Source organism: Micromonospora sp. WMMD998, from assembly GCF_029581235.1.
In the GTDB taxonomy this organism is placed as follows: domain Bacteria; phylum Actinomycetota; class Actinomycetes; order Mycobacteriales; family Micromonosporaceae; genus Micromonospora.
In genome coordinates, this window is record NZ_CP120740.1 from 2809798 (window position 1) to 2866349 (window position 56552).

The window sequence follows — 56552 nt, forward strand, 5'->3', positions numbered from 1 at the left end:
CTCTACCGTCCGCCGATCTCGCTGCGCGCCAGCACCGGCCCGGTGCCCCGGACCGCCCGCTAACCGCCGGCCCGCCGCCGGTCGTCGCCGGCCAGCAGGAGATAGCCGCTCGCGGTCCAGGTGTACGCGCGGTCCCGCAGCCCCGCGCCGGTCTTGGCGTCGAAGTTCTCGGCGAAGCCGGACCGCTCGCACAGCACCCGGAACCGCCGGCTGATCTCGTCGGCGAGCCCGGTGTGCCCGGCCCGGCGCAACCCGTCCTCGATCAACACGGTGGCCGGGGCCCAGATCGGGCCGCGCCAGTAGCCGTCGGCGGCGTGGTGCGGCGAGTCGAGCGGCTCGGTGGCCAGCCCGTGCTCGGTGAGGTGGGCCTCGACCCGGCGGGCGAGGACGGCGGCGACGCCGGCCGGAAGGGCCTCGCCGAGCACGACCGGCATCAGGTCGAGCAGGCTGGTGCCGGTCCGGCCGCTCCCGGCCCGGGCGTTCTCGGCCTGGGCGTTCTCGGCCCGCGCGCTCCGCGCGGTGAACCGCTCGCCGGTCCACAGCTCACCGAGCAACGCCGACCGGACCTCGTCGGCGACGCCCGCCCACCGCGTCGCCTCCGCCGGGCGCTCCAACTCGTCGGCCAGCTCCGCCAGGCACCCCAACTGGATCACCAGGAAGGCGGCGAGGTCCGGGGTCTCGATCACCCGGTCGTCGTCGAACGTGGTGGCGTTGTCCCAGCCGCTGTCGTTGCCGTGCTGGTAGTGCGGCAGCCGTCGACCGGGCGCCCGCCGGTGGTCCAGCCAGAACGTGGTCCACCGGGCCAGCCGCTCGTAGACCTCGACCAGGTCGTCGCGCGACGGCGACCGGCCCGACCGCTGACGCAGCCGCCGCAACGCCCAGCCGTGGATCGGCGGCTTGACGAAGTTGTGCAGGATCTCCGAGTGCGTCACCGAGTCGGGCAGCGCCCCGGCGTCGTCCATGTGGTCGAACGGCAGGTGGAACTGGTGCCAGGCGAGGTCGGCGTCCCCGCCCGCGAGGGCCAGCGCATTGAAGCAGTGGTCCCAGCTCCACACCTTGTTCATCCAGTGCTTCGACATCAGGACGGCGGGCCGGGTGACGAAGCCGGCAGCCCCCACCGTGGCCGACCACAGCACGTACGCGGCCAGCTCGGCGGCCGGGGTCTCCGCGTCGCGCCACGGCGCGACCGCCTCGACGAACGCCGCGAAGTCGGCGTGACCGGCGGCGACCAGGCCGTCGAAGTCGGCCGTGGCCCGGTACGGCCGGCGGGCGGTCGCGTACTCCTCGATGGCGACCTCCCACGGCCGGTCGGCGGGCAGGACCAGGCCCCGTTCGGCGGTGCCGAGGGCCTGCGCCCCGACCGTCTCGGCGGTGCCAGCGAGCAGGGTGACCCGGTAGCGGCGGCCGGTCTCGTACGAGGTGAACACGGCCGAGGAGTCCGTCGGGTCGTCGTACAGGTAGGTCCCGCTGAACGGGGTGAGGGTGGCCGCCGCGGCGGTGATCCGCAGCCCGGCCCCCCGGCCGCGCAGCCGGAGCGTGTCCGGGCCCGCGTAGGTCAGCTCGACCCGGCCGACCTGGTCGTCCCAGCTCAGCAGCGCCGGCCGGGTCGTCACCGTGGCGTCGGCCGGCGCGCTGAACTGCAGCACCGGGTGCATGCCGTTGCGGTGCGAGACGAGGTGCAGGTCGTCGGCGTAGGTGTTCTCGGCGACCACGGGGGAGACGCTGAGCCAGGACCCGCGGTGGCTGAACGGAATCTCCCGGACGGAGAACGCCGGACCGGAGGGGGCAACGGTCATCTGGGCTGGCTGCCTTTCTGGGGTGCGGATGGCTCAGTCCTTGACGGCGCCCGCTGTCACGCCCGCGGCGACGTATCGCTGGGCCACGATCAGCAGGACGGTGGCGGGGATGGAGGCGACCACGGCGGTGGCCATGATGGCGTTCCACTGCTGGTTGTTGTTGCCGATGTAGTGGTAGATGCCGAGCGTGATCGGCCGGGCGTCGCCCCCGGCGTCCAGGGTGGACGCGAAGAGGAAGTCCGACCAGGCCCAGAGGAAGGCGAACAGCGACACGGTGATGACCGAGCCCCGGCTCAGCGGCAGCACCACCGACCGGAACGTCCGCCACCGGCCGGCGCCGTCCACCACCGCGGCGTGCAGCACCTCGTCCGGGATGCCGGACATGAACGCCGTGAAGATCAACACCCCGAAGGGCACGGCGATGGTGGAGTCGGCGAGCACCAGGCCGGCGGCCGAGTTGAGCACCCCGAGGCGCAGATAGATGGCGTAGAACCCCATCGCCATGATGATTCCGGGGATCATCTGCGCGATCAGCAGCACGAGGCTGAGCACGCCGCCGCCGGCCGGGCGCAACTTCGCCAGGGCGTATCCGGCCGGCGCGGCGAGGGCCACGGTCAGCGCCACGGTGCCGAGCCCGACGAGCAGGCTGGTGCCGAGGTACGGCAACTGCTCCCGCAGCACCACCCGGTAACCCTCGACGGTGCCGTCGACGGGGAGCAGGTGCGGCGGGTCGGCCCGCAGGTCGCCGTCGCGGGTGAACGAGACGTTGATCATCCAGTAGACCGGGAACAGCATCAGCGCGGTGAACACCAGCCCGAGGCCGGTCCGCCACCAGGCGGTACGCGCGGGTCTTCTCGTCACCACCGTTGCCTCCGCTGCGCTCGGGCGTAGCTCAACGCGAAGATGAGGGCGACCACGATCAGCAGGTTGCCGACGGCCGCGCCCGGCCCGAACTCCGGCAGCAGGCTGCCGAAACCGAGCCGGTAGGACCAGGTGGCGAACGTGGTGGACGAGTCGGTCGGCCCGCCCCTGGTCATGATCCAGATGAGGTCGAAGACCTTCAGCGTGTAGATCAGCCCGAGCAGCAGCGTGATCGCCGACACCGGCCGCAGCAACGGGAACGTGATCCGCCAGAACCGCTGCCACCCGCTCGCCCCGTCCAGCGCCGCGGCCTCGTACACCTGCTGCGGCACGGCCTGGAGGCCGCTGTAGAGGACGACCAGGTTGAACGGGATGCCGATCCAGATGTTCGCGACGATCACCGAGACCAGCGACCACCGCGGCGACGTCAGCCAGTTGACCGGGTCGAGCCCCACCGCGCCGAGCGCCGCGTTGACCACGCCGGCGTCGCTGTTGAGCATCCACGACCAGGTGGAGGCCGAGACGATGAGCGGCAGCAGCCAGGGTACGAGGAACAGCGCCCGCAGCGTCGCCGACAGCGGGAAGTGCCGGTGGAAGAAGACCGCGAGCGCCAGCCCCAGGGCGAACTGGAACAGCAGCGACACCGCCGTGAAGACCGCCGTGTGCGCGAGCGCCGGCAGAAAGGTCGGATGGGTCAGCACGTCCCGGTAGTTGTCCAGCCCGGCGAACGGGGCGTCGCCGGAGACGAACGATCGGACCGTGTAGCGCCGCAGGCTCAGCTCGACGTTGCGGTAGAGCGGGTAGGCGTAGAAGACCAACAGGTAGACCGTCACCGGGGCGAGGAACGCCCACGCCGTCCACCGGTCGGTGCGGTTTCGGCTCATGGATCTACTTGGCGGCGGCTGCGCCCTGGGCGGCGGACAGGGCCGCCTGCGGCGTCTTCGCGCCGCTGAGCGCGCCCTGCACGGCGGTCCACAACTGCTCGGAGATCTTCGGGTACCGCGTGCCGAGGTTGTCGCCGGTGCGCCCCTTGGCGGCGTTGACCGCGTCGACCCACACCTTCAGCTCCGGGTCGGTCGCGACCTGCTTCTCCTGGACGGCCGTCACCGGTGCGACGTACGACAGCGTGGTGTCGGTGGTCAGCAGGTTCTCCGGGTTGGTCAGGCAGGTCACCAGCTTCTGCGAAACCTCGTACCGGCCGGTGTCGCGCTGCACCGGGATGGAGACGAACTCGCCGCCGGTCGGGGCCGGGGCGGTGCCGCCGGCACTCGCCGGCACCGGAATGATCCCGTACGCGAAGTCGAGCTTCTCGGCGTTGGCCCGCTGCCAGGTGCCGTTCTCGGCGAAGGCGTAGTCGCCGCCGGCGAACTCCTGCCAGCTCGTGGTCTGCGTGTTGTTGATGACGGAGTTCGGCGCGTACCCCTTGGTCAGCCAGTCCTTCCACAGCGCCAGCGCGGAGACGGCCTGCGGCGAGTCCAGCGCGGTCAGTTGGGCGCCCGCGCCCCAGAACCAGGGCAGGAACTGGAAGCTGCCCTCCTCGGTGCCGATCGCCGAGAACGTGATGCCCTTCTTGCCGGCGCCCTTCACCTTCGCCAGCGCGGCGGTCAGCGACGGCCAGTCCCGGACCGACGCGACGTCCACCCCGGCCCTGCCCAGCAGGTCCTTGTTGTACCAGAGGGCGAGCGTGTTCGCCCCGATCGGGACGCCGTACGTCCGGCCGTCGAGCTGGCCGGCGCCGAGCAGGTTGGGTGCCGAGGCCGAGGTGTCGAGCTTCGTCTCGTCCGCCGAGGTCAGCGCGCCGGCCTGGGCGAGCGTGGAGATGACCGGGTTGTCGATGATCAGCACGTCGGGGGAGTTGCCCTGCTGGGCCGCGAGCAGCGCCTTGTTGGTCAGGTCGGTGGTGTCGTAGCCGGTGCGTCGCACCGTCACGCCCGCGGCGCTGCCGCAGCCGTCGAGCAGTTTCTCCCAGTCGGACCCGCCGGCGAACTGCGGGTACGGGTCCCAGACGGTGTAGGCGGCGCCGCCGCCCCCACCCTCCGGGGTGTCGTTCGCGGAGCAGCCGGTGACGGCGCCGGCGACCGTGAGGGCGGTCAGGGCGGCGCCGGCCACGCCCCGCCGCCAGGCGGATGTCGTCATGGTGTGGCCCCTCTCGGGCAAGGAAGTAGCGAATCGGTTCGACCGAACATAAGCCGGTCGATGTAAGCGGTCAAGGTGCTCGATCGTCTCTGGGTGAAACTGATTCGTTGCAGGCTGGTCATGGCGTTGACATCCATGGATGTCGACGCCTAGGCTGCCCGGCGAATCGATTCGCTAGGACGTCCTCCGCAGCCCCACCACACTGCCGAAGGAGTCGCAGTGAACATCCCCCACGCCCGGGCACCCCGGATCCGCGGCCTCGCCGCCCGGATCGCGGCCGGCGCCCTCACCGTCGCCTGCTCACTCGCGGTCGCCGCGTCCCCGGCACGGGCCGCCGACGAGTCGCTCACCGTCAACTTCTCCGCCTCCCTGGGTACGCCGACGTACCGCGGGTCGGGGTGGATCTACGGGATGACCGAGAACGGCCAGAACCCACCGGACAACTACTTCCGGGACGTGCAGTTCCGGGCCATGCGCGCCGGCGGCGCCCAGCTACCCGGCCAGGGCTGGGTCGGCGGCGGCTACGACCGACGGTGGAACGCCACCGTCGCCCAGGCCCGCCGCACCGCCGCCCTCGGCGGCACGTTCGTGCTGCTCGACCACGACCTGTGGGGCGCCGACGGCGCCTCGATCAGCCGCTTCCCCGGCGACAACGGTGACTGGAGCGACTACGACCGCTTCCTGGACCGGCTCTTCTCCGACGTGCGCTCGGCCGGGATCACCGTGCAGTGGGACATCTGGAACGAGCCGAACATCAGCCTGTTCTGGAACCGGCCGCAGTCGCAGTACTTCGAGCTGTGGCGGCGCACCTACCAACGGATCCGCTCGGCCTTCCCGGGCATGCTCATCGTCGGGCCGAGCTGCGCCTGCGTGCCGTCCACGGGCGGCTGGTGGACCCAGTACCTGGACTACGTCAAGGCCAACAACGTGGTGCCGGACATCTTCAGTTGGCACTCGCTGCCCGGCGACCCGGTGTCGAACGTGGCCATCGCCAACCAGACGCTCGACTCGCGGGGCATCGCCCACCCACGACCGCACCAGATCAACGAGTACGGGGCGTCGAACCAGCAGAACCCGGCCGGCGGGGCGTGGTACCTGGCCCGGCTGGAACGCGCCGGCGCGGACGGGCTGCGGGCCAACTGGGCCGGCGGCCAGAACCTGCACAACGACCTGGCCAGCCTGCTCACCCGCACCTCCGGCGGGCAGTACCAGCCCAGGGGCGAATGGTGGGCCTACCAGTACTACGGCTCGATGACCGGCCAGATCGCCTCGGTCACCCCGAGCGCCTCCTACGACGCCTTCGCCACCCGGGACACCGGCTCGGCGAAGATCCTCATCGGCGGCAACACCACCACCGGCAACGTCGCGGTGAACATCCAGCGCCTGGACGCGACGAGCGGCATCGTGGTCAACAACCAGGTCCGGGTGGTGGTGCAGAACATCCCGTACAACAACGGCGGCGCGGTGTCCGGGCCGATCACGGTGCGGGACAGCGTGGTGACGCTGTCGAACAACGGCACCACGGTCACCGTGTCGCACCCGGCCATCAGCGACACGTCCACCGTCACCCTGCTGCCGCCCGGCGACGGCGGGCCGACGAACCAGAACGTCCAGATCGTCGGCGGCCAGTCCGGCCGGTGCGCGGACGTGCCGGGCGCCACCACCACGAACGGCAGCCAGCTCCAGCTCTGGGACTGCCACGGCAACGCCAACCAGCGCTTCAGCTACACCTCGGGCAAGCAGCTCACGGTGTACGGCAACAAGTGCCTGGACGCCTCCGGTCGGGGCACCGCGAACGGCACGCCGGTGGTCATCTGGGACTGCAACGGCCAGTCCAACCAGCAGTGGAACCTGAACGCCGACGGCACCATCACCGGTGTGCAGTCCAACCTGTGCCTGGACGCCAGCGCGTTCGGCACCACCAACGGCACCAAAATCCAGCTCTGGCAGTGCCTGAACGGCGCCAACCAGAAGTGGACCCTCCGCCCCTGAGGTGCAAGGCGGGGCCCCTTCTTAACGTCTGCGGTATAGGAAGGGGCCCCGCTTAACACCTCAGCGCCAGCTCCACCGCTGGTTGGCCTGACCGTTGCAGGACCAGAGGATGAGCCTCGTGCCGTTCGCGGTGCCGGCGCCGTTGGCGTCGAGGCAGAGCCCGGACTGCACGCCGGTGATGGTGCCGTTGGGGTTGACGTTCCACTGCTGGTTGGACTGTCCGTTGCAGCCCCACACGATGACCGCCGTGCCGTTGCTGGTGCCCGCGCCGTTCGCGTCCAGGCACAGGTTGCCGGCCAGTTGCAGTTGGCGGTTGGCCCCGGCGGTCCAGAGCTGACCGGACTGCCCGGCGCAGTCCTGCAACTGCACCTGCGTACCGGAGGTCTGGGTCGGCGCGGTGACGCAGCGGCCGGACTGTTCGCCGGCGAGCTGTCGCCCGTTCGTGGGCGACGGGCTGGTCGGCGGCGTGGTCGGCGGGTTCGTCGGGGTGGTGCCGTCGAACTGGGTGAAGAACCGCCACACCACGGCCTGCGTCCACGACCGCTCGCCCGGCGCGAACGGGTCGGCGGTGCCGTCCACCGCGTTCGGGGCGTGCGGCCCGTCGAAGGCGCCCCAGGCCACCGGGTAGCCCGCCCGGCAACCCGAGTAGTAGGTGACGACGTGGGTCAGGCTGCCCTGCGCCGGCTCCGGCGGATTCTGCGGGGTGCAACCGTTGTTGCGGACGAACTGGTCGCGCAGCGCGCGGCCCGCCGAGATCGGCAGCGTCCCGTCACGCAGACCGTGAATTCCGAGGTACGCGATGGGCTGCGTGCCGCCGTTGCACCCGCTGAGGTTCGCGCCCGAATAGACCGCCACCGCGCGGAAGACGTTCGCCCGGGCACAGGCGATGGCGTAGCTCATGCCGCCGCCGTAGCTGAAGCCCATCGCGTACAACTGGGTGGTGTCCACGCACAGCCCGGCGGAGAACGTGCGGACCATGTCGTCGACGAACGTCAGGTCCTGGCCGTTGGGGTTGGCCCAGCCGTTGCCGTTGCCCTGCGGTGCGACGAAGATCGCGCTGTTGTTCGACAGCGCCCGGACCCCGTAGTAGGACCACAGGTATCCGCTGGTCCCGCCCGAGTCGACGTCGCCCGCGGTGCCGCCGTTCCAGTGGAAACCGAAGATCAACCGGTACGGGTGGTTGTTGTCGTAGTTGTCGGGGATCCGCAGGATGTACGAACGGTTCTGGCCGCCGCTGGAGATCGTGTGCGAGCCGCTCGTCAGCGCCGGGGCCTTGCCGCAGCCGGCGGTCGCCGCCAGCGGGCCGACGCCGACGGAATCCTGACCGGCGGCGAACGCGACGCCGCCCATGGCGAGGACGAGTCCCGCCACTCCCGTGACGACGCCGACGATGAGCCGATGTCTCGGCATGGCGTCCTCCTTCCTTCGAGAGGTTAAGCGGGGCCCCTTCCTATACCGGAGGCGTTAAGAAGGGGCCCCGCCTTGCACGTCAGCTTCGGATGCTCCACTGCTGGTTGGTGCCGGTGTGGCAGTCCCAGAGGTTGATCTTCGTGCCGTTGGCGGTGCCGTAGCCGGCCGCGTCCAGGCAGCGTCCGGACTGGACGCCGGTGATGGTGCCGTTGGCGTTCAGATTCCACTGCTGGTTGGACTGGCCGTTGCAGTCCCAGATGATCACGCTGGTGCCGTTCGCGGTCCCCCTACCGTTCGCGTCGAGGCACTTGTTGCCGAGCACCTGCAACTGCTTCGCGGAGGTGTAGGTCCAGCGCTGCGGGGTGCCGCCCCAGCAGTCGTACAACTGCACCTGGGTGCCGTTCGTGGCGCTGCCGTTCGGCACGTCCAGGCACCGGCCCGAGCCGCCACCGACCACCTGCACGTTCTGGTAGGTGGTGCCGCCGCCGTTGCCCGGGGTGCCGATGCTGCCCTCCACCGACCGCAGCGCGGCGTACCAGACCGCGGCCATCTTGTCGTAGCCGCCGGCGGTCGGGTGGATGCCGTCGATCAGGTCGGCGGTGCTCAGCGCCGAGTGCTGGTCGACCAGGTGGACCCGCTTGCCGGCGTTCACCTTGGACTGCACGATGCCGGGGATGGCCGCGTTGAAGGTGCGTACCGCCGACTCCTGGCCGGAGTTCGCCAGCGGGATGATCTGTGCCACGAACACGTCGGCGTTGGGCGCCGTCGCGGTGATGTGGTCGATCAGGGTGGAGAGCCGGTTCGGCGCGCCGGACACGTTGTAGTTCTGCAGGATGTCGTTGGTGCCGATGTGCAGCAGCACGGTGCGCGGCTGGTAGGCGTTCAGCCAGCCGGTGATGTTGGCGTCAATCTGGTCGATCCGCCAGCCGGGGTGTCCCTCGTGGTCGTGGTCGCCGAGGTTGCCCGGCCCGTTGAACTGGGAGCCGACGAAGTCGATCCGGTAGCCGCCGGCGGCGAGCCGTTGCCACAGCCCGATCCGGGAGCCGCCCGGGACCTGGGTGCCCTCGGTGATCGAGTCACCGAGCGGCATCACCCGCACCCCGCCGTTGGACTCGGCTCCGGCCGGGCCGGCCGGGGTGAGCACCCCGGCGACGGCCATGGTCAGTGCGGCGGCTGCGGCGAGCCACCCTGTCCTTCTGCGCATGAGTGTTCCTCTCAGGGGCTGGTGCAGGTCAGGGACGGGGTCGACGGCGAGCCGTTGGCCAGGAAGCCGAACGTGGTCGAGCCGGCGGCCGGCACCGAGCCGTTGTACGAGACGTTGCGGACGGTCGCCGTGGAGCCGCTGGTGCTCAGCGTGCCGCCCCAGATCTGGTTGATGCTCTGGCCTCCGGCCAGGTTCCAGCCCACCGTCCAGCCGTTGATCGCGGAGGCGCCGGCCGTGACGGTCACCTCGCCCTGGAAGCCGCCGGACCAGCTACTCGTGGTGCGGTAGGTCGCGGCGCAGGCGCCGCCGGTGGGCGGCGGGGTGGTCGGCGGCGCGGTGGTGGGCGGCGGGGTCGTCGGCGGTGCGGTGGTCGGCGGTGCGGTGGTGGGCGGCGCGGTGGTGGGCGGCGGGGTGGTGGTGCCGGAGGTGAACCGCCAGTGGTCGATGTTGAACAGCGAGCCGCTGCCGCCGGTGAACCGCAGGTAGAGGTCGTGGGTGCCGGTGGCGCCGCTGACCCCGCAGGTCGTGTCCGTCCAGGTCTGCCAGCCGCCGGTGCCGGACACCCGGCAACTGCCGACGAGCGGGCCGCTGGTGCCGTCCAGGCGCAACTCGATGGTGCCGCCGCTACCGGCCGAGGCCACCCGGGCGGTGTACGAGGTCGCGCCGGTGCCGAAGGCCACACCCTTGACCTTGATGTAGTCCCCGTTGTCGATGAAGCCGACGTTCATGCCGCCGCCGCTGGCCGGCTCGGTCTCGATCCCCTGCCCCCAGGCGATCGTCTCGGCCTCCTGCCGGACGTACGGGTTCAACGTCCCGACCTGCGGGGCGCCCGCGTTGGTCATGGACATCGTCGGGATCGAGCCGTCCGACCCGTAGGAGAACTTCTCCACCGCCACCGACCTTGTGAAACCACCGCCGCCGGGCAACGCGCCGTTGTGGTAGAAGAAGTAGGAGCCGCCCTTGAAGTCGACGATCCCGGGGTGGTTGGTGAAGCTGCTGCCCTGGGTGGGCATGACCGTGCCGCGGTAGGTCCACGGCCCGGTCGGGCCGGGTGCCGTCGAGTAGCCGATGAACTCCGAGCAGCACTTGGCGGCGAACACGTTGTAGTAGAGGTTGTTGCGCTTGTAGACCCAGGGCCCTTCCTCGTACAGGGTGGGCCGGTTCGCGTCCCCGGTCCGGGTGCCGAAGCCCGCCGTGGTCAGCGGGATCTGCGTCGGGCTGCCCGAGTACGAGATCATGTCCGAGTTCAGCTTCACGTACCACAGGTGCGGGTTGCCCCAGTAGAGATACGCCTGGCCGTCGTCGTCGATGAACACGGTGGGGTCGATCTCACCGTTGCTCACCAGCGGGCGGCCGATCGCGTCCCGGAACGGGCCGGTCGGGCTGTCGGAGACCGCCACGCCGATGCCCATCTGGCCGGTCGCCCGCACGACCATGGGTACGTACCAGTAGAACTTGCCGTTGCGGTAGATCGCCTGGCCGGCCCAGGCGTCCTGCTTGGCCCAACTGAAGGTGGCGAGGTTGAGCGGCGAGCCGTGGTCGGTCCAGTTGACCATGTCGTCGGACGACCAGACCCGCCACTCCTTCATGGTGAACCAGGTCGAGTTGTCCTCGTCGTGGCCGGTGTAGAGGTAGACCCGACCGTTGTAGACGAGCGGCGCCGGGTCGGCGGTGTAGATGTGCTGCACGATCGGGTTGTCCGCCCGGGCGATCGCCGGGAAGAGCCCGATGATGACGAGTAGGCTGGCGAGCACGGCGAGTCCGCGTCGGGCCGGCCTTGTTGAGAGCGTTAACATCACGGTCCTTTCGGGGGTGGTGTGCGGGTGTTCTCAGCGGTATCCGGCGGCCACGATGTTGGCCTGGACGGCGTTCTCGGTCGCATCCGAGGGATAGCCGGCCACCATGGCTCCTTCATAGAAGGTGCCGGCGCTGAGGTTGGCGCCACCGCCGGGCTTGCAGCAGTCGCCGCCGCTGCCCAGGATGATCGCGCCCTGCTTCTTCATCGGGCTGTAGCCGTTGGGCAGTGACCCGTCGTAGAGCGTGTAGAGGTTGCCGGACTGGGCGTTGCTGCCCTTGATGGCGAACCGGCTGGTGCCGTTGTTCTTCAGCGTGGCGGTGACGAACTTGCTGGTGAAGGCGCGTTGGTTGGGGTTCCAGGACTGGCTGCCGCCGGGGTAGAGACCCCATTCCAGGTCGGCCTGCACCCAGGGTCCGTTGCCGGAGCAGCCGCCGAACCAGCAACTGGTGCTGAAGTTGATCGCGTCCATCGCTCCCGCGGCGTCGGCCTTGCGGGTGGTCTCGCTGTTGCCGTAGTCGAAGCAGCAGCCGCTGTTGACGTGGGTGCCGCTGGTGACCATGTACATGCCCTCGGGCGCGCTGCCGGTCGGGATGCCGGTCAGGTGGCCGTCCCGCCAGTAGCTGTTGTTCGGATTGATGTAGAGCGAGTACGCCTTGGCGCCGCCGACGGTCAACGACTCGCTCGTCGCGATGGCCGGCCGGCTGGACGACGAGCCGGGGACCTGCGCCGAACCCTGGTACCACAGGTCGTTGCCGCGTCCCGACTGGTCGTAGACCACCGTGATCACGCAGGTCGTGCCGCCGCAGAACGAGTCCTGGCCGCCGGCGTCGGCGTAGCCGCCGGCGCTCAACACCCCGATGTCGCGGGTGGCGTTGTCCGAGGACCGGCGGACCTGGTAGAGGTTGCCGCCGTACGCCGAGAACAGCGCCCGGGTGGTGCTGTGCGCCGCCACGCACGGCGTCCCGCCGGCGGCGTAGAGGTCGCACGGCCGGCCACCGGTCGGGGGCGGCGAGGTGGGCGGCGCCGACGTCGGCGTCGTCGACGTGGTCCACCGTTGGTTGGCCTGGCCGTTGCAGGTCCAGAGGATCAGTTTGGTGCCGTTCGCGGTGCCGGCGCCGTTGGCGTCGAGGCACAGGCCGGATTGTTGGCCGGTGATGGTGCCGTTGGCGTTGACGTTCCACTGTTGGTTGGCCTGGCCGTGGCAGTCCCAGATGATCACGGCGGTGCCGGGGCTGGTGCCCTGGCCGTTGGCGTCCAGGCACTTGGTGCCGTAGACCGTGAACTGGCGGGCCGACGTGTACGTCCAGTTCTGCGCGGCGACGCCGATGCAGTCGTAGAGCTGGACCTGGGTGCCGTTCGTGGTGCTGCCGTTCGGCACGTCGACGCAGCGGCCGGACTGCGCGCCCACGACGGCGCCCGGTCCGGGAGCGGCGACGGCCACTCGCGTCTGTGTCGCCACGGCGGTGCCGCCGGCGGCCAGCACGAGGGCCAGGGCCGAGATCGCCAGGCGTCGGCGTCTGTACCGGAGGGTTCGGGGACGGGAGATGGGCATGACGGCTCCTCGGATACGCAGGCTCCGGGACCGTCCGTACCGGCGCGGAGCCTCACGGGTGGTGATGGCCGTCGATGGAACGCTGACCCGCGCAGGATGAACCCGCCGCCGGCGCCCTGTTCCGGCGCGAGGCCCGCACGCATGACGATGCCGGAGGTGCCGGTGGTGGCAGCCGGTCATCGATGTTAGCGCGAACATCGACGCGAGTAATTAGAACACATCGGCGGGCGAGACGCGCCGTGCTGGCTCTACGCCGTGTCCGAAATGCCGTCAGCCGGGCGTGGTGGGGTGCGCGCGCTCAGCGCACGCGCTTGGTCGCCCGCTTGCGCGGCGGGGTCAGCAGGTCGGCGATCGCGGCGATCGAGGCCGGCACCACCCGGTAGTAGGCCCAGACGCCACGCTTCTCCCGTTCGAGCAGCCCGGCCTCGGTGAGGATCCGCAGGTGATGGCTCACCGTCGGCTGGGACAGCCCGAGCGGGGCGGTCAGGTCGCTCACCGACGCCTCGCCCTGCGGGGCGGACTGGATCAGGCTGATCAGCCGCAGCCGAGCCGGATCGGCGAACGCCTTCAGCACCCCCGCGAGGCGCTCGGCATCGGCCCGCTTGATCGGCTCACCGGTCAGCGGCGAGATGGACGGCATGGCAGTTTTCGCAGTTCCCACGCCCTCCATAGTCGCACCAACGCCATCGATGCGACGGCAAAACGGCAACCATCACGGGTGATGAATCCCCCTCGGATGCGATCCGTGCGGCGCGCGGGGGGTGGCCGGCACGAGCCGGCGGGTGATCCACAGTGGTGAGGTGACGGCGTTGCCCATCACCACCGCGTGCGCCCCGGCGGCGAAGGCCCGGCCGATCTGCTCCGGGGTGCGGTACCGCCCCTCGGCGAGCACCGGCACCGGCAGCAGCGCGGCGAGTCGTGCCAGAAGCCCGAGGTCGGGGCCGTCGGTCGACGGGCTGGCCGCGGTGTAGCCGGACAGCGTGGTGGCGACCGCGTCCGCGCCGGCCGCCACCGCGGCGACCCCCTCGGCCACGGTGGAGACGTCGGCCAGGACCAGCGCGTCGGTCCGCTCCCGCAGCGCGCGTACGGTGTCGGCGAAGCCGCGCCCGTCCGGCCGTGGGCGGTCGGTCGCGTCGACCGCGACGACGTGCGCGCCGGCCCGCGCCACCGCCAGCGCGTGCGCCGCGGTCGGGGTGATGAACACGTCCCCGGCGCCGTGCTTGAACAGCCCGATCACCGGCACGTCGACGGCGGCGCGTACCGCCCGGACGTCGTCCGGGCCGTTGACCCGGACCGCCACCGCGCCGCCGCGGACGACCGCCGCCGCCACGTGGGCCTGGACGTACGGGTCGCGCATCGGGTCGTCCGGCTCGTCGGGCAGCGGCTGGCAGGACACCACGAGCCCGCCGGCCAGGTCGTCGAGGACGCTCACGGTCCGGTCCCTCCGTCGTCTGTCGTTCGGGTGGCGAGCCGGGCCGCGCCGACCAGGACGGCGTCGGCGCCCAGCGCGGCCGGCAGCAGCGGCACGCCGGCCCAGCCCTCGGGCAGTTCCGCCCGGTAGGCGGCGGAGGCGGCGGGCAGCAGGACCGCGGCGGCCCCGCCGGTGATCAGGACGGCCTCCGGGTCGAGCAGGGCGACCAGCCCGGCCAGGGCCGCGCCGAGGGCGGCGCCGGCCCGGTCGACGACCTGCCCGGCGATCCGGTCACCGGCGTTCGCGCGTTCCGCCACGGTCCGGCCGGTGACCCCGGCGCCGGTCGCGACGGCGTACGCGGCGGACAGCCCGGTGCCGGAGGCGACCGCCTCCAGATGCCCGTACCGGCCGCAGCCGCACCGCAGCCGGTGCGCGCCGGGCGCGGGCAGGTGCCCGAGTTGGCCGGCCGCCCCGCGGGCGCCGGTCTCGACGCGGCCGTCGCGGACCACCGCCCCGCCCAGCCCGGTGCCGACGGCCACCAGCAGCACGTGCCGGCGGCCCCGCCCGGCGCCGGCCCAGCTCTCGCCGAGCGCGGCGGCGCTCACGTCGTTGGTGACGCGCACCTGTCGGCCCAGCCGCGCGGCGAGGGCGCCGGCGACCGGGGTGCCGGCCCACCCGGGGAGGCTGTCGGTGGCGTACCGGATGGTGCCGGTGGCCGGGTCGACGGTGCCGGCGGTGCCCACCCCCACCGGGCCGGCGCGGGCCGCGCCGAACAGCTCCGCGGCCAGGCCGGCGGCGGCGTCGAGCACCGCCTCGGGCCCGGCGCGGGCCGGGGTGGGGACCTCCCGGCGGGCCCGCACCCGTCCGTCCGGGTCGACAAGCGCGGCGGCGGTCTTGGTGCCGCCGATGTCGACGCCGATCACCGGCGCGGTCACCCCTTCAGGCCGGTGTGCGCGAGGCCCTCGACGAACTGCTTCTGCGCGATGACGAACACCACCAGGACCGGCAGCGCGGTCATCGACGCCGCCGCGAGCTGGACGTCCCACATCGGGCCGCCGTACGCGTCGACGAACTGGGTGAGCGCCTGCGGGAGGGTGAACTTCTCCGGCGAGGAGAGGAACACGATGGGTTCCAGGTAGAGGTTCCAACTGTGCAGGAAGGTGAAGATGGACACCGCGCCCAGCGCGGGCCGGGACAGCGGCAGCGCGATCCGCCAGAACGTGGCGAAGCGGCCCAACCCGTCGACCCGGGCCGCCTCCTCCAGCTCGTCGGGGAGGCTGATGAAGAACTGCCGCATGATGAACGTCGCCAGCACGCTCGGCGCGCCGAAGATCGGCACCAGGATCAGCGGCCAGTGGGTGTCGATCAGCCCGGCCTTGAAGAACATCTGGAACAGCGGCACGATCGTCACCTCGCTGGGGATGAGCAGGCCCGCGAGGACGACGAGGAACAGCAGGTTCTGGCCGCGGAACCGGATCCGCGCGAAGGCGTACCCGGCGAGCGCCGCCACGGCCAGCGTGCCGACGGTGACCAGCAGCGCGATGTAGAGGCTGTTGAGATACTGCTGCCCGAACGGCTGCAACTCGAACACCCGCCGGTAGGCGTCGAGCCTCGGGTCGGTCGGCAGCAGCTTCGGCGGGAAGGCGAAGATGTCGGCCACCGGCGTCAGCGACGAGGTGACCATCCACCAGGTGGGGAAGACGAACGGGACGGCCAGGATCAGCAGCGCCCCGTAGAGCGCCAGCTTGGCCCGGCGGGACAGCTCACGATTCATGGAAGACCCACCTCTTGCGCATCTGCCACTGCAGCACGGTGAGCGCGAGCACGATGACGAACAGCAGGATCGACAGCGTCGCGCCGTAGCCGAAGTGATGGAACTGGAAGGCCTGCTGGTAGAGGTAGTAGACGAGCACCGTGGTCGAGGTGCCCGGCCCGCCCTGGGTCAGCACGGCGATCTGCGCGAAGACCTGGAGCGACCCGACCACCGTGATGATCGACGTCAGCAGGATCGTCGGGCTGATCAGGGGCACGGTGATCCGCCAGAACTGGCGCATCCGGCCCGCCCCGTCGACCTCCGCGGCCTCGTACAGGTCCGCCGGCACGCCCTGGAGGGCGGCCAGGAACAGCACCATGTTCAGGCCGACGTTCTTGAACACCTGCACGACGACGACCGACAGCATCGCGGTGCCCTCGCCGCGCAGCCAGTTCGGCCCGGTGACGCCGACGGTGTCGAGCAGTCCGTTGATCCCGCCGTTCTTCTGGAGCAGGAACCCCCAGACGATGGTCCAGGCCACCAGGGAGACGACCACGGGGGAGAAGAACAGGGTGCGGAACAGGATGGTGCCCCGCAGCTTCTGGTTGAGCAGCACGGCCAGCAGCAGCGCCAGGCCGAGGTTGAACACCACCAGACCGACGGAGAACAGGCCGGTGGCCCGCAGGACCGAGCCGAGGTTGGGGTCGTCGGCGAGCGCGGTGTAGTTGTCGGCGCCGACGTACTCGAAGCTGCCGGCGAGCACGTTCCACTCGTGCAGGCTGTACCAGACCACGAGGACCAGCGGCACGATCACGAAGAGCACGCTGCCGAGCAGTTGCGGGGCGATGAACAGGTAACCGGTGAGCTGGTCCCGGCGACGGCTGGTCCAGAACGGCCGGGCCCGGCCCGGGGCGGGCCCGGCAGCGGCCGGGCCCACCCTGGTGTCCGTCTGGGTCATGATTCTCGGCCCTACTTCGCCAACAACGGCTGGATCTTGGCGCAGACGCCGTCGAGCACGGCCTTGACGTCGGCGTTCGGCTGCCACAGCGGGTCCAGTCCGGCGCGGACCTGTTGGCTCAGCTCGGCCTGCCCGGCGTGGCTGGGCTTGACCACGCCGCTGGTGATGCCGTCGACGACGACCTTCTGGAGCTGCTCCGGCTTGAGCTTCGGGTTCGTCTTGCCGAGCGTCTCGGCGGTGAGCTGGGACGTGCGGGGCGGCGGGAAGAACTGGGCGAGCTTCGCCGAGTTGGCGGGGTTGGTGAAGAACGCCAGGAAGTCGGCTGCCTGCTCGGCGTGCGGGCCCTTCTTCATCACCCCGAGGCCGGCCTGCCCGACCACCGCGTACGGGCCCTTCGGGCCGGCCGGCAGCGGGACCAGGTCCCAGCCGAAACCGTCGTCCTTCAGCAGCGAGGCACGCGAGATCTGGGTGACCGTCATGGCCGCGTCACCGGCGAAGAAGTCGGCGGTGGTGCCCGGACCGGGCAGCGCCTTGCCGCTGAAGATGGCCTTGTGCAGGGTGGTCATCGCGTCGACCATCTCCGGGCTGGCGAAGCCGCAGCTCCTGCCGTCCTCGCTCCACGCCTGGGCGCCCCAGCCGGTCCAGAAGGTGGACAGGTTGTCCCAGCCCTTGTAGTCGAAGTCGCGGATCACCAGGCCCGCCTTGCCCGACTCCGCCGCGGTCGCGCCGGCGGTGGCCAGCGCGTTGTCCCAGGTCCACTGCCCGGCCGCGATCAGCTCGGCCGGCGTCTTCTGCCCGGCCTTCTTCACCATGTCGGTGTTGACGAACACCCCGAACGGCGAGGTGGAGAACGGGTACGCGTACAGCTTGCCGTCCTCCTGCCAGAGCTTGAGCGTGGCGGCGGACAGGTCGTCGTACTGGTAGCCGTCGGTCTTCCTGAGCGTGTCGTCGAGCGGGCGCAGCGCGCCGGAGGCGACGAAGTCCGGGGCCGAGTTCTCGAAGATCCACGCCAGGTCGGGCGCGTTGCCGCCGGCGATCTGCGTGGTCAGCGTGGTGGTGTAGTTGTCGAACGGCAGCGGGTCGAACGTGATCTCCGCGACGTCCGGGTGGCTCTTGCGGTATTCGTCGGCGATCTCGTTGAACAGCTTCAGGTGCGCCTCGTTGGCCGACCAGACGGTCATCCGCAGGCTGGCCGGGCCGTCGTCCTTCGCCTCGCCGCCACCGCCGCAGGCGGACAGCGCGAGGACACCTGACAACGCCGCGGCGACGGCGGCCAAACCCTTTCGTGTTTTCACTATCTTCTCCTCACCGGGGGTTTCAGTAGCCCGCGATCCGCGGCCACCGGCGCTGGACGCCGGCGGCCGAGACGCGGTCCGTGAATTCGGCCAGCAGGCGGGGGGTGCCGCGGACCGCGCGCGGGGACTCGCCCCGCGCCAGGCAGAAGTCGGCAAGCAGGCCGGCGACCTCGCCGACGTTCCACTCGACCGGGTGCAGCCGGTAGCTGCCGTTGGTGACGTGCGTGGTGCCGATGTTCTTGCCGGCCGGCAGCAGGTTCTCCATCCGCTGCGGGATCAGCGCCCCGAGCGGGATCTCGAACGGGCAGGAGCCGACGTCGATGTAGTTGTCGCCGCCGGTCGACGGGTGCAGGTCGATGCGGTACATCCCCACGCCGATCGAGTCGGGGTAGCTCACCGCGCCGTGCTCACCCCGCACCGCGAGGGAGAGGTCCTGCTCCACCACCGTGTACTCGGCGCGGATCCGGCGGGACTCCCGGATGTAGGGCGCCTGTGCCAGGCCGTCGCCGCTGCCGGTCACGTCGCCGCGCAGCCGCAGCCCGGGGAAGCCGGTGCCGCCGTCGGGGCGGGGGGCCTCCGTCTGCAACCAGTACAGGACGGAGTACGACAGCTCGCGCGCCTGGGCCAGATGCCAGGTCGCGTTCGGCACGTCGATGACCGGGCTCTCGAAGTAGTCGATCATCGGCCAGTTCACGAGCGTGATGTCGCTGCCGTACGCCCCGTCGACGAAGTTGCGCCGCGCGGCGATGCGCCGGAACGTCCACAGGTTGCCGTCACCGGGGTTGAGCCGCTGGTCGGCGTGGACGCTCAGCGGATCGTCGTCGGGGTTCGGGGTGAAGCTGCGCTCGACGATCTCCAGCGTCCGTGGGTGCGGCGACCGCCAGGACAGCATCCGGTCGCCCCAGAAGTCGGGCTTGTAGTCGCGCCAGAAGTCGTAGGAGGCGGGCCGGTCGATGGTGTGGTCGCCGTCGACGTGGTCCAGGGCGAAGCAGACGGACACCGCCTGCATGTTCATCGGCTGCGCCTGCGCCGGGGCGCTCGGTTCGCCGGTCTCCGCCTGCGACTCGAACCCGGTGACGTACTCGGTGCCGGTCAGCGGCAGCAGCTCGCCGGTCTCGGTGGCGTCCAGCACGTACGGCGCCACCACCTCGATCCGGTCGTCCCGGTCCCGGTGCGCGAGCGTGACGCCGGTGACCCGGTCCCCGTCGGTCTCGGCGGCCACCGGCCGGTACGGCTGCAACACCGTCAACCGCCCGGCCCCCCGGTGCGGCGCGAGCATCTGCTCCAGGACGGCGACAGCGACCCGGGGCTCGTGGCAGAGCCGGCTCACCCAGCCGGCGCCCGGGTTGAGGTCGGTCCAGGCCCGGGACCGCTCGGTCAGCGGGTAGTGGCGGCGGTAGTAGTCCCGGATGCCGTCGCGCAGCTCCCGGTAGCTGGCGGTGGCGCCGAACTGCTCGATCCAGGAGTGCTCGTCGGGTGGGACCGCCTGGCTGGTGAGCTGCCCGCCGAGCCAGTCGAACTCCTCGGTCAGGACGACCGACCGGCCGGCCCGGGCCGCGGCGAGCGCCGCGGCGACGCCGCCCAGTCCGCCGCCGACGACGAGGACGTCCGCACGCATCTTTGCCATTGCTTCCTTCCAGTTGCCCGGTCGACCGCTCGGTGCGGTCGGCCGCTCAGTGCCGGTCGACCGCTCAGTGCCGGCCGACCGCCGGTTCGGGTGCGCCGAGGGTGTCGCCCTCGACGGGTTCGCAGGGCAGCAGGCGCTGCTGCGGCCCGGCCGCGCTGCCGTCGATGACGCCGGTGAGCACCTCGACGGCCTGCCGGCCCATCTCCTCGCGCGGGATGTGGAAGCCGGTGAAGGTGATGTCGGTGGGCACCGGGGACGTCGGGTCGCCGAGCGTCACGATCGACAGGTCGCCGGGCACGGACAGGCCGCGCCGGCGGGCCGCCGATTCCAGCGCGACGGCGGTGGCGAAGTCCTCCACGAAGGCGACCGTGCTGCCGTCGGCCCGCAGCTCGTCGACGGCGGCGTCGGCCGCCCCGGCCGCCGCGACGACCTGCCGGGCGTGCTCCGCGCCGGTCGCCGCGGCGTCGAAACCGCGCCGCCGGTCCCGCGAGGACTCGGCGGTCATGCCCATGCCCACGTACGTCAGGCGCCGGTGACCGTCGCGCAACGCGCGCTCGACGAGGTGGGCCACCGCGGTGGCGTAGTCGGCGCCGACGTAGGGCACGGGACCGCTGGCGTCGTCGCGGCGCCCGACGGCGACGTAGGGGTATCCGTCGCGGTTGAGTCGGTCCAGCTCCGCGCCGTCGATCTCGCGGCCGAGCAGGATGCAGCCGTCGGCGAGCCGGAGCCGGTTGTCCTGGTGGAAGATGCGTCGTCGGCCGTCCACCACCGGCGCGCTCGTGAACAGCAGCAGGTCGCAGCCGACCCGTTCGGCGTACTCCTCGATGCCGAGCAGGAACGGGTGGAAGAAGTCCCGGCTGCCGCTGGGGAAGGCGGGCTCGTACGTGAACACGCCGATGATCCGGTTGAACCGCGAGGCGAGGCGGCGGGCGGCCGGGTCGGCGGCGTAGCCGGTCTCGGCGATGACCCGCAGCACCCGGTCCCGGGTTTCCGGGGCGATGCGCACGTCGGCGTCGGTCCGGTTGTTCAGCACCAGCGACACGGTCGCCTGGCTGACACCTGCCATCCGGGCGATGTCACGCTGGGTCACGCGCTTGGGGGAAGCGGTCACGTCGGTCCTTCCGGGGCGGCTAATGCGTATTAGCGCTCGGCGTTGGGATGGAGCGTGGCCGCTGACCCCGGCCGGTGTCAAGGGGTGGACGAAGATTTCCGGCGAATGAACTCCCTGAAGTAATGCGCATTAGCGGCGGCGCGAGGTGGCCCCCTTGACACGGGCGGCGGTGTGGCCGCAACATTTGAGAAACATAGATGCTAATACGTATTAGCACCCCGGCGGCGCATCGGCTCCGACGGTCGATGACGCCTGCACCTCTACCGAGAGTTATGCCTGTCCCTCGGTGCCACCCGACAGCACAGGAAGAAGACGCATGCCGAGACCATCCGTACCCTCACCCCGCCGCGCCGTCGCCACCGCCGGCGTCGCCCTGCTCGCGGTCACCGCGGCCGGCGCCGTGCCGGCCGCCGCCGATCCCGGACTCGACTTCCCGGCGTTCACCTACGCGGGCACCGCCTTCGACAAGGACGACCTCGCCTACAACCCGACGGACGAGTTCATCTTCCCCAGCGTCATCCGCGCGGCCGACTACTTCCCCCACCCGCTCGGCACGTACTACCTCTACTACGCGCCGCACGAACGACCGGGCGGCATCTCGCTCGCCTACGCCGACTCGATAGACGGGCCGTGGACGGAGTACGACGCGAACCCGCTCATCGGCAACACGTGGCTGCCGCACTACACCACGGTCAGCCACGTCTCCTCCCCGCACGCGGTGTGGATCGAGGGCGAGCGCAAGCTCTTCCTCTACTACCACGGCGAGAACTCGATCACCCGGTACGCGACCTCCGACGACGGCATCCACTTCGACTACGGCGGCACCGCCGTCAGCCGGGACGGGAGCACCGGCGGCGAGACCTCGTACGCCCGGGTGTTCGAACAGTCCGTGGCCCGGCTCGGCACGCGGTATCTGATGGTCTTCATGGACAACCCCACCGGCGGCGCGCCCGGCCCCACCGGGCCGGTGTCCCGCCGGATCCGCTGGGCCGTCTCGAACGACGCGCGGACCTGGGCCATCCAGCCCGACCCGATCGTCACCCCGCAGGGCGACGAGGGGCCGAACGCCTCGGGGCCGTTCTTCCTCCGCTGGAACGACCGCAACCTGGTGATCTACCACGCGGCCGACGGCAACATGCACGCGGTCGACGTGGGCGCGAACGTCGACCAGGAGATCCACCTCGGCGTCGTGCACGACTCGATGGCCGCCGCGCCCGACCTCGGCCGGTCGGCTGCCCCCACGTTCTACTTCGACGGCCGTACCGCGCACATGTACTACGAGGCCGGCGGCCGGCTCACCGCGACGATCGGGCACGCCACCGCCACCCTGGCCGCACCCCTGCCGGTACGGCCGCTGGACTGCGTGGTGGACCGGCCGGTGCTGTGGCCGCCGAACCACAAGCTCGTCGACGTCACCGTCAGCGTGGGCCTGCGGGACGGGGTGCTCGGTCCGCACGCGTTCACCCTCACCGGCGTGACCGGCGGGGACGCCACCGACGTCAGCGGCTTCACCACCGGCACCGCCGACACCCGCGGCAAACTGCGGGCGGAACGCGCCGGCAAGGGCGGCGACCGGGTGTACCGCCTGACGTACACCGGTCACGACGAGATCGGCCGGCCGGCGGGCTGCACCGTCACCGTCACCGTCCCGCACGACCGGCGCGGCGGCTGACGGATGCTCCGGCGCGGCCGTCGGCCGCGCGCTGCGGGGCGGTGCGGCGCACCGCCCCGCGGTCATCCTCCTCCGCCGCCACCTCGGAGATCCGTCAGAGGGTGATGACGACCTTCGCCCGGGCGTGCTCACCCTCCAGATATCGGATGGCCTCGGGCACCTCGTCCAGCGGATAGGTGCGGTCGATGGCCGGGGTGAGGTGCCCGGCCTCGGCGTGGGCGCGCAGCGCGTCGAGGTGGTCCCGGCCGGGCGCCGTGGACAGGACGACGACGCGCTGCCGGACCAGCGGCGCGAGCAGCCGCGCACGGGCCATCAACCAGACCGGCCCGACGAGACTGCCACCCCGGTAGACGCCGCCGCCGGAGAGCACGAGCGTCCCGGTCGGGGTGGCCGCCCGGCGCAGCGCGGCGAGCGAGCGGTTGCCCACCAGGTCGAACACGACGTCGTGGCGGTCCGCGGCCCGGGTGAAGTCGTCGCGGGTGTAGTCGACGACGTGGTCGGCGCCGAGCGAGCGGACCAGGTCGACGTTGCGGGTGCTGCACACGCCGGTCACGGTCGCGCCGAGCGCCTTGGCCAGTTGGACGGCCAGGGTGCCGACGCCGCCGGAGGCGCCGTTGACGAGGACGCGGTGGCCGGGCTCGACCCGCCCGGCGTCGCGTAGCCCGACGAGCGCGGTGGCGCCGGCCAGTGGCAGGGCCGCCGCCTGCTGCGGCGTCAGGTTCGCCGGCCGCGGCGCGACCAGGGCCGCGGGTACGCACACGTACTCGGCGAACGCGCCGTTGGCGTCGCCGAGGTCGGCGAAGACGGCGTCGCCTGGTCGGATCCGCTGAACGTCGGCGCCGACGTCCTCGACCAGGCCGGCGACGTCCCGGCCGCGGATGCGCGCCCGTGGCCGGGACGGCCCCAGCGCCAACCGTGCCATCCGCGGGTCGCCCCGCATGGCGTGCCAGTCGTACGCGTTGAGCGAGGCGGCCTCGACCCGGATGAGCACCTCGTCGGGGTTGGGTCTCGGCGTGGGGACGTCCGCGAGCGTCAGCGTCTCCGGCGGGCCGTATCGGTCCTGCACGATCGCCTTCATGGTTCCTCCCAGGTGTACGGTGTACGCCCATGATGGGTGTACACCGTACACCTGTCAAGGGAGTTAGGGTGCAAGCACTGCCCCCGGAAGACGAGGACGACATGGTCGAGCAGGCCGAGGCGCTCCGCCGCACGCCCCTGAGCAGGGAGCGCGTCCTGCGTACCGCCGTCGCGCTCGCCGACACGGGCGGGATCGAATCCCTCAGCATGCGCAACCTCGCGCAGCACCTGGGCGTCGTGCCGATGGCGCTCTACAAGCACGTGGCCAACAAGGACGAGTTGCTCGACGGCATGATCGACGTGGTGGTCGGCGAAATCGACCCGCCGGCGCCCGACGCCGGCTGGAGACAGGCGGTCCGCGGACGCGTCCTCTCGGCGCGGCAGATGCTGCTCCGCCATCCCTGGGCGGCGCTCGCGATCGAGTCGCGGAACACGCCGACGCCCGGCGTCCTCGGCTATCTCGACTCGATGGTCGGCACGCTCCGGGCCGGTGGGTTCTCCACCGACCTGGCCCACCACGTGATGCACGCGATGGGCAGCCGCATCCTCGGCTTCAGCCAGGAGTTGTTCGACGCCACCCGCCGCGCCGGCCGCTCCGGCCCGGCCGAATCCGACCCGGCGGCCGGCTTCCCGCCGGAGGTCGCCGCCCGGTTCCCGCACCTCGCCGCGATCGCCGGCGCGGCGTCCCACGACGACGAGTCGGTGGTCGGGTCGGGTTGCGACGACCAGTTCGAGTTCGAGTTCGCGCTGGACCTGCTGCTGGACGGTGTCGAGCGACTGCACCGCCAGGGCTGGACGTCCACGCGCCCCAACCGGTAGCACCGCCGGGCTGTGCCCGGGTCCGGTTCAGCCCGCAGTCCGCACGCCGTAGCCGTCGACGCCCTCCACGGCCCGGCACGCCAGTTCCCCAGCGCCGCAACGTCGCACCGTCGGCGCCACGTCGGAACAATTCGCGGACCTCGATGACAGGCGCGGGGGCAGAATCGCGCAGTACCCACCGGCGCTCATGAGTGCGAATACTCATGTGCGCAGCAGTTCTCGGGACAACAGCAGCAGCGGCGGGCAGCTCTCAGGTGGCCAGCACCGCCAGGATCATCACGTAGCCGGGAATCGTCAGTGCTGAAGCCAATTGCAGTATCCGGTGTTTCGCCCAGCTCGTCCGGGCGATCGCCACCAACTGCCGGGCCACCTGGTCGAAATGTTCAGGCAGGGTGAGTTCGGCCAATTGCCGGGCCAGATCCGCAGGCTCCCGATGGCGGAGATCACCGAAATAGATGATGCCCCGCCGTCGCTCAGCCCGACGCGCGCGACCCAGCATCGGGAAAACCGCCGCCGCGGCCAGGACGGCGCCGGCCGCGCAGAGCACCAGGGCGAGCGTGAGCAGGTTGGCTCGCCAGCCGTCCAGTTGCTGGAAAGCGCCCCCACGCTGTGCCCGTGCGGCGAGGACGGATCCCAGCACGGCGCCGTCCAGAGCCAGGAAGATGGAAACCTTCGTATCGACCTTGGCCGTCCAGCTCTCCTGTGCCGCGTGACTGCGCCAGGCGATGTCCAGGTTCGCGCGCAACGCGCTGACGTCCGCCTGGTGAATGGCGTGGACGTCCGCACTGACCCCGTCGACCGGCTGACGGGTCGCACCGGAGTCGGTGGTGCCCGCTGCCGGACCTGGTAGCCGGACGGGTGCCGGGGCCGCCGGGCGCGGACGGGGAGGAGGCATATGGACGGTCACGGTTGAATGGGTACCACTCCAGCGCCAGTGAACACAATGCAGTCGATCCCCCTTCGATGATTTGTGTACGGCAACCAGGTGTCGGGAACCTGACTCCGAATACTGGACGATCGCGCTCTGCGCTGACTTTCCGGGCCGCCCGGTCCTCGATCGGTTGGTTGCACAAGGACGATTGGCCGGTTGTTCGCTTTTGCTCGCCGGAACAAGATTCATCCCCATAGCGAACGGTGGCATCACACGCAAAAACACAGCTCGAGCATGAGTAGGTCGGCCGACACGTCGGCTCAGCGGGATCGGCGCTGCCGAACGTCGACGAGTGGCTGGCACGGATTCCGGATTTTGCGGTAATCCGAATGACGATCTTGTAGTTGGCTGGTTCCAGCAGCCACATCCGCGAGAGTGGGGTTAGATCATGGCAGGACGTGGTCCGGTCGGTCTTCGGCCGCTGTTGTCAGTCGATGCCCGCGGCTACGGAGCGGCGAACGGCCGGCGACAGGTCGCGATCCAGCGGGATCTGATTGACCTCATGGCGGCCAGCGCGACGGCGGTGGGCCTTCGTCGCCCGGCGTGGGACTGCCAGAAGGCGGGGGACGGCGAACTCGCGGTCCTGCCGGCGGACGAGCCAGAGAACGTGCTGATCGACGACTTCACCCGGGAATTGGCCGACCGGTTGGCGGACCACAACGAGGACCGGCGGGATGAGGCCCGACTGCGGCTGCGACTGGCGCTGCACCACGGCATTGTGGAACCGGCCGCGAACGGGTACGCCGGCGCCGGCACCGTCGTGGTCAGTCGGCTCGTCGACTCGGCGCCGGCTCGCGCTGCGCAGGCCGTGGCGCCACAGGCCGACCTGGTGGTGGTGCTCTCCAACCGCCTCTTCCTCGACACAGTCGCCCAGGGACACACCGCCCTGCGCCCCGTCCGATTCCGCAACGTGACGGTGCGACACAAGGAATTCACGGAGGATGCCTGGTTGTACGTGCCCGGGTTCGACGTGCACGGACTGGTACTCGCCCCGCCATCCGGAACGACGGACCCGGAGCCGGCGAAGACCACCGCCGCGGTGCCCGACTCCGGACCTGCCGCAGTCACCGCCACCGGCAACCGGCACTACCGGGCGGACGTCATCAACGAGTTCCACGGTCAGGTGTCGGCCGAGGTCATCGGGATCCGAAAGGACCACCGTCGTGACTGAGTCGGTCGATGGCAGCACACCACCTCCGCAGACGGACGAACCGGCGGCGCCCGTCGAGCAGCCGGTGCCCACGGCCGTCGCTACCGAGGGTGGTGACAGGGGCGGCCGCGAGGGTGCGAGCGGCGCCGACGGTGACCACGGCAAGCGTGACCCGAAGCAGATCGCGGAAGTGATCAACCTCTTCTACGAGCGGGTGAGCACGCAGACGATCGGCAAGAGCGGCGGGCGCGGCAAGGCCACCCGCCGCGCGGCGATCGGCAAACTCGCGGACGACGAAATCCGCGCGGAGACGCGGTACTACTGCCGTCCCGACGGCTACGAAGAGGCTCTGCGACGGCTGACGGCCGATCACGTCGTCATCCTCTGCGGCGCGACGGGGCTGGGCAAGCGAGCCAGCGGCATCAACCTGCTCCGGGCCGTCACCGAGGGACAACTCGTGGTGATTTCCGCGGTCAGCGACCACAAGGATCTGTCCACCCGCTCGTACCGCAGTGGCTACGGCTACCTCATCGTCAACCGCACCGAGGTCGACCGGGTCGACGACCTCGACTTCGCCTGGCGAACGGTGCGCGACCAGGTACGCCGGGCCGGTGCGTACCTGGTGACGACCACCGTGGTCCCCGCCGACGACCGGGTGGAATCGGTCGGGCAGTTGACCTGGCGACGGCCGGACCTGCGCGCGGTCGCGCGGGTCCACCTCGCGGTCCGGGACTTCCCGGAGGATGCGATCGAACGAATCGTCGGGCAGTTCCACGACGAGTGTTCGATGACGGACGTCGTCGCCGTGATGAGCCGCATCTGTGACGGCGAGAAGCCCAAGGCGGCGTTGAGCAAGCTGACGGAGACGTCCGCTCGACGGGTGCGGGACTGGTTCGACGGGCACAAGAAGGATCTGACGAGCGTGCTGGACGTGGCGGCGCTGGCCCTGCTCGGGGAGGTCACCCACCGCGAGTTCGAGTCCCTTCGCGCCGGGCTGGAAGTGAGGATGCGCCAGCACGGGGTGACGAGGTCGCCGGCGGCGGGCGGGCGACAGAAGAAGGCCGAACGGGAGGAGGACGACCTGGATCGCCGCCGGCAACGCCTCAGCGACGAGGGGCTCATCACCGAGCGGTGGGTAGCCGGCCGGACCTGGGACCGCCGAGTGCTGAGCTTCCGCAACGACAGCTACCGACGGCATGTCCTCAGGGAGCTGAGCTGCCGATTCGAGACGCCCTTCTGGAACGCCACCGCCGAGTGGCTGACCGAGATCGTGGCACACGGATCCGACGCCGAGATCGGCGTCGGCCTGGCGCTGCTGGCCGCGGCCGACTTCGACGAGGTCGAGCACTCTTACCTGACGCCGTGGTCGAAGGGTCTGGTCCGGTCCCCGGGACAGGTGACTGCGGTCTTCATCCTGTGGGCGATGTGCCTCTCCGAGGACACCATGCCGACGGCGCTGAAAGTGATCAAGCAGTGGGCCAACCACGGCGATCCCGAACAGCGGTGGACCGCGGCCATGGCGTACAGCGGGGAGGCCGGCTCGTGCGACCCGACCCAGGCGATCAAGCAACTGTGGCACCTGATCGTGGCCTCGGCGAAGGGCTTCGAACAGGCGTGCTTCGCGATGGCGGCGCTCTTCGACACCCTGTTGGACACCGATGACGCCGGCAAGGTCCTCTCGACATTGGAACGACAGATGCACCGGGTGCCGGAGCGACGCGTGGACCGGGTGATCGCGGTTCGGGCCCGACGCGTTCTGGCCGAGCTGCTCGTCATGCGCGAGAACCGGCACCGGGTTCCGGTCACCTTTCTCTACCTCGACAAGTACCCGGAGCGTGTGGCGGACGTCGCGCGGCTGTGGGCCGAGGGAATCCGATTCCGCCCCCACCGGTCGCTGGTGCTTCAGGCCCTGTGGCACGGGCTCAACCAGTTGGGTCACATCAGCGACGACCCGCTCGGCATGGCATCCCGGCTCGGCGAGGCGCTGGTGTCGGCGCTGCCGGCCGACGAGGTCGCCCCGTTCTACGAGGATCTCCGCACCGTCAACTCATGGAGACGCGGCCGAGGCAAGCAGGATCGCTCGCCTGCACTCGTCCTGTTGGGCGTGGTCGGTCGCTACTACCGCCCGAGGCAAGCTGAGAAAGGCATGGTATGAACGCCTACCCGATCGTGCGTAGTGAGCATCTGGACCCGCCTGCGAGCCGAGGCATGTTCGGCCTGGGCCGTAAGCGACGCGAAGCCGGCGACCTGCCCCGCGCGGGGGCCCACGAGGTGTGGGTCTACCGGGTGGACGGCCAGTACGTCGTCGACCGGGGCGAGCTCTCCCCCGAGCACGACCAGGTGGTCCGCGCAGACCACGTGAGCCTGGTCAACGTCGCCGAGGGTGTCCCCGTCACCGCGGATCTGACGCTGCCGTCGGCGGCGGCCTTCGACTTCACCGTCCGCGTCACATTCGCCTGCACCGTCACCGATCCAGCCCGGGCGGTCCGGGAGGACATGAATGCCGGCGCGGCCATCCTGGCCTACCTGCGGCGCGACTCGAAGCTGGGTCACCTAGCCCTGACCTACCACATGGACGACCTGAACGCGCTGCGTCGAGACGCGACGGCCCGGATACGGGCGTACACCGAGGTCAAGCCACCGGATGTGCGCGGGATGCGAATGAGCTTCGTGGGGGTGGAGGTGTTGACCCCCCAGGAGAAAGCGGCGTTCGAGGAGCAACGCCGCAAGGCCGAGACCGAACACCTGCTGGAGACGCAACGACGCGGTTACCGATACGACGACGAGATCGACGACGAGCGGCACGCGCAGCACCTGGCCGGGCGTCGCCGGGAGGGAAAGCACCTCGCCGAGCAGGAGGAGCAGGAGCACACCCACGTGGCCGCCGTCCGCCAGCAGCGGCACGAGCAGCGGCTGCAGGCGGAGAAGCTGGAATTCGCCCGGCGTGAGGTCGAGTTCGCGTTCGAGGCGTACGGCACCGACCCGGTCAAGGCACTGATCTTCGCTCAGGCCAGTGGCGAGATCGATGCCCGGCAACTCGCCGAGCAGATGCAGTTGGTCAGCAAGGAGCGTGAAGCGTACGAGCGGGATCAGGCCCAACTGGACCGCGAGGACGCTCGCCGGGCACTGGACTGGACACGCCAGGACAGCACGCAGCGGCGCCGAGAGGATCGCGAGGACCGGCGTGAGCGGGAACGTCAGGAGCGTGAGGAGCGGCTGGAGCGGGACCGCGAGAAGCGGGAGGACAAACGGGTTCGGCGCCGGGAGCAGCGCGAAGACCGCAACCGCCAACTGGAGATGAAGCTGGAGGTGCTTCGGGAACTGGCCAAGAACGGCCATCTCGACATGGTCAACGTACGAGTGGACCAGTTGGTTGCCGACCTGTCCGGCACGGATCGCGCGCTGACCGCGCCCGAACGCGACGAGCTGACCGCCGACAGTGCCGTTCCGATCGAATCGGGCAAGAACGACGAGCGGAAGGGTGACGACGACGGCGAGGCCATCGACGTCGACGTGGAGGTGCGGGAAGAAGATGACTGAGAGCACCGTGGAACTGCCGAAGTTGGGGACCACCGACGGTGAACCGTCCCACCCTCTCCGCCCGGACGGACCGGCGATCCCGCGCCAACGCGCCGTCGCCGATCGGCCTGCGCCGCCGGATGCCGGCCCTGCCGTGCTGCCCCGACGCCTCGTCGGCATTCGGGAGGAGGTCTTGGACTGGGTGCCGGAGGACCGCCCCCGCTACACCCGGCTCGGCCTGATCCTCGTGAACACCGGCCTCATGGCGGCGATCTCGCTCTTCGTCGCACTGCGCCGGGTGCTCGACGTGCCGTGGCCCATGGTGGTGCCGATCGCCCTGTTCTGGGGCTTTCTCGTGCTGGCCATCGATAGCTGGATGGTTTCCAGCACACACGGATCGCTGGGCCGGTCCCGTTGGCTCATGTTCGTTCCCCGGCTGGTCATGGCGGTCCTGCTCGGCAGCGTGATCGCCGAGCCGCTCGTCCTCTGGGTGTTCCACCCGGCGATCCACGCGGACGTCGAGCAGGACCGACAGAAGCAGGTCCGGATCCAGGCCGGACGTTGGACGCTGTGCAACCCGGCGGACGGCACGGACACAACAAGCCTCCCCGAATGCCGCGACTATCAACTGGGCATCAAGGGGCCCGCGGCGCAGGAGGGCGAGCTGACCCGACTCACCGCCGAGCGTGACGCGCTCGACTCCGAGATCACGAAGCTCAACGCGGACCTCGCCGGCAAGCAGAAGTTCGCCCAGGACGAGTGCGCCGGCGTCAAACGTGGCGGAACGTCCGGGCGGGCGGGGAAGGGGTTCCGTTGTGACAGCGCGTGGAAGGTGGCCGACAGCTTCCAGAAGGAGGTCGACCTGCCCGGCAAGCGGACCCGGGCAGCCGTGCTCGACCAGCAGATCAACACCTTGACGTCCCAACTCGCCGCCTCGCGGAAGGCGCACGGCGCGACCGTGGAGACGGCCATTGCGACGAAGGTCGGGGATTTCCGGGGCAGCTTCGGACCCATCGACATCATCGACGAGGCCCGAGGCTTGGAGCGGTTGTCGGACCGGAGCGGATTCGTGCACGCGGCGCAGTGGCTGGTACGACTCCTGCTCATCCTGGTGGACAGCCTGCCGGTGCTCGCGAAGATCTTCAGCGGCACCACCGCCTACGACGTGCTGGTCAACCGGCAGCTCTCCGCCGGGCAGCGTTTCCACGGCCGGAGCCTCGACGTCACCGACTACACCTTCGAGGCGGCCACCAAGGCGAGCATCCACGACATCGACGAGCGGAGCCGGGCCCAGCAGGAACGACTCGACGAGGATCTGGACGCCGAGATCGACCGCCGGGCCGGCCGCTACGCCGCGGGGATGACCTGACTCAGCGCGGATCGGGACCGACGTCGGAATCGGATCGGACGGCCGCGAGCTGGGCTGGATCGCGTATGGTCAAGGACCGGTATCCGGTATCTATCAGCGCCCTGCGCCGCAGCACGCGCAGCGCCCGCTGAACGCTATCCGCCGAGGCCCCGACGAGATCGGCCAGCTCCGCCTGGGAGAACCAGGGCGGCAGCCGGACCGATCCGTCGGGGCGGCGATCGCCGCAGATGCCCGCCAGCTCACCGATGACCCGGGCCAGTCGTTCCACCACCGGCAGCGTCGCGAACTCGGCGCGCCGACGGTTCGCCCCGGTCAGTTGCTCGACCACCAGCGCGTTGAGCCTTTCGTTCGCGTGCCGATGGCGGGCCAGGAACTCCCGCAGTGTCTCTGGCAGGATGAACCGGGCTACCACGTGCGTGCAGGCGGTGACGGTGGCCGATCGCGCCTGCCCGCTCACCGCGGCGAGGTCCCCGACTACGTCGCCCTGCGACCGCACGGTGAGCAGCACCGCGTGGTCACCGGAGTTGACGAAGACCTTTACATATCCATGGAGGAGCAGCAGGGCCTCCCGGCTGGAGCTGCCCTGCTGGATGAGAACCGTGCCGGCCGGGTAGCGGCGCAGCACCCCGAGCCGGAGCACCTCGTCCCGCACCGGCGCCGACAATCCACCGAGCAGGGTCGTCGGTCGCCATCCTCCGGTCCACGACACGGTGTCGCCGTCGCGTAATCCCATTCCTCTCACGCTCCACTCAGAAGATGGGATGTGCAACCGCCGGGACGGCGCGCATCCGGGTCAGACAGTTGACCCGGCCGATCCAGGACCACCAAACCGCGGGAGGGTGCCGCCCGCGCGGCTCGATTCGGCGTGCCTCCGTCTTGGCTATGGTGACAGCGGAGATATGCGATATTTGCCGATTAAGGGGAGCCTTCGGTGAGACGCGCGGCGGTGGTGTTCGTCGCGTTCCTGGCTGCGCTCGTTGTCTTGCACGTCGGTCTGGCGCAGGGCACCGGAGACCGCGTCGCGGCCGGTCGGACGTCGGCCGGCGCACACCTCGACGACCGACCGGAGCCCGCACCCAGGCTGCTTGTCCCTGTCGCGCACGCCAGCCATACCGCGTTGTCCCAGCGCGGTCCGGTCCGTCCGCACCGCTCCGGGGAGACGCCGGCCGTGACCGCGGCGGCGAGGCGCCGCGACGGCGGACCGGAACACACCGCCCACCTCAGGCACTGCCGGAGCGGCGTCCCACCCCCACCGGACCTGGCCGACCTGCGCGTCTACCGCTGCTGAGGCCCCACGGACGGGCCGGCCCCCGACGCCGCGCCGCCGTCACCCACCACGTCGATCGGTGGCCGGACCGTCAGGTCCGCGCCGCGCCGACGCCCCGACCCGTCACCCGCCTCGAATGGACACCGTCATGCCTTCCTCGACCGACCCTGCCCGAAACCCGACCACATGGGTCCCGCACTTCCGCGGTCCACGGTGACCGCCGGCCCGGCCGCCGCGACCGGCCCCGCCCCGCGTACCGGATCCAGTCGGCTGCCGATCGGCGACCTGCCGGCGTCGCTTGTCGTCTTCCTCGTCGCCCTGCCCCTCTGCGTCGGCATCGCCGTCGCCTCCGGGGTGCCCGCCGAACTCGGCCTCGTCACCGGCATCGTCGGCGGCCTCGTCGCCGGGGCGCTGCCTGGCAGCAGCATCCAGGTCTCCGGCCCGGCCGCCGGCCTGACCGTGCTGGTGGCCGACGCGGTCGGCGCGCACGGCCTCGCCGGGCTGGGGGTGATCGTGCTGGTCACCGGCCTACTCCAGATCGTCCTCGGCCTGTGCCGCCTCGGCCGGTGGTTCCGGGCGATCTCGCTGTCCGTGGTGGAGGGCATGCTCGCCGGCATCGGCCTGGTGATCATTCTTGGGCAGCTTTACGCGCTCGCCGACCAGCCGGCTCCCGCCGCCGGCCCGAGCAAGATCGCCGGGCTGGTCGAGTTGCCCTCGCGCGTGGCCGCGTCGCCGGTGTCGCAGACCGCCCTGACCGTCGGCGCCGTCACCCTCGCGGTCCTCGTGTCCTGGCCCCGGCTGCCCCGGTGGGTGCGCGTCGTCCCCGGGCCGCTGGCCGCCGTCATCCTCGCCGCGGCAGCCGCCCAGGCGCTGACGCCGCCGGTCGCCACCGTGCGGGTGAGCAGTCTCCTCGACGTCGTCGCGCTGCCGGACGCCGGTTCCCTCGCGCTGCTCACAAGCGTCGCGGGCATCGGCGCCGTCGTCGCGTTCACGCTCATCGCCTCGGCCGAGAGCCTGTTCAGCGCCGCCGCGATCGACCGCATGCACCAGGGCCCGCGTACCGACTTCAACAAGGAACGGGTCGCGCAGGGCGCCGGCAACACCGTGTGCGGACTGCTCGGCACCCTGCCCATGACCGCGGTGATCGTCCGCAGCGCGACGAACGTCCACGCCGGCGCCCGCACCAAGGCGTCGAGGGTGCTACACGGCTGCTGGCTGCTGCTGTTCGCGGCCCTGCTGCCGTGGACCCTCGAACTCATCCCGGTCGCCGCCCTGGCCGCCGTGCTCGTGCACGCCGGCGCCAAACTGCTGCCGCTGCGAACCCTACCGGCCCTGTGGGCACGGCACCGCGGCGAGGCGGTTGTCCTGCTCGTCACGGCAACCGGGGTCGTGGTCCTCAACCTCTTCGAGGGCGTCCTGGTCGGGCTGCTGCTGGCCGTCGTCAAATCGGCGTGGGTCAGTTCCCGGCTGCACACCGCCGTCGAGGTCGGCGAGCAGGGCACGGTACGGGTACGGCTGAGCGGCACCGCCACCTTCCTGCGCCTGCCGACGGTGCTGGACGCCCTCGACGCCGTACCGGCGCGGCAGCCGGTCGAACTCGACCTGACGGCCGTGCACTACCTCGACCACGCGTGCCGCACCGCGCTTGAGCGGTGGGCGCAGCGCCACAGCAGCAGCAGTTCCCACCCGGTGCGCGTACGGACCGGCGGGTCGTGACCCCACGGCGCGGTGAGCGCCTTGACAGCCTCTCCGCGGGGTACGCCGACCTCTGCATTCGCCACGCCCGGCATGGCAGTGGATCATCGAGATCCTCGACGACGCGGACCTGGACGTCGACACCGTGGTTCCGGACGACGAGCAGCTCGAGCCGTAGTCCGTCTGGATCCACCCCCTCCGACGATGGCCGGCCGAGCCGGCAGTCGACGCCCCCGCACCCGCCGTCCCGTGGACATGGTCGAGCTCCCAGCCTTCCCTGGATTGACATCAAAGGGGCCGTCGGGGATATTTTGGCGGCGCATCGGGGCCGGGGGGCGAGTGGCTCGAGCCTGCCGACGTGGCTGTCCGAGATGCGCGAAAGCGTCGGTGCGCCCTGCTCACCAGGGCGCGGACAGGGTCTGGAGAAATGATCAATCGCGCTGTCGAATTCGCCAAGCACAATTCGCCGAACTCGCTGCGCGTCGCGGCCCGGCGAGCGCAGATGGAAGCGCGCAACGCTCGAATGCGGCTGACCGTTCCGGTGGTCGCCCGGAGCGAATTCGACAACATCTTCCACTGCACCGTCCGCAAGACCGGCAGCCAGTGGATCAAGGCGTTGTTCAGCGACCCGGCCGTCTACCGCCACTGCGGGCTGCTGCCCTACGACCCCCGCTTCTATCCCGGCGGAGCGACCGCGCCGGTCCCGGCCGGGCGCACCGGCCTGGCGATCTTCCTCTCCCACAAGCGCTTCGAGGCCGTCCCGAAGGCGGGTACGTACCGCGCGTTCTTCGTGATCCGCGACCCGCGCGACGTGGTGGTGTCGAGCTACTTCTCGCTGCGGAACTCGCACGCCCCGATGGGCGACATCCCGCAGGCGCGCCAGGCGTTGCAGGAGCTGCCGAAGAAGGACGGGATGCTCTACGTCATCGACCGGCTCCGGGACAAGAAGCAGTTCGGGCAGATGCGGTCGTGGGCGCAGGCCCGGCCCGCCGAGACGTTCCGGCTGTTCCGCTACGAGGACCTGACCGGCGAGCGGCAGGCCGACGAGGTGGACCGGTTGCTGCGCCACTGCGGCATCACGCTGCCCCCGGCCGAGTTGGAGTCGCTCCTCGCCCGCTACAGCTTCACGAAGATGAAGAAGGACAAGGAGACGCCGGGCCGGATCTCGCACTACCGCAAGGGCGCGGCCGGCGACTGGCGCAACCACTTCGACGACGAGATCTACGCGGCCTACACGGCGGCGGCGGGCGACCTCGCCGAGGTGCTGGGCTACTCCGCCCGCGACGGTTCGGCCGGCGATCCCGGCCGGTGAGCGGACCGCCACGGGTTCCACATGAGCAGGGAGAGACCCGTGACGTTCCACCGCGCCGGCCGGTCCGGTTCGGCGGTTTCTGGGCGCTCGGTGGCGGCGCGGTCGTCATCGCGGTGGCGTTGCTCGTCCTCCGCCCGGTCGTGGACCAGCGGGACTGCCCCAACTACGGCGGGAGCGGGAACGCGAGCGCCTTCGGCGGCGACCGTCTGGACGGCCTCTTCCTGCTGCTGCTCCTCGGCTGGCTGACGGCGGTGCTGGTGGAGCAGGCGTTGCCGGTGGCGTGGCGGGACCGGCGGCCGGCGGAGATCGCGCTGCGTGCGGTGGCCGCCGTGCTGCTGGCGTTGACCGGTTCCTGCTGTCTCGCGCTCGGGCTGCTCACGGTCTGTCACTGAGGCGGATCGCGTCAGGGCAGCGGGACGACGTAGGAGTCGACCCGGGCGATGAGCCCGTCGCGGAATGTGAACAGGTCGTTGAAGGCGAAGCGGAACGGGCCGTGCGCCACGCTGGTCCCTCGGCCCTCGCCGGTGACCACGACCACCGGGCCGTCCTCGTGCACCCGCTCGACGTCGAGCTGCGGGCTGCCGGTGAACGCCGGGTTCTCGATCTCGCCGTCGAACTCGGTGCGCCCCCGGGTGGTGCGGTGGCCGTGGATGACCCATTCGACGTCGTCGGTGAGGGTCGCCAGGATGCGCGGGTGGTCGCTGGTCCGGAAGCCGGCGAAGTATTCGTCGACCAGGTCACGCTGGGTCATGGTTGTTTCCGTTCTGGGCGAGGTTCTCGGACAGGTGGGCGGCGAGGGCGTCGAGGATCGAGGCGAGGCCGTCGGCTGCCCGGGTGCTGCGGAGCTCCGGCGGGAGCCGTCGCTGGTGGACGGTGAGATCCGTACCGTCGTCGGCGGGTCGGAGTGTCACGGTGGTGCGGAGGCCGGTGACCGGTTCGTCGAACACGAGTTCGCGGGGCGGGTCGAGGCGTACGTAGACGAACCGCAGCCGGCGGGTCGCGCCGTCCGGGGCGACGGTGTCGAGCGCGAACTCCCCGCCGGGCCGGGCGTCGACGGTCACCGACCCGGCGGGCACCCGGGCGTGCGAGCCACCCCAGAACGCCGCGATGCCCGCCGGCGTGGTGAAGGCGGCCCAGACCCGGTCGGGCGTGGCGGACAGGTGGCGCCGGGCGATCAGCTCGTCGCCGTGCAGCTCGGCGCGGGCGGTCACCGCGTGCCCTCCTCGTCGGTGAGGTGCCGGTCGAGCGCGTCGAGCCGGTCGTGCCAGGCCCGGCGTTGCTCGTCGATCCACGTGCCGAGCAGCGCGAGCTGGTCGGCACGGAGCCGGCAGGGGCGCCGGGTGCCCTCGCGCCGCTGCTCGACCAGCCCGCAGCGGCGCAGCACCCCCACGTGGTGGGAGATCGCCTGTGGAGTCAGGTCGAACGGCGCGGCCAGCTCACCCACCGTGGCGTCACCGTGGGCGAGGCGGGTCACCAGGGCGCGGCGGACCGGGTCGCCGAGTGCGGCGAAGGTACGGTCGAGGTCGGGCACCCCGCCATCCTAAGACAAACATGCGTTTGCACAAGCACCCACTTGCGTATGCATGGTGTTTCGGTCCGGACGGCAGCGGGCAGGTGCCCGTCAGGGGCCATCGGACGGAGGTTGACGTGAACGGATCTGATCGACGTCACCGGCGGCTGCTGGGCCTGCCGCTGCTCGCCACCGCGCTGCTGGCCGGCGCGTGCACCGCCGGCGGGGATGACCAGGGACAGGGGGCGACCACGGCCCCGGCGTCGACGCCCGCCGCCACGCCGCCGGCGTCACCCACGACCGGCGAAACCGGCGCGGCCGTGACGATCCCGAAGTCCGCCTTCGTCGACCTGCCGTCCGAGCTGCGCAAGGGCACCCCGCAGTCGACGCAGGTCGCCGACGCGCTGCCGAAGCTGTGCGCCGAAGAGTTCGCCACCGGCGGTCGGTCGACCGCTGCCGCCGCCATGATGAGCACCTACAAGACGCCCGAGGACCCGCCGGAGAACGTCCCCTTCGGCATGCTCAACCAGACCGTGTTCGCCTTCGCGGGCACCGACGCCGCGGACTACCTGCGCCGGGTCCGCGAGGCGGTGGAATCCTGCCGCTCCTTCCCGGACGCGGGCAACACCGTCACCGTCCGGTCGCGGCCACTTGCCGACACCGGCGACGGGGGACTGCTCGTCACGTTGACCCGACCCGCGACCAACCTCAACGGCACCCGACGCGAGGGCACCGCGACCAGCCAGATCATTGTGGTGCGGGTGGCGGACGGCGTGACGGTGGTGCACGACCAGGGCTGGGAGGCGAGCAGCAACAACCCCGACTTCGCCGACGACTTCGCCGCCGCCGCGGTCCGTGGCCTCAAGTCCTGGCAGACGTAGGGGCGCCCCGTCCGTCAGGAAACCGCCGCCCGCACCAGCTCCACGAGCTTCTTCTCCACCTCGGGGCTCCACCTCAGCAGCGCGTACGACGCCGGCCACATGTCGCCGTCGTCGAGGTTCGCCGACTCCTGGAAGCCCACCGTCGAGTAGCGGTAGTTGAACTTCCCCGAGTCCTGGAAAAAGACCACGATCTTGCCGGCCGCGTTCGCGTACGCGGGCATGCCGTACCAGGTCTTCGGCGACAGCTCCGGCGCGGTGGCGGTGATCGTCACGTGCACACGCTCGGCCAGCTCCCGGTCGGCCGGCGCCATCTGCGCGATCCGGTCCAGCAGCGTCTGCAACTCGTCGGCCTTCTTCGCGCCCTTCTTCCCCTCGGCGCGGAGTTCGGCGGCGCGCTCCTTCATGGCGGCGCGCTCCTCGGCGCTGAATCCGTCGGACATCCCGGTTCCCCCTCGTCGTCGGCGGTCGGCGTGGTGCCGCCCGGTCAGGGGAAACGCTACGAGCTACGGCGGTACGCCCGCTTCTCGATTCCTGACGGGTGTAAGGCGGGGGCCCCGCTTAACGCCTGCGGTATAGAAGGGGCCCCCTCTCACACCCGGGTCCCGCGGGGGGACAGCTGGGAGCGGCAGGGCGGCCTACGATCCGGGGATGAGTGGAGTGCCGGCCGTCCTCACCGAGGCGGAGACGTTGCTGTCGGTCCTGGAGCGCAACCGGCGGACGTTCGCCTGGAAGACGTCCGGGCTCGATGAGGCGGGCCTGCGGGCGACCACGGCCGCCAGTTCGATGACGCTCGGCGGCCTGGTGAAGCACATGGCCCTGGTCGAGGCGGACTGGCTGGCCGTCAAGCTGGCCGGCGAGAAGCACGGCGCCCCGTGGGACGGCGTCGACTTCGACGCCGAGCCGGACTGGGAGTGGCGCACCGGCGCGCTCGACGCCCCGGGCGAGGCGCACGCGCTGTGGCGCGGCGCGGTCGAGCGGTCGCGCGCGCTGGTCGCGGCGGTGATCGAGGAGCGAGGGCTCGCCGGTCCGGCCGCCTTCACCTGGCCCGACGGCCGCACCCCGACGGTCCGGGCCATGCTCCTGGACATGATCGAGGAGTACGCGCGCCACACCGGGCACGCCGACCTCCTCCGCGAGGCGGTCGACGGGCGGGTGGGCGAGGGCGCGCCGCCGGACTTCACGATCCAAGCCGGTAACCCCCTTCCGGGCCGATGAGTTTGGCATGCTGCGGCGGTCTACCCGTCGACATCACCTGACGTGAAGGAGCACCGCGATGGCGAAGGTCATCTCCACGCTGTTCATCTCGGCCGACGGCGTCGCCGAGATCGACCCGGACTGGCACTTCCCCTACTTCGACGACAACATGGGCCGGGCCGTCACCGAGGATTACGAGACCGCTGACGTCCTGCTCATCGCCCGTCCCACCTACGACAGCTTCGCCGGCGCGTGGCCCGACCGGGAGGCCGCCGGTGGGGAGGACGCGCCGTTCGCCAAGCAGCTCGGCGACATGCGCAAGGTGGTCGTCTCGCGGCAGCCGCTGGAGTTCTCCTGGCGCAACTCCGAGCTGATCCAGGGCGACCTGGCGGACGCGGTCGCCGCGCTCAAGGCCGCCCCCGACGTCAAGGGCATCCTCATCCCCGGGTCCATCTCGGTGGTGCAGCAGTTGCTCGCCGCCGGGCTCGTCGACGAACTGCGGCTGCTGGTGCACCCGGTGGCGGCGCGCAAGGGCCGCAAGCTGTTCGACGAGGGCGACGCCCCGTACCACCTGCGGGTGGCCGCGACCGAGGCGTACCCGACCGGCGTGCTCCGGGTGATCTACACGCCGGCCGAGGCTCCCGGCACGGTCGGCTACGACGAGGTCAAGGAGCAGGTGCCGGCGGGGAACTGACCGTCGGTCGCCGGTCCGTCCGGTCGAGCAGGGCGAGCAGGGCCCGCACCGCCGGGTTGGTGCTGTCGACCGGCCAGGCCAGCCCGACATCCACGGTGGGCGTCGGGGCGGTGAACCGGAGCAGCCGTACGCCGGGCAGCCGCAACGCCCGGGCCCGGCCGGCCGGCACGGCCGCGACCACGTCGCCGCGCGCCACCGCGCGCAGCAACTGCTCGTCGTCCGGCTCGTGCCGGACCAGCCGGAAGCCGCCGCCCGGCCACACCTGGGCGATGGTCCGGTCGAACATGCCCGGCCCGTTCTCCCGCGGCCACATCACCGCCGGCAGGTCGACCACCTCGGCCCGGGTGATCCGGCGCCGGCCGGCGGCGAGCGGGTGGCCGGCCGGCAGCGCCAGCAGCAGCTCCTCGGTGTCGACCGTGCGGCAGGCAAGCGCCCGCTCGTACACCGGCGGGCGGACGAACGCCGCGTCCAGCCGGCCGGCGAGCAGGCCGGCCACGTTCGGGGCCGTCCAGGCCGTCTCGGAGACCAGCTCGACGCCCGGGTGGGCGGCCCGGAACCGGTCGATGAGCGCGTCGACCCGGCCGCCGCGCGCCGACCGGGTGTACGCCAGCCGCAACCGGCCGCCCCGGCCGCGTGCCAGGTCGCGGATGCGGGCGGTGGTGGCGTCCACGTCGGCGATCAGCCGCGCCGCCTCGCCGGCGATCCGGGCGCCCACCTCGGTCAGCGTGCAGCCCCGGCTGGTGCGGTGCACCAGCGGCGCGCCGAGCTGGCGTTCCAGCGCCCGGATCTGCTGGCTGAGCGCGGGCTGGGCGATGCGCAGCCGGGCCGCCGCGCGGGTGAAGTGCAGTTCCTCGGCGAGCACCACGAAGGAGCGCAGCCGGCGCAGGTCCGACCAGGCGCCCGGGGCCTCGACCATGCCATCATCATAAGCCCCGCTTATCGCCGCCGGTCCGATCCGTCTTGGACGGCAGCGCCGCCGGGCGCCCACCATCGAAGAACAGCGACGGTACGGGTGACGGGAGCGGACGATGGCGGCAGCGGACGTGGTGGTGGTCGGCGGGGGAGTGATCGGGCTGACGGCGGCGATCGCCCTCCAGCGGCGCGGCGCGCGGGTCACCGTGCTGACCGCCGACGACCCGGCGGAGATCGTGTCCACGGTGGCCGCCGCGGTCTGGTACCCGAGTCACACCGAGGCGGACCCGCGGGTGCTGCGCTGGGCCCGGGACACGCACGCGGAACTGCGCCGCCAGGCGGCCGACGGCGTGCCGGGGGTGGTCGACCGCCCCACCCGGATGTGGCTGCGCCGCCCGTACTCCGGGCCGCCGTGGTGGGCCGACGCCTGCGGCGACCTGGCGGTCGAGCCGGCCGACGCGCCCTACACGGCGCTGCTGCGGTTCACCGCCCCGACGGTGGAGATGACCCGATACCTGACCTGGCTGCACCGGCAGGTGGAGGCCGGCGGCGGCCAGGTCGTCCGCCGTCCGCTGCGCAAGCTCTCCGAGGCGTACGAGGTCGCGCCGACCGTGGTGAACGCGACCGGCCTGGCGGCCGGCCGACTCGCCGCCGACCCGGCCGTGCATCCGGCGCGCGGGCACATCGTGCTGGTGGCGAACCCCGGCCTGACCGTCTCGGTACGCGACGAGGACCACCCGGCCGGCGTCACGTACGTGCACCCGCGCCGGCACGACGTGGTCCTCGGCGGCACCTACCAGCCCGGCGTGGCGCACACCCGGCCCGACCCGGAGACGGCGGCGGCGATCCACCGCCGGTGCGTCGCCCTGGTGCCCCGGTTGGCGGGCGCGCCGGTGCTGGGGGAGCGGATCGGGTTGCGGCCGGTCCGGCGCGGTGGCCCCCGGGTCGAGGTGGATCCCGGCGGCGGGCGGCTGGTGCACGCCTACGGGCACGGTGGGGCGGGGGTGACGCTGTCCTGGGGCTGCGCCGCCGAGGTGGCGGACCTGGCCCTGGCGGTCTAACCCGCGCACGCGGAGACACCCACAGCGTTCCACCCATGCTCCGCGCGGGCCATGGGTGGAACGCTATGGGTGTGTCAGGGCGCCGCAGACACCCACAGCGTTCCACTCGTGCTCCGTCCGGCCCACGACTGGAACGCCGTGGGTGCACGAACGCGGAGTTGGCCACCGACTGAGTGCCCGTGTGCCTCGCCGTCAGTTCAGTTGCTCGGCCAGGGCGAGGATGATGCCGCTCGGCCCACGGAGATAGCAGAGCAGGAAGCTGTCCTCGAAGCGCATCACCTCGCCGACGAGTTCGGCGCCGTGCGGGCGGAGGCGGGCGAGCGTGGCCTCGATGTCGTCAACGGCGAACATGACGCGGTGCAGGCCCACCGTGTTCGCCGGGGTGACCGCCGGCTCGGGGACGATCGCCTTCGGCGAGTGGTAGGTCGCCAGTTCGAGCCGACCCGGCGCGTCCGGGATCCGCATCATCGCGATCTCGCTCCGCATGTCGTCGAGCCCGACGACCTTCCCCGCCCATTCTTCCTCGATCGACATCCGGCCTTCCAGCTCCATGCCGAGCGCGGTGAAGAAGGCGACCGCGGCGTCCAGGTCGTCGACCACGACGCCGACGTTGTCCATCCGGTGAATCGTCACGACCGCGAGGGTAGTGCGGGGGGCCGACAGCCGGCGTTGTGTTCCGCCACCAGGGCCGGAAGTTCGTCGAGCGACCCGATCCGGAACAGGCACCGCTGTGCCACGGCCGGCATGTCGAGGATGTGCCCCCAGGGGCCGCGCCGGATCAGGCAGGCCCGCATGCCCGCCGCCATGGCCGCGTGGGCGTCGTTGTCGGGCCGGTCACCGACGTACAGGATCGACGCCGGGTCGCCGCCGGCCGCGCGGACGATCCGCGCGAAGAACTCCGGCGCCGGCTTCGCCACGCCCCAGCCGTGCGACGTGCCGATCACCTCCACCGGGAGGTCGAGCGCGTGCAGGCTCGCCTCGGCGTGCGCCGGCTGGTTGCCGGCCAGGCCCACGAGCAGGCCCTGCCGCCTGAGGGCGGCCAGGCACGCGCGCGCGTCGGGATAGAGATCGTCGCAGCCGAACGACTCCGGTCGGCCGGCTGCGACCCGGCGCGCCACCTCGGTGGCGAGGTCGAAGTCGGGCCGGAAGGCACGGAACGCCTCCTGCCAGTCCTGCCCCCGGGCGATCACCGCGCCGAGGACGGCGGAGAACGTGTGCCGGGGTACGCCGAGCCAGTCCGCCCAGTCCGCGAACTCCCGCGTCTCATCGAGGACCGTCCCCCCGACGTCGAAGAAGACCGCCTCGATCATCTGGTCACCCCCGTCAAACCGACCTGTGACACCGCCCCGCCCCCGGGCGGTCCGGGGGCGGAGCGGCTCGTCACGTCATGTGCCGGCGGCGCGTTCCCGGTCGGCCTCGGCGTCGGCGGCGCCGACCGGGGTGCCGTCGCTGTCCCGGGCGGCCCCGGACAGGTCCACGTCGGCGCCGGCCCGCGCGGCGTCGGCCGCCGCGTCGTCCGCGCCGACGACCTCACCACCGTCGGTTTCGCTGTCGTCATCGCCCAGTTGCCCAGCGGCGGCCAGGCCGATCGGTGCGTACCTGGGGTCGGTCATCTCGTCCTCCTCACCGGTTCCTGTCCTACCCGGTACCCGCGAGGAGGCGGCGGCACACCGTCCCGGCCGGGCTCCCCCGGCCGGGACGGTCGCGGTCAGTGACAGGTGCCGGTGCCGCTGTCGCTGTAGGTCTGCCCGGCCACCGGCACGAACTGCCAGTCGTAGCTGGTGGCGTGCAGGGTGAACTTCAGGACGCCGTACGCGCTGCTGTTGCGGGCCTCGCTGTTGGGCTGGATGGTGCCGAAGCCGTAGTGGCTCGCCCCGCCCATCCCGGCGACGAAGCTGCGCAGTCCACGGGAGGCGTCGTAGCCACCGTTGGCGTTCATCGGCGCGAACCGCTCGTAGACGTGGTTGTGACCCCACACCACGACGTCGGCGTTGTAGTCGTAGAGCGCCTGGTACAGCGGGCGGGTGCCGGTCGACGGCGCGTGGTTGGAGCTGGACGTGTAGAGCGGGTGGTGCCAGTACGCGAGTGTGCACGGCTTGGTGCTGGCCGCCAGGTCCGACCGCAGCCACTGCTCCTGCGTCGACCCGGCGGACATGCCGATGTTGGAGTTGAGCGACACCACGTGCCAGTTGCCCAGGTCGTACGAGTAGTAGCCGCGCCCGCTCGGCCCGGCCTGGCTGCCGAAGTAGCTGTAGTAGGGGGCCGCGCCGGAGGTGTTGTAGTCGTGGTTGCCCGGCGACGGGCGGGTACGCGCCTTGTGCCGGCCCCAGGTGGGCGCGTAGTAGCTGTTGAACTGCGACGCGGTGCCGCTGTCGTAGACGTTGTCGCCGGTGGTGAACACCGTGCCGGAGATGCCGTCGAGCAGCGCGGCGGTGGCCGTGTCCCCGGAGCCGGAGTTGGCGATGTCGCCGGCGCCGACCAGCACCGGGTCGGTGGAGGGCGCCGCGCTGCCGGTGGTGACGACCAGTTGCGGGGCGTTGGCGCCGCTCTCCCGGGTGTCGTAGTAGGCGCCGTCGCTGCTGGTGGAGGTGGCCCCGAGGCTGACCGTGCCGTTGCCGGTGACCGCGGCGGTGACGTCCACCTCGTACCAGTTGCCGGGCCCGACCGACCCGATCGAGCCCAGCGTGGTTCCGTCGACGGCCGGCTGGTTGTTCCAGGTGGCGCCGGTCTCCGACCAGGTCGTGTCGGACATCGCCCGCACCGTGCCGCCGACGTTGCTGCCGTTGTTGCCGCCGATCGTGTGCAGCCGCAGCTTGGCGCTGGTGACCGTGCCGCTCACTCCGCTGACCGTGAAGCGCAGGAACATCCGGCGGACCGGGGAGTTGTCCACCACGATCTGGGTGGCGGTGCCGTAGTTGGTGCCGGCCGTGTCGCTCTGCACGTACGTGTCGGCGACCGGGGTGAACGTGAGGCCGGCTGCCGACGCGGCGTCCGGGCCGGTGAGGACGACGGCGGTGCCGGTGGCGACCAGCAGCACCGCCGCGCCCAGCGGGACCGGCGGCCGGGGGAGTCGAATGCCCATCCAGGGGACCCTTCCGTGGGGGTGATGAGAGCGGGAGAAATGTAGGAAGGTCGATGGGACGGAATCCGACGGCAGGGTGAACAGCGCATCCGGGCAGGCAAACTCCTCGATGTTTGCGCATCGTTCGCCGGCCCCACATCCGGCCGGCACCGGCCGTCCGTTGTGGCGGCACGAACCCGCCCGCACGATGGCTGCTCGTCACGTCGTCCACCGCGAGGGAACCGTCCGTGTACCTGTCGACCGTGTCCCGGCCGCGGACCAACCCGCCGGCCGGCGGACGGCCGCGCCGCCGCCTCGCCGGGGTCGGCGGCACCGTCCTGGCGCTCGGCACGGTCAGCCTGATCACCGACGTCTCCGCCGAGATGGTCACCGCGGTGCTGCCGCTCTACCTGGTGCTCGGGTTGAACCTGAGCCCGCTGGCGTTCGGCGTGCTGGACGGCGTGTACACCGGGGCGACGGCCGTGCTGCGGGTCGTCGGCGGTTTCCTGGCCGACCGGTTCCGGCGGCGCAAACTCGTCGCCGGCACCGGCTACGCGCTCTCCGCGGTGGCCAAGCTCGGCCTGCTGCTCGCCGGCCGGTCGGTGCCAGCGATCGGTGCGGTGCTCGCCGTGGACCGGCTCGGCAAGGGTGTGCGCACCGCACCCCGGGACGCGCTGATCACGCTCGCCACCCCGCCCGACGCGCTCGGCCGGGCGTTCGGCGTGCACCGGACCATGGACAGTGTCGGCGCGTTCCTCGGCCCGCTCGTCGCGCTCGCGGTCCTGCTCGCCGTCGGGCCGAACTACGACGCGGTCTTCGTGGCGAGCTTCTGCGTGGCCGCGCTCGCGGTCGTCGTGCTGGTCCTGTTCGTGCGGGACCGGCCCGCGCCGGCAACGCCCGTCGACGCCACGCGGGTCACGGTGCGGGAGGCCGCCGGCCTGCTGCGCGACCGGCCGGCCCGGCGTCTGGTGCTCGCCGCCGCGCTGCTCGGGCTCGCCACCATCGGCGACGGGTTCGTCTACCTGCTGCTGCAACGGCGCGAGGACGTCGGCCTGCGCTGGTTCCCGCTGCTCGCGGTCGGCACCAGCCTGGCGTACCTGCTGCTGGCCGGCCCGCTCGGCGCGCTGGCCGACCGGATCGGCCGGCTGCCCGTGGTGGCCGGCGGTTACGTCGCCCTCGCCCTGACCTACCTGCTGCTCGCCGGGCCGGTGCACGGCTGGCCGCTGCTCGCGCTGACGCTGGCGCTGTACGGCCTGTTCTACGCGGCCACCGACGGCGTGCTCATCGCGCTCGCCGGCCCGGTGCTGCCGGCCCGGGTACGCACCACCGGCATCGCGCTCGTCCAGACCGGCCAGGCGTTGGCGTACCTGGTCTCCTCGGTCCTGTTCGGCCTGGCCTGGCAGGTCTGGGGGCCGCGCGCGGCCAGCGGCGTCGCGGCCGTGGCGGTCGCCGCCGCGCTGCCGGCCAGCGTGTTCCTGCTCGCTCCCCGGAGACGGAGGTCGGCCCGATGATGTCGACGCGCACGAAGGTCGCCACGCTGGCCGCCTCGGTGGTCGGGCTCGGCATGCTGGCCGCCGGCTACGCCGTCGTGTCGGCCCGACCTGCCCCGACGCCGGCCGTCGCGGCCGACCGGGCGGTCACGCTGCACCCCGGTCCCCGGCTGCTCGCCGTCACCGACCGGCACCTCGCCACCGCCGCGCTCGCCGACCTCGCCGGCCCGCGCGCCGTCTCGGACCGGGAGTGCCTGCGGGTGTACGCGGCCGGCGGCACCGGCGTCTGCCTGGCCCCGACCAGTCCGTGGTCCTATCAGGTGGTGGTGCTGGACGCGGAGTTGCGCCCGACCCGGCGGCTGGACGTGCCGGGCCTGCCCAACCGGGCCCGGGTTTCGGCGTCCGGCCGGATGGTGTCCTGGACCACGTTCGTCGGCGGCGACTCCTACAGCGGCGGCGGCTTCTCCACCCGCACCGGCTTCCTCGACGCCCGCACCGGCGCCACCGTCGCCTCGCTGGAGGAGTTCGCGATCCGGCGCGACGGCCGTCCCTACCGCAACGCCGACGTCAACTTCTGGGGGGTCACGTTCGCGGCCGACGACAACGCCTTCTACGCCACCATGTCGAGCGCCGGCAAGCGTTGGCTGGTGCGTGGGGACGCCGCCGCGCGGACGGTCGAGACGGTACGCGAGAACGTCGAGTGCCCGTCGTTGTCACCGGACGGCACCCGGGTCGCGTTCAAGGAGGCGGTCGACGCCGACCCGACGCGGGGCTGGCGGTTGTCCGTGCTCGACCTGCGCACCATGCGGGTGACCGCCACCGCCGAGCACGCCAGCGTGGACGACCAGGCCGCCTGGCTGGACGGCGCGACGCTCGCCTACACGCTGCGCGGCGAGGACGGGCAGCCGGACGTGTGGTCGGTGCCGGCCGACGGCTCCGGCGCGCCCCGGCTGCTGCTCGCCGGCGCGGAGTCGCCGTCCCCGCTGACCTGACGACCGGCCGACAGCAGCAGCCCGGCGGCGGCCAGCACCGTCCCGGCCGCCGCCGCGTACCCGGGCAGGCTCGTCGGAATGCCCAGGTAGACGGTGATGCCGAGGATGCGGGACAGCCCCCACGGCAGCAACGCCATCTGGTCGTTCCACACGGTCAGCGCGCGTTCCAGGCCGACCCACGCGACCAGCCCGGCGAGCACCGCCAGCGGCACCCCGGCGGCGGCGAGCGTCACCCCGACCGCGCGGCGGCGGGCCAGCCGGTAGCGGTCGCGCAGCACCACGGCGGTGGCCACGAACAGCCAGCAGAACGCCGCCACCGCGACGGTCAGGTACACCGCCCGGCGGGTCGGCGCGGTCCAGAACACGAACCAGTAGCCGCCCGGCCCGCGCGCGGCGAGCACCGCCAGCAGCAGCACGCTGCGCAGCAGCGCCACCCCGCCGAGGACCGCCCACAACGCGAACGGGTCCCGCCGGCCCACCGCCAGGCGGGCGACGAGCGCGAACAGCGCCCACCCGCCGAGCGTGACCAGCAGGTGCGCGGGCGCGGCGAACCAGGTGAACACCAGCCGGCTCGCCACCAGCACCGCCGCCGGCACCAGCCACACCAGCACCCGGTCCAGCCGGGACGCCGGCGCCGGCAGGTCGGCCACCCGCCACGGCCGCAGCGCGCCGAGCAGCAGCGCCCGCGCCGCCGCGCCGCCCGGCCCGCGCCCGCTTCCCCGCCCGCGCAGGCCGAGCGCCACCACCGCGCCGACCAGGACCAGCAGCGCCCGCGCCGCCCAGGCCATCGCCGGGTCGCGGTCCGCCCGCTGCGCGCCGAGGTCGGCCGCGGTGAAGCGGTACGCCGGCAGGTCGACGTCCCCGCCGTAGCGCTGCCGGTGGCGGTCCCGCGCCTCCCGGTACGTGTCGGCCGCCGACCTCCATTCGGCGTACGCGGTGTCGGAACCGGTGTCCAGCCACTGCGCGTGCCGCAGCACCATGCTCCGGTAGGCGGCGAGCGTCCCGAACAGGTCCACCTGGTAGTCGAGCGTGTCGACGAAGCGCTGCCGCAGCGCGGCGTCCCGCCACGTCGTCGGGTCGGTGCCGGCCACCAGCGCCCGCATCCGCCGGGCGGTCGCGACCGCGTCCGCGCCCTCGGCGACCGCCGCGTCGACCCGGTCGCCGGTGACCGCGTAGATGCTGTCCAGCGCCGCCGAGTCCCCGGTCGGGATGTCCCACTCGAAGATCCACATCATCGGTGGCGGTTCCAACCCGAGCGCCCGCACCGACGTGTCCGCGTACGGGCCGATGTAGAGGCCCGTGGTGACCGCCGTCCGGGACAGCGCCATGGCCTGGCCGATCGCCGCCACGGTCGCCGGGTCGGCGGAGAACGTCCGGTACGCCCAGTCCACCGTGATCCGCGCCGGGTCGGTGTCCGGATCCCAGGCCAGCCGGGCGACCGCGTACGTGTTCAGGTCGTAGAGCTGCCAGAAGCCGGCGCGCAGGTAGAGCGACATCGGCCCGGCGCGCAGCGGACCGCCGTCCTGGGTCCAGTTCCACACGCCCTCGACGTGCGGGTTCGCGGCGAGGAACGCGCGCAGCGCCGCCCGGTGCAGCGGGCCGAGGTCGTTCGGCAGCGCGCCGAACCCCTCGAACTCGCGCCGGGCCTGGAACTCCACGATCCGCCGGTGCGCGCCGCCGAGCAGCGTGGTGTTGAGCGGCAGATGGCTGTAGAAGTCGCCGAGCGTGTACTTGGTGGACACGATCAGGTGCGGGTCGTCGAACCCGCCCAGCACCTCGGCGTACGACTCGGGGTTGGTGTGCAGGTCACCGACCGCGCCGACGCCCACCGTCCAGGTGCGGAAGATGACCTCCTTGCCGGCCGGGCCCGCCGTGTCGAGCAGCGCCCGCAGCATCGCGCGGACACCCTCGGCGGTGGTGACCGCGAGCCTGGAGGTGTAGTCCCAGCCGTCGCCCGCGTACACCTCGCCGCCCTCACCGACGCGGACCATCAGGCCGGCGACGAACGGCAGGTTGGCGAACAGCTCGGCCAGCCCGGCCCGGTAGACCGCCCAGAGCCGGGGGTCGGTGGTGTCGAGCCCGCCGACGGTCCGGTTCAGGTACGCCTCAAGCGGCGGCGACACCGCCAGCATGTCGGTGAGCAGGAAGACCTTCAGGCCCATCTGCTCGGCGTACCGGAAGACCGGCCCGAACGCCGCCACCATCGCGCGGGCCCGGTTCACGTGCGGGTCGCCGGCCGGATAGACCGCGTGCCCGTCGCCGACGTCGGCGAACGTGACATATTCCAGGAAGCCGGGGACCACCACGCCGTTGTAGCCCTGCGCCGCCGCGTGGTCGACGAACTGCCGGAACTGCGCGTCGATCCGAGCCACCGCGGCGGCGTCCACCCACGGCGCCCGGGGCAGCAGCGCGGGCGTGACGATGTCGGTGTTGAGACGGTAGTCGTCGCCGAACGCCTTCGGGTCCGCCTCGCGCCCCACCGAACCGGCGTCGGTCAGCCGCAACCCCAGCCGGGGCGTGACCGGGCGGCCGGCCTCCGCCGCCGGCAGCACCTCGGCCCCCGAGCGGATCCGGTCGGCCAGCCGGTAGAGCCCGGCCACCACGCCCGCGAGGTCGCCGGTGACGGTCAGCTCCGTCCGGCGGGCGTCGATCCGGTACGCCTCCGAAGCGCCACCGGCGCGCAGCGCGGCCCGCAGCGTTGTGCCGGCGTGCGTGCTCCGGGCCGGCGCGGGTGCCGTGGTCCGGGTGACCGTGGGGCGGGGGCGGCCCCGCGTGGCGAGCGCGTCGGCCACGGCTGCGGCAGCCTTGAGCGTGCGAAGGTGGTCCGGCACGACGATGGAGGTCAGCGGCGGCACCGGGGCCGGCGTGCGGGGCGGCGCGGCGACGGCCGTCTCGCTTGGCACGTCGGCCGGAGTGTGGCTCAGCCCCAGCGCGTCGTCGACACCCCAGGCCACGCCCGCGCCGAGCAGCAGCACCACCGCGACGGCGGCGACCAGCCGATACGGACGTCGAACCTGAGCCACGCTCGCATCGTAGTGGTGGCGGGTCGACTCTCCACGCCACTCGCGGGTGTACCGGCCGCTCGTCAGGCCGCGTCCACGTCAAGGAAGTCCCGCGGCTCGGCGCGGGTGAACAGGGCGGACATCTTGCCGGTGATGACGTCGTCGACGTGCAGCACGGGGCCGACGTCCATCGTCACGGGCGGGCGCGCACGCCAGTTCGCGGCGAGTTCGACCTTGTACGGCCGATCCGGCGTGGTGGGATCGCTGACAGCGAGCCGGGCAAAGGTCTCGAACCGTTGTGTGACCTCGACCGCGTAGCCGTCGGCGCGATAGGCGTCAACGACGGCGTCCACCGCTACGGCAAAGTCGCGGCGGTGCTCCCACGCGGTGAACAGGTCCACGTCCTCGCTGGGCCGGTCCAGAATCCCGTAAGCCTGTACGGCGTAGCCGCCGGCCAAGGCGAAACCGTACCGGCCAGCCACGCGGAGACCGATCTCCGCCAGTCGGAGGTGAACCGCTTCCACGCTCAGCCCGCCAGAGTTCGCGGTGGGGCGGCCAGTTCGGGGAACCGGGCCTGCCACAGCGCCCGGAGCCGTGCAGGCAGCCACAGCTCCGGCCAGAGTCGGCGAAGTGTGCCCCCGTCGAGCCACTGGCGTAGGTCGGTCACGGTGGTCGCCTGGTTCAGCACTGTCTGGTACATCACCTGGAGATCGCCGGGGTCGTCCAGGTGATAGCTGGCGTCGCCGGACCAGTCGAGATGTCGGTCGAGCATCACCACGCCGCTTGTCGGACCCCGCAACTCGGCCAGGCTCGCAGGCACGATGAAGTGCCGCTGATCCACGTACCCCGAGCCAGCGGGCGCGTCACCTGCCCTCACCATCGCTGCACCTCCTGACCTCGATCGTACGGTGCGGCGGGCCATCCGCCGGTACGGACGAACAGGGAATCGGCTCGTCTCGTCGCTGCATGTTGACCGCGTGGTGCTCACCGCGCCGGCGACAGCGCCCGCACGTCACGGACCATGCGAATCTCCCGTACGCCGCCCTCGACCCGGATCGTCCCGTCGGAGACGAAGCCGTGCTTGCGGTAGAACGCCTGCGCGCGGGGGTTGGGATCGGCGACCCACAGCGCCGCCGACTCCGCCGGGTCGATGACCGCCCGCAACAGCGCTTGCCCCGCGCCCGTGCCGTGCTCGGTCGCGTACACGTAGAGGACATGGAGCTGCCGTGTCCACGCCGCCACCGCGTCCGGCGGCGGACCCGACATCGCGATCCCGATCACGTCGCCGTCCCGTTCGGCCACCGCCGCGCGGTTCTCGCGATAACGCTCGTCGGTCAGGACTGCGGTCCAGAACCGCTCCCGAGCGGCCGGGAAACCGGGATCATCGAGCACCGCGTCCGGCATGAGCCCGCGATACGTCTCCTGCCAGCACCGAACATGCGTCCGCGCCATCTGCGCGACGTCCGCGACCCGGGCCGGGCGAACAGTCAGCGAGGAATCCACCGGCGCATCGTAGGCCGCGCCTCCGCGCGCCCCCCTCGAAAGCCGCCACCTCCATGATCACCCGCTCGGCTACCGGAGGGGCGGGCGCGGGTCTCCTCGTCGATCTTGGACTTGTGGTGCCAAGGAATGTCGGTTTCGGGTTGTTATCGGAGGTGCCATAAGTCCAAGATCGGCGTTACCGCGCGAAATCGACGGAGGTGTGGTGGCGGGCGACGAAGTCGCGGCGGGACGCGATGTCGCTGCGCGGCAGGACGGTGAGGTCGTAGCCGTGCATGGTGTAGGCGGCGACCATCGCCTCGTAGGTGCGGACGGCTTCGGCGAAGTCCTGCTGTCGCTCGCTGTCCGTGGCGTAGATCTGCGGCCAGGGCGGTGCGATGAACACCCGCCGGTGGTAGCGGAACTTCCGCGCCGCTGCTGACACGTGCTCGGGAACGGGTCGGCCGAGCAGGAGGTGGTAGCCGACCAGATCCGGAATGCCCCGGTCGAAGAAGACGACCCCGGCGTGCCGGCCGGCCTGGCGGTAGGAGCGGATCTCCCAACTGAGCATGATCTCGGCGAACAGCCGTGAGTCCCGAGTGTGCAGCGCCTGACCACCGATCGACATCTGGTCCTGGATGATCTGCCGACCGGCTTCGTCGACGCAGGCGTGGCCGGCCTGCCGCAGGCTGTCGAGCAGCGTGGTCTTGCCCGCCCCGGGACCACCGGTGATCACCACGAACCTGCTGCTCATCTCGTCCTTCCTGCGCTGGCTTCCCTGGACGCGGCAATACGGCACGCTTGATGCGAGGTCCGACCCGATGCGGGAATCACGCCCCTTCCGACGGTCAGGTGTGTCGGCGGTTCTGCGCTCGTTCCTGGCGTAGGTGTTCGAGTGCGGCTGTGTCGGATGCGAGGTCCGGGTGGCTGACTTGGCGGTCCAGGTCGACGACGATTTCGAGTTCGCGGATTGCCCGGTCGAGGTCCCCGTCTTCTCGGTGAATCATGGCGATGTTGTATCGGGTGACGGCCTCGCCGGCGCGGTCGCCGACTTCCCGCAACATGGGGAGGGCTTGGTGGTAGTAGGTCAGTGCCTGTTGTCGGTCCCCGAGCCCGTGGTGCACGTGGCCGATGTTGTTGAGGGTGGTGGCTTCGCCGGCGCGGTCGCCGACTTCTCTCCGGATGGGGAGGGCTTGGTGGTAGTAGGTGAGTGCCTGTTGTCGGTCCCCGAGCCTGTGGTGCACGAGGCCGATGTTGTTGAGGGTGGTGGCTTCGCCGGCGCGGTCGCCGACTTCTCTCCGGATGGGGAGGGCTTGGTGGTAGTAGGTGAGTGCCTGTTGTCGGTCCCCGAGCCCGTGGTGCACGCCGCCGATGTTGTTGAGGGTGGTGGCTTCGCCGGCGCGGTCGCCGACTTCTCTCCGGATGGGGAGGGCCCGGTGGTAGTAGGTCAGTGCCTGTTGTCGGTCCCCGAGCATGTTGTGCACGAGGCCGATGCTGGTGAGGGTGGCGGCTTCGTTGCCGTGGTGGTCGACCTGCCGGTAGAGGGTCAGGGCCTGCTCATAGCTGGCCAGGGCCTGCCGTGGGTGCCCGGTGGCTGATTGCGTCCAGCCCAGGTGGTAGAGGGCGTCGGCGTCCGGTCCGAGGCGCAGCGTGGCCTCCGCTATCGCGGCCACGTCGGCGAACCGTGACCTGGGCAGCCACACCCGCCCGATCCGGTCCCCCACATGGCGGGCGATGGTCGCCTCCCGACCGGCCACCGCCAACCGGTGCACCTCCACCCACTGTTCGAGGCCGATCACTGTGCAGGGCCGCTCGGGGTGGGGTCGGTGACCCAGAGCTTGTGCAGGGATCGGGCGGCGGCGGCGCACGCCTCGGTGTACTGGTCATCGCTGAGCAGGGGGCGTAGCAGGGGACGGAGGACGTTGGACACGTGATAGCGGGGTTGCCGGGTGTGCGGGTCGGTGCCTTCTTCCATCAGTCCGAGGTCCACGGCGCGGGTGAGGTGTCGGCCGGTGTCGGGGTGGTCGTGGACGGCGTGCACGGTGTCGGCGGGGACGGGCAGGTCGACGACGTTGACCTTGGCGAGCATGGTGCGCAGGTCGGGGTGTTGGGAGGTGAGCAGGTGGCGGGCGAGGATGCTTTCCCGGAATCGGTCGGCTTCGTCCTCGATGGCGGTGATCAGGGCGTCGATGTCGAGGGAGGTGTCGGTGACGATCCGGTCGAGCCAGTCGAGCAGCCGGGGGTTGCCGGCCGCGGCGTGGATCGCCCGGTCCCGGATGGTGGAGTCGATAGAAGATCCGGGTCGCAGGTTCGGCAGGTTCGCCAGTTTCTTGGTCTGCTCGACGGTGGTGAGGGTTTCCAACGACTCCACGGTGATGGTGGTGCCGGCCGGTGCGGGGAAGCGGTAGCGGCTGGTGATGATGACCCGGCTGAGGCTGGCGGTGTCCCGGATCGCGGTCAGCAGCGCGGCGAGGATTTCGGCCATCTCAGCGGAGAGGACGTGGCCGCCGTCGCGGTCGTCGAGATTGCCCTGCTCGAAGTCGTCGAACACGAACAGGCACGGGGTCTGCCCGAGCGGCCCGTCGAGCAGGTGACGCAGCCGTACGGTCAGCGGGGCCCGGTCGTTGTCGAGCAGCTCCGTTGCCTCGGTCTGCTGTTCCATGCTGGGGAAGCGGATCGTGGTGGTGAGTTCGCGGAACTTGAACAGGTCGACCCGGCCGTACCAGACCGCGCGCTGGTGGGTGGGCATACGGTCCAGCAGCCGGGAGGCGAGGCTGCTCTTCCCCAGGCCGCCTATGCCGTGCAGGACCAGGGCCTGCGCGGCGCCGCCGTCACCTTGCGGTTGTTTGAGGGTACGTAGGCAGCGTTGGATGGCGCGGCGTCGCCCGACGAACGCGGCGCGGGAGGCCACCCGGGACAGGCGCGTCCGCGGGTCCAGGAATTCCTGGTCCGCGGCCCGAACCTGAATCCGTTCCCGCCCTCGGGTGTGGAAGGGCGTGACCATCGGCGCGAGGGGGGACCGGTCGGCGTAGACCCGCAGCAGGTGCCAACTGCTGCTCTGCTGGGTGTAGAGGTGGCGGCGGGCCTGCACGATGGCCCGATCCAGCGGCTCCCCACCGGCCAGGCAGCGGTAGAGTTCGGCGGCGAAGTCGGTCGCGGACACGTCGCCGACCGGCAACGCCCACCCCAACACCGCCGGCGCCCCCGCCGACACCAGGCTTTCACTCATCGACGGAAGCGCGCCACCATCGGGGGCGTTGCCGGTGAGGCAGCCGGAGACGAACACCAGCCGTGGCCACCGCCCGGCCATCGCCTCGGCGATCTGCTCCGCGGTCACGTCGGCGCGGCCACCGAACTCGTCCTCCGCGACGAACACCGGCCCGTCGGGGGTGACGGTGGCGTGGCCGCTCAGGTGCAGCACGTCGAAATAGCCCGCGCCGTAGTCGACGCTGACCTGCCGCAACCCGTCCAGGCTGCCGCTTTCCTCCACCACCAGGTCAGTGCCGGTACGCGCCGTCGCGGCCAGGATCGCTGCTTCCTCCGCCTCGTAGCCGAGCACCGGCTCGACCCCCTCCGCGGACGTCGCCATGAACAGCACCCGCAAGGGCCGATTCCCCGGCGCCACCGGGGATCGGGCAGCGCCACGGGTGCCCACGGCACGCACCGGCAGTAGCGGCGCCGGCCCAGACACCGTCACATGCGCCCCGTCGACGGCCAGCAGTTCCCATGGCAGATGCCGCATTCGATGACCGGCGGTGATCCGCACCACGGTGCCGGGTGGCTGCTCCAGAAACGCCGCCAGCCACCGCTCGTCACCATCCAGAAACCCGAACAGGGCCGTGCCGAGATCCCGCAGCAGCGGCGAGCCGAACATCCGCTGAGCGATGGCATCCGGACTGTAGTCGCGGTCTACCACCTCGATCAGTCGATCAACGGCCGCCGCGTCCACATCGCGCGTCCGCCGCACACCACCATCGGCGGACAGCCGGAGTTCACGGTAGCCGGAGGTCTGCTCGAAGACCTCCACATCAATGGTGGTCATCTCGTTCACAGGGTGGCCTCCACCGGTCGGTGCCGCGACGCCGTCTGCCCGACGGCATTCCTCACTCGATCCCGGTCAACGCGGGACACGTCACACCGCCTGCCGTTACTGACCAGGATCACGACGGTGGCCTCGTCCGGCCGGCGGCCGACCGCCGCACCTGAACCGTGGCGGTTTCCATCGCCTACCCTTCCGTCGTCTGCTGCAACTCCACAAGAAACGCGCGCATCCGCTCCACAGCCGGGTGCCCCGTCTGCTCGGCCAACACGACGGCCCGGCGCTGAATCTCCACCGCATCGGCCACCCGCGCCAACCTCGACAACACCACAGCCATGTTGAAACTCACCATCGCCTCAGCACTCCGATCACCGACAGCGCGGAGGATCTCCAGAACGTCATCCAAGACCTCCTTCACCCCGGTCAGATCACCCTCCTGGAGTCTGATCATGCCGATGTTGTTGAGGGTGGCGGCTTCGCCGGCGCGGTCGCCGACTTCCCGGAACATGGGGAGGGCTTGGT

The 56552-nt window shown here is 71.5% G+C and carries 52 protein-coding genes and 1 pseudogene (2 of these 53 only partly in view); 17 read left to right on the top strand and 36 right to left on the bottom strand.

All coding sequences use genetic code 11. The features are described 5' to 3' along the window. Positions 1-63 carry the 3' end of a LacI family DNA-binding transcriptional regulator gene (locus tag O7619_RS13250; protein ID WP_282288010.1) on the top strand. Its footprint begins 957 nt before the window's first position, so 63 of the gene's 1020 nt are visible here — the last part of the coding sequence; its start codon lies beyond the left edge, outside the window; its stop codon occupies positions 61-63. On the opposite strand, the gene O7619_RS13255 is transcribed toward O7619_RS13250, so the two are convergent. The 4 genes from O7619_RS13255 to O7619_RS13270 form a co-directional block, all read right to left on the bottom strand. Further along, complete coding sequence (locus O7619_RS13255) at positions 60-1796, bottom strand: glycogen debranching protein (protein ID WP_282288012.1); 1737 nt, start codon at positions 1794-1796, stop codon at positions 60-62. The two genes, O7619_RS13250 and O7619_RS13255, sit on opposite strands and share 4 nt — an antisense overlap. A 33-nt stretch (positions 1797-1829) precedes the next feature. Continuing rightward, positions 1830-2591 carry a carbohydrate ABC transporter permease gene (locus O7619_RS13260; protein ID WP_282288814.1) on the bottom strand — a complete coding sequence of 254 codons (762 nt, stop codon included), beginning with the start codon at positions 2589-2591 and terminating at the stop codon, positions 1830-1832. A gap of 62 nt (positions 2592-2653) precedes the next feature. Then, positions 2654-3541 (bottom strand): sugar ABC transporter permease, encoded by an 888-nt coding sequence (locus tag O7619_RS13265; protein WP_282288014.1) that lies wholly within the window; start codon positions 3539-3541, stop codon positions 2654-2656. 4 nt (positions 3542-3545) lie between these two features. Continuing rightward, positions 3546-4793, bottom strand: coding sequence for an extracellular solute-binding protein (locus tag O7619_RS13270; protein ID WP_282288015.1), 1248 nt, complete (start codon positions 4791-4793; stop codon positions 3546-3548). Positions 4794-5018: 225 nt separating this feature from the next. Between O7619_RS13270 and O7619_RS13275 the strand changes: the two genes are divergently transcribed. After that, positions 5019-6785: a ricin-type beta-trefoil lectin domain protein gene (locus tag O7619_RS13275; protein ID WP_282288816.1), complete on the top strand. Its 1767-nt coding sequence runs from the start codon at positions 5019-5021 to the stop codon at positions 6783-6785. 60 nt (positions 6786-6845) lie between these two features. Here the strand turns inward: O7619_RS13275 and O7619_RS13280 are convergent, their stop codons facing one another. From O7619_RS13280 to O7619_RS13335, 12 genes are all read right to left on the bottom strand, one after another. Then, positions 6846-8195, bottom strand: a complete 1350-nt coding sequence (locus O7619_RS13280) for a ricin-type beta-trefoil lectin domain protein (RefSeq protein ID WP_282288017.1) — start codon at positions 8193-8195, stop codon at positions 6846-6848. Between the two features lie 79 nt (positions 8196-8274). After that, complete coding sequence (locus tag O7619_RS13285; protein ID WP_282288019.1) at positions 8275-9399, bottom strand: RICIN domain-containing protein; 1125 nt, start codon at positions 9397-9399, stop codon at positions 8275-8277. An 11-nt stretch (positions 9400-9410) separates the two neighbouring features. Continuing rightward, complete coding sequence (locus O7619_RS13290) at positions 9411-11195, bottom strand: family 43 glycosylhydrolase (protein WP_282288020.1); 1785 nt, start codon at positions 11193-11195, stop codon at positions 9411-9413. Positions 11196-11228: 33 nt separating this feature from the next. Then, a complete protein-coding gene (locus tag O7619_RS13295) occupies positions 11229-12749 on the bottom strand; it encodes an arabinofuranosidase catalytic domain-containing protein (RefSeq protein WP_282288022.1) in 1521 nt (506 codons plus the stop codon). Positions 12750-13047: 298 nt separating this feature from the next. After that, positions 13048-13419 carry a metalloregulator ArsR/SmtB family transcription factor gene (locus O7619_RS13300; RefSeq protein WP_282288024.1) on the bottom strand — a complete coding sequence of 124 codons (372 nt, stop codon included), beginning with the start codon at positions 13417-13419 and terminating at the stop codon, positions 13048-13050. A gap of 42 nt (positions 13420-13461) precedes the next feature. Beyond that, positions 13462-14181 carry a putative N-acetylmannosamine-6-phosphate 2-epimerase gene (locus O7619_RS13305; RefSeq protein WP_282288025.1) on the bottom strand — a complete coding sequence of 240 codons (720 nt, stop codon included), beginning with the start codon at positions 14179-14181 and terminating at the stop codon, positions 13462-13464. Then, a complete protein-coding gene (locus O7619_RS13310) occupies positions 14178-15095 on the bottom strand; it encodes an ROK family protein (protein ID WP_282288026.1) in 918 nt (305 codons plus the stop codon). The genes O7619_RS13305 and O7619_RS13310 overlap by 4 nt, the downstream gene beginning before the upstream one ends. After that, positions 15092-15934 carry a carbohydrate ABC transporter permease gene (locus O7619_RS13315; RefSeq protein WP_282288027.1) on the bottom strand — a complete coding sequence of 281 codons (843 nt, stop codon included), beginning with the start codon at positions 15932-15934 and terminating at the stop codon, positions 15092-15094. Before O7619_RS13315 ends, O7619_RS13310 begins: the two co-directional genes overlap by 4 nt. Beyond that, entirely contained in the window at positions 15924-16871 is a 948-nt protein-coding gene (locus tag O7619_RS13320) for a sugar ABC transporter permease (protein ID WP_282288028.1), read from the bottom strand. The genes O7619_RS13315 and O7619_RS13320 overlap by 11 nt, the downstream gene beginning before the upstream one ends. An 11-nt stretch (positions 16872-16882) precedes the next feature. Further along, positions 16883-18166: a sugar ABC transporter substrate-binding protein gene (locus O7619_RS13325; protein ID WP_282288029.1), complete on the bottom strand. Its 1284-nt coding sequence runs from the start codon at positions 18164-18166 to the stop codon at positions 16883-16885. Positions 18167-18188: 22 nt separating this feature from the next. Next, positions 18189-19784: an FAD-dependent oxidoreductase gene (locus tag O7619_RS13330; protein ID WP_282288030.1), complete on the bottom strand. Its 1596-nt coding sequence runs from the start codon at positions 19782-19784 to the stop codon at positions 18189-18191. Between the two features lie 73 nt (positions 19785-19857). After that, the gene (locus O7619_RS13335; RefSeq protein WP_282288031.1) at positions 19858-20904 is read right to left on the bottom strand and encodes a LacI family DNA-binding transcriptional regulator; all 1047 of its coding nucleotides are present in this window, start codon (positions 20902-20904) and stop codon (positions 19858-19860) included. 316 nt (positions 20905-21220) lie between these two features. On the opposite strand from O7619_RS13335, the gene O7619_RS13340 reads away from it, so the two are divergent. Then, positions 21221-22576, top strand: coding sequence for a hypothetical protein (locus O7619_RS13340; RefSeq protein ID WP_282288032.1), 1356 nt, complete (start codon positions 21221-21223; stop codon positions 22574-22576). Positions 22577-22670: 94 nt separating this feature from the next. Here O7619_RS13340 and O7619_RS13345 read toward each other — a convergent pair whose 3' ends face one another. Further along, positions 22671-23654: an NAD(P)-dependent alcohol dehydrogenase gene (locus tag O7619_RS13345; RefSeq protein WP_282288033.1), complete on the bottom strand. Its 984-nt coding sequence runs from the start codon at positions 23652-23654 to the stop codon at positions 22671-22673. Positions 23655-23755: 101 nt separating this feature from the next. Between O7619_RS13345 and O7619_RS13350 the strand changes: the two genes are divergently transcribed. Continuing rightward, entirely contained in the window at positions 23756-24472 is a 717-nt protein-coding gene (locus tag O7619_RS13350; protein WP_282288818.1) for a TetR/AcrR family transcriptional regulator, read from the top strand. A gap of 250 nt (positions 24473-24722) precedes the next feature. Here the strand turns inward: O7619_RS13350 and O7619_RS13355 are convergent, their stop codons facing one another. Continuing rightward, positions 24723-25217, bottom strand: a complete 495-nt coding sequence (locus tag O7619_RS13355; protein WP_282288034.1) for a Pycsar system effector family protein — start codon at positions 25215-25217, stop codon at positions 24723-24725. Between the two features lie 688 nt (positions 25218-25905). Between O7619_RS13355 and O7619_RS13360 the strand changes: the two genes are divergently transcribed. The 4 genes from O7619_RS13360 to O7619_RS13375 are packed head-to-tail and all read left to right on the top strand — an operon-like array spanning position 25906 to position 31441. After that, positions 25906-26574: a hypothetical protein gene (locus O7619_RS13360; RefSeq protein ID WP_282288035.1), complete on the top strand. Its 669-nt coding sequence runs from the start codon at positions 25906-25908 to the stop codon at positions 26572-26574. Beyond that, complete coding sequence (locus tag O7619_RS13365) at positions 26567-28708, top strand: hypothetical protein (RefSeq protein ID WP_282288036.1); 2142 nt, start codon at positions 26567-26569, stop codon at positions 28706-28708. Before O7619_RS13360 ends, O7619_RS13365 begins: the two co-directional genes overlap by 8 nt. Further along, complete coding sequence (locus tag O7619_RS13370; protein ID WP_282288037.1) at positions 28705-30093, top strand: hypothetical protein; 1389 nt, start codon at positions 28705-28707, stop codon at positions 30091-30093. The genes O7619_RS13365 and O7619_RS13370 overlap by 4 nt, the downstream gene beginning before the upstream one ends. Further along, a complete protein-coding gene (locus O7619_RS13375; RefSeq protein WP_282288039.1) occupies positions 30086-31441 on the top strand; it encodes a DUF4407 domain-containing protein in 1356 nt (451 codons plus the stop codon). The genes O7619_RS13370 and O7619_RS13375 overlap by 8 nt, the downstream gene beginning before the upstream one ends. 1 nt (position 31442) lies before the next feature. Here O7619_RS13375 and O7619_RS13380 read toward each other — a convergent pair whose 3' ends face one another. Further along, positions 31443-32093, bottom strand: a complete 651-nt coding sequence (locus O7619_RS13380) for a Crp/Fnr family transcriptional regulator (RefSeq protein WP_282288041.1) — start codon at positions 32091-32093, stop codon at positions 31443-31445. 801 nt (positions 32094-32894) lie between these two features. Here O7619_RS13380 and O7619_RS13385 point away from each other — a divergent pair. From O7619_RS13385 to O7619_RS13395, 3 genes are all read left to right on the top strand, one after another. Beyond that, complete coding sequence (locus tag O7619_RS13385) at positions 32895-34424, top strand: SulP family inorganic anion transporter (RefSeq protein WP_282288042.1); 1530 nt, start codon at positions 32895-32897, stop codon at positions 34422-34424. Positions 34425-34830: 406 nt separating this feature from the next. Beyond that, positions 34831-35715, top strand: coding sequence for a sulfotransferase domain-containing protein (locus tag O7619_RS13390; RefSeq protein WP_282288043.1), 885 nt, complete (start codon positions 34831-34833; stop codon positions 35713-35715). Then, positions 35712-36107 carry a hypothetical protein gene (locus tag O7619_RS13395; protein ID WP_282288044.1) on the top strand — a complete coding sequence of 132 codons (396 nt, stop codon included), beginning with the start codon at positions 35712-35714 and terminating at the stop codon, positions 36105-36107. The genes O7619_RS13390 and O7619_RS13395 overlap by 4 nt, the downstream gene beginning before the upstream one ends. An 11-nt stretch (positions 36108-36118) precedes the next feature. Here the strand turns inward: O7619_RS13395 and O7619_RS13400 are convergent, their stop codons facing one another. From O7619_RS13400 to O7619_RS13410, 3 genes are read right to left on the bottom strand one after another with little or no spacing between them, the layout of a single operon-like run. Beyond that, complete coding sequence (locus tag O7619_RS13400; protein ID WP_282288046.1) at positions 36119-36466, bottom strand: nuclear transport factor 2 family protein; 348 nt, start codon at positions 36464-36466, stop codon at positions 36119-36121. Then, the gene (locus O7619_RS13405) at positions 36453-36926 is read right to left on the bottom strand and encodes an SRPBCC domain-containing protein (protein ID WP_282288048.1); all 474 of its coding nucleotides are present in this window, start codon (positions 36924-36926) and stop codon (positions 36453-36455) included. The genes O7619_RS13400 and O7619_RS13405 overlap by 14 nt, the downstream gene beginning before the upstream one ends. Next, entirely contained in the window at positions 36923-37246 is a 324-nt protein-coding gene (locus O7619_RS13410) for a metalloregulator ArsR/SmtB family transcription factor (RefSeq protein WP_282288050.1), read from the bottom strand. Before O7619_RS13410 ends, O7619_RS13405 begins: the two co-directional genes overlap by 4 nt. A gap of 116 nt (positions 37247-37362) precedes the next feature. Between O7619_RS13410 and O7619_RS13415 the strand changes: the two genes are divergently transcribed. Next, entirely contained in the window at positions 37363-38106 is a 744-nt protein-coding gene (locus O7619_RS13415; protein WP_282288052.1) for a hypothetical protein, read from the top strand. A 14-nt stretch (positions 38107-38120) separates the two neighbouring features. On the opposite strand, the gene O7619_RS13420 is transcribed toward O7619_RS13415, so the two are convergent. Continuing rightward, positions 38121-38546: a hypothetical protein gene (locus tag O7619_RS13420; RefSeq protein WP_281584021.1), complete on the bottom strand. Its 426-nt coding sequence runs from the start codon at positions 38544-38546 to the stop codon at positions 38121-38123. A gap of 208 nt (positions 38547-38754) precedes the next feature. Between O7619_RS13420 and O7619_RS13425 the strand changes: the two genes are divergently transcribed. Continuing rightward, positions 38755-39321: a DinB family protein gene (locus tag O7619_RS13425; RefSeq protein ID WP_282288057.1), complete on the top strand. Its 567-nt coding sequence runs from the start codon at positions 38755-38757 to the stop codon at positions 39319-39321. Between the two features lie 58 nt (positions 39322-39379). Continuing rightward, positions 39380-39994, top strand: coding sequence for a dihydrofolate reductase family protein (locus O7619_RS13430; protein WP_282288059.1), 615 nt, complete (start codon positions 39380-39382; stop codon positions 39992-39994). On the opposite strand, the gene O7619_RS13435 is transcribed toward O7619_RS13430, so the two are convergent. Next, positions 39966-40910 (bottom strand): LysR substrate-binding domain-containing protein, encoded by a 945-nt coding sequence (locus O7619_RS13435; protein ID WP_282288060.1) that lies wholly within the window; start codon positions 40908-40910, stop codon positions 39966-39968. The two genes, O7619_RS13430 and O7619_RS13435, sit on opposite strands and share 29 nt — an antisense overlap. A 112-nt stretch (positions 40911-41022) precedes the next feature. On the opposite strand from O7619_RS13435, the gene O7619_RS13440 reads away from it, so the two are divergent. After that, positions 41023-41967, top strand: a complete 945-nt coding sequence (locus tag O7619_RS13440) for an FAD-dependent oxidoreductase (RefSeq protein WP_282288062.1) — start codon at positions 41023-41025, stop codon at positions 41965-41967. A gap of 192 nt (positions 41968-42159) precedes the next feature. Here O7619_RS13440 and O7619_RS13445 read toward each other — a convergent pair whose 3' ends face one another. The 4 genes from O7619_RS13445 to O7619_RS13460 form a co-directional block, all read right to left on the bottom strand. Next, the gene (locus O7619_RS13445; RefSeq protein ID WP_282288064.1) at positions 42160-42600 is read right to left on the bottom strand and encodes a VOC family protein; all 441 of its coding nucleotides are present in this window, start codon (positions 42598-42600) and stop codon (positions 42160-42162) included. After that, entirely contained in the window at positions 42597-43277 is a 681-nt protein-coding gene (locus tag O7619_RS13450) for an HAD family hydrolase (protein WP_282288066.1), read from the bottom strand. Before O7619_RS13450 ends, O7619_RS13445 begins: the two co-directional genes overlap by 4 nt. Before the next feature lie 75 nt (positions 43278-43352). Then, positions 43353-43580, bottom strand: coding sequence for a hypothetical protein (locus O7619_RS13455; protein WP_282288068.1), 228 nt, complete (start codon positions 43578-43580; stop codon positions 43353-43355). Between the two features lie 95 nt (positions 43581-43675). Continuing rightward, complete coding sequence (locus O7619_RS13460) at positions 43676-45049, bottom strand: DNRLRE domain-containing protein (protein WP_282288069.1); 1374 nt, start codon at positions 45047-45049, stop codon at positions 43676-43678. Between the two features lie 227 nt (positions 45050-45276). Between O7619_RS13460 and O7619_RS13465 the strand changes: the two genes are divergently transcribed. After that, a complete protein-coding gene (locus O7619_RS13465; protein WP_282288070.1) occupies positions 45277-46539 on the top strand; it encodes an MFS transporter in 1263 nt (420 codons plus the stop codon). Further along, on the top strand, positions 46536-47510 hold the full coding sequence (locus tag O7619_RS13470; protein WP_282288071.1) for a hypothetical protein: 975 nt from the start codon (positions 46536-46538) through the stop codon (positions 47508-47510). Before O7619_RS13465 ends, O7619_RS13470 begins: the two co-directional genes overlap by 4 nt. Here the strand turns inward: O7619_RS13470 and O7619_RS13475 are convergent. The 8 genes and pseudogenes from O7619_RS13475 to O7619_RS13510 all read right to left on the bottom strand — a co-directional run. Next, the gene (locus tag O7619_RS13475; protein ID WP_282288072.1) at positions 47396-50533 is read right to left on the bottom strand and encodes a hypothetical protein; all 3138 of its coding nucleotides are present in this window, start codon (positions 50531-50533) and stop codon (positions 47396-47398) included. The genes O7619_RS13470 and O7619_RS13475 overlap by 115 nt on opposite strands. Positions 50534-50575: 42 nt before the next feature. After that, positions 50576-51036, bottom strand: a pseudogene (locus O7619_RS13480) (nucleotidyl transferase AbiEii/AbiGii toxin family protein); the annotation flags it as partial. A gap of 2 nt (positions 51037-51038) precedes the next feature. Next, a complete protein-coding gene (locus O7619_RS13485; protein WP_282288075.1) occupies positions 51039-51392 on the bottom strand; it encodes a hypothetical protein in 354 nt (117 codons plus the stop codon). Positions 51393-51496: 104 nt separating this feature from the next. Further along, entirely contained in the window at positions 51497-52015 is a 519-nt protein-coding gene (locus O7619_RS13490; protein ID WP_282288077.1) for a GNAT family N-acetyltransferase, read from the bottom strand. Positions 52016-52190: 175 nt separating this feature from the next. Next, entirely contained in the window at positions 52191-52745 is a 555-nt protein-coding gene (locus tag O7619_RS13495) for an AAA family ATPase (RefSeq protein ID WP_282288079.1), read from the bottom strand. 94 nt (positions 52746-52839) lie between these two features. After that, positions 52840-53790 (bottom strand): tetratricopeptide repeat protein, encoded by a 951-nt coding sequence (locus tag O7619_RS13500; protein WP_282288080.1) that lies wholly within the window; start codon positions 53788-53790, stop codon positions 52840-52842. Beyond that, a complete protein-coding gene (locus tag O7619_RS13505; RefSeq protein ID WP_282288081.1) occupies positions 53787-56033 on the bottom strand; it encodes a CHAT domain-containing protein in 2247 nt (748 codons plus the stop codon). The genes O7619_RS13500 and O7619_RS13505 overlap by 4 nt, the downstream gene beginning before the upstream one ends. 184 nt (positions 56034-56217) lie before the next feature. Beyond that, a protein-coding gene (locus O7619_RS13510) for a tetratricopeptide repeat protein (protein ID WP_282288083.1) crosses the window boundary here: on the bottom strand, positions 56218-56552 show its final stretch. 910 nt of this gene lie beyond the right edge of the window; 335 of the gene's 1245 nt are visible here — the last part of the coding sequence; the start codon falls outside the window, past its right edge; the stop codon is at positions 56218-56220.

What these genes read in the sequence shown, in the direction of transcription:
- O7619_RS13255 (WP_282288012.1), bottom strand. Translation starts at nt 1,796, where the DNA reads ATGACCGTTGCCCCCTCCGGTCCGGCGTTCTCCGTCCGGGAGATTCCG.
- O7619_RS13260 (WP_282288814.1), bottom strand. Translation starts at nt 2,591, where the DNA reads ATGCTGTTCCCGGTCTACTGGATGATCAACGTCTCGTTCACCCGCGAC.
- O7619_RS13265 (WP_282288014.1), bottom strand. Translation starts at nt 3,541, where the DNA reads ATGAGCCGAAACCGCACCGACCGGTGGACGGCGTGGGCGTTCCTCGCC.
- O7619_RS13270 (WP_282288015.1), bottom strand. Translation starts at nt 4,793, where the DNA reads ATGACGACATCCGCCTGGCGGCGGGGCGTGGCCGGCGCCGCCCTGACC.
- O7619_RS13280 (WP_282288017.1), bottom strand. Translation starts at nt 8,195, where the DNA reads ATGCCGAGACATCGGCTCATCGTCGGCGTCGTCACGGGAGTGGCGGGA.
- O7619_RS13285 (WP_282288019.1), bottom strand. Translation starts at nt 9,399, where the DNA reads ATGCGCAGAAGGACAGGGTGGCTCGCCGCAGCCGCCGCACTGACCATG.
- O7619_RS13290 (WP_282288020.1), bottom strand. Translation starts at nt 11,195, where the DNA reads ATGTTAACGCTCTCAACAAGGCCGGCCCGACGCGGACTCGCCGTGCTC.
- O7619_RS13295 (WP_282288022.1), bottom strand. Translation starts at nt 12,749, where the DNA reads ATGCCCATCTCCCGTCCCCGAACCCTCCGGTACAGACGCCGACGCCTG.
- O7619_RS13300 (WP_282288024.1), bottom strand. Translation starts at nt 13,419, where the DNA reads ATGGAGGGCGTGGGAACTGCGAAAACTGCCATGCCGTCCATCTCGCCG.
- O7619_RS13315 (WP_282288027.1), bottom strand. Translation starts at nt 15,934, where the DNA reads ATGAATCGTGAGCTGTCCCGCCGGGCCAAGCTGGCGCTCTACGGGGCG.
- O7619_RS13320 (WP_282288028.1), bottom strand. Translation starts at nt 16,871, where the DNA reads ATGACCCAGACGGACACCAGGGTGGGCCCGGCCGCTGCCGGGCCCGCC.
- O7619_RS13330 (WP_282288030.1), bottom strand. Translation starts at nt 19,784, where the DNA reads ATGCGTGCGGACGTCCTCGTCGTCGGCGGCGGACTGGGCGGCGTCGCC.
- O7619_RS13340 (WP_282288032.1), top strand. Translation starts at nt 21,221, where the DNA reads ATGCCGAGACCATCCGTACCCTCACCCCGCCGCGCCGTCGCCACCGCC.
- O7619_RS13345 (WP_282288033.1), bottom strand. Translation starts at nt 23,654, where the DNA reads ATGAAGGCGATCGTGCAGGACCGATACGGCCCGCCGGAGACGCTGACG.
- O7619_RS13350 (WP_282288818.1), top strand. Translation starts at nt 23,756, where the DNA reads ATGGTCGAGCAGGCCGAGGCGCTCCGCCGCACGCCCCTGAGCAGGGAG.
- O7619_RS13360 (WP_282288035.1), top strand. Translation starts at nt 25,906, where the DNA reads ATGGCGGCCAGCGCGACGGCGGTGGGCCTTCGTCGCCCGGCGTGGGAC.
- O7619_RS13370 (WP_282288037.1), top strand. Translation starts at nt 28,705, where the DNA reads ATGAACGCCTACCCGATCGTGCGTAGTGAGCATCTGGACCCGCCTGCG.
- O7619_RS13375 (WP_282288039.1), top strand. Translation starts at nt 30,086, where the DNA reads ATGACTGAGAGCACCGTGGAACTGCCGAAGTTGGGGACCACCGACGGT.
- O7619_RS13385 (WP_282288042.1), top strand. Translation starts at nt 32,895, where the DNA reads ATGGGTCCCGCACTTCCGCGGTCCACGGTGACCGCCGGCCCGGCCGCC.
- O7619_RS13390 (WP_282288043.1), top strand. Translation starts at nt 34,831, where the DNA reads ATGATCAATCGCGCTGTCGAATTCGCCAAGCACAATTCGCCGAACTCG.
- O7619_RS13400 (WP_282288046.1), bottom strand. Translation starts at nt 36,466, where the DNA reads ATGACCCAGCGTGACCTGGTCGACGAATACTTCGCCGGCTTCCGGACC.
- O7619_RS13420 (WP_281584021.1), bottom strand. Translation starts at nt 38,546, where the DNA reads ATGTCCGACGGATTCAGCGCCGAGGAGCGCGCCGCCATGAAGGAGCGC.
- O7619_RS13425 (WP_282288057.1), top strand. Translation starts at nt 38,755, where the DNA reads ATGAGTGGAGTGCCGGCCGTCCTCACCGAGGCGGAGACGTTGCTGTCG.
- O7619_RS13430 (WP_282288059.1), top strand. Translation starts at nt 39,380, where the DNA reads ATGGCGAAGGTCATCTCCACGCTGTTCATCTCGGCCGACGGCGTCGCC.
- O7619_RS13435 (WP_282288060.1), bottom strand. Translation starts at nt 40,910, where the DNA reads ATGGTCGAGGCCCCGGGCGCCTGGTCGGACCTGCGCCGGCTGCGCTCC.
- O7619_RS13440 (WP_282288062.1), top strand. Translation starts at nt 41,023, where the DNA reads ATGGCGGCAGCGGACGTGGTGGTGGTCGGCGGGGGAGTGATCGGGCTG.
- O7619_RS13450 (WP_282288066.1), bottom strand. Translation starts at nt 43,277, where the DNA reads ATGATCGAGGCGGTCTTCTTCGACGTCGGGGGGACGGTCCTCGATGAG.
- O7619_RS13455 (WP_282288068.1), bottom strand. Translation starts at nt 43,580, where the DNA reads ATGACCGACCCCAGGTACGCACCGATCGGCCTGGCCGCCGCTGGGCAA.
- O7619_RS13460 (WP_282288069.1), bottom strand. Translation starts at nt 45,049, where the DNA reads ATGGGCATTCGACTCCCCCGGCCGCCGGTCCCGCTGGGCGCGGCGGTG.
- O7619_RS13470 (WP_282288071.1), top strand. Translation starts at nt 46,536, where the DNA reads ATGATGTCGACGCGCACGAAGGTCGCCACGCTGGCCGCCTCGGTGGTC.
- O7619_RS13485 (WP_282288075.1), bottom strand. Translation starts at nt 51,392, where the DNA reads ATGGTGAGGGCAGGTGACGCGCCCGCTGGCTCGGGGTACGTGGATCAG.
- O7619_RS13495 (WP_282288079.1), bottom strand. Translation starts at nt 52,745, where the DNA reads ATGAGCAGCAGGTTCGTGGTGATCACCGGTGGTCCCGGGGCGGGCAAG.
- O7619_RS13505 (WP_282288081.1), bottom strand. Translation starts at nt 56,033, where the DNA reads ATGACCACCATTGATGTGGAGGTCTTCGAGCAGACCTCCGGCTACCGT.